Raw genomic sequence first — 57671 nt, 5'->3', positions numbered from 1 at the left:
ACCCCGGTGACGGGTCCCAGCCCTCTCCCCAGAACCCGGTCGTCAGCGGTTACGACCCGAACATCGACATCGTCCAGTCGGCCGTCTACGGCGCCCTTCCCGTCACCGACACCAAGCTGCTGGCCACAGCGGCCCGACTGCGCTCGCAGTGGGAGGAGGGCGGCATCGCCTTCTACCCGGTCAACAAGGCCGACAAGGAACAGTTCGGGATCGGGCCGTTGTTCGGCCGCTACCCGGGCGACGTGTACGACGGTGACACCGCGCACCCGGTGCTCGGCGGCCACCCCTGGGCCCTGTCCACGTGCAACGTCGCCGAGTTGCACTACAAGCTGGCCGCCGAGATCAAGTCGAGCGGCAAAGTGCCCGTGGACGACCTGTCCGCACCCTTCTTCGCCCAGTCCGGCATCGACGCGTCGACGGCCCCGGCGGCAGCCGCCGCCGCTTTGACGGCGACCGGTGACGCCATGGTGCGGGCCGTCATCTACCACAGTGACAACCTGGAGCTCTCCGAGCAGTTCGACGGCGCCACCGGCTTCGAGCGCAGTGTGCACAACCTGACGTGGAGCTACGCCTCCTACCTGTCCGCCATGCGGGCCCGCGCCGAGGCCGTGTGACCCATGGCCGACCGACTCGAACCCCCACCACCACACCGGTCCCGGCCGCGCCTGGCAGCGGAGGAGTGACTGCCCCATGTACGCGAAGTTCCCCGAGGGGGCGGCGAAACGCACCGACCCCGCGGCGGCGGCCGAGGTGCTCTACGACGCCGTCATCGTCGGCGGCGGCATAGCCGGCGCCCTCATCGCCTCACGGCTGAGTGACGCCGGCAAGAGGGTACTGATACTCGAAGCGGGCCCGGTCGAGGACCTCACCCTGAGGGGCTACGAGAGCTACCTCGACCGCTTCTACTCGGCTACGAGCAAGGACAACCAGTCCCCCTACCCGGTCTCCGCCAACGCCCCGATGCCCCGCGGCACCGACGCACGGCGCATCGTCCCGGGCGCGCCCGACGCCTCCGCCTACCTCGTCCAGAGCGGGCCGTTCGCCACCGACACCACCTATACGCGGGTCCTCGGCGGCACCACCATGCACTGGGAGGCCAAGACACTGCGGATGCTCCCCGAGGACTTCCGGATGCGCACGCTCTACGGCGAGGGGGCCGACTGGCCGCTCACCTACGAGGACCTCGCCCCGTACTACAACGAGGCCGAACGCGAGATCGGCGTCTCCGCCGACGTGGAGGACCAGGCCTACCTCGGGATGACCTTCGACGAGGGGTACGTGTTCCCCATGAAGGGGCTACCTCTGTCGTACCTGGACCAAATGGTGGCCAAGGACCTCGACGGGATGCCCGTCGAGCTCGACGGGGAGCGGCACGAGCTGCGGGTCCGGCCGTTCCCGCAGGGGCGCAACGGGATACCGAACCCGGCCTACGACGGCGGGAAGGGCTACCTGCCGCGCGGGGCGGTGAGCACGTACCAGGTCGAGGTCGGCGGGCGGTGCCAGGGCAACAACAACTGCGTGCCCATCTGTCCGGTGCAGGCCAAGTACACCGCCGGCAAGACCCTCGCGGTGGCCCTCCAGAGCGGCCGGGTGGACCTGGTGGCCCAGGCGGTGGCCCACAAGGTGCACGTCGACGAGCGCACCCGCCGGGTGACCGAGATCGAGTACCGCCGCTACGACCGGCCCGACAGCCCCGGCTTCACCACCATGAGGGCCCGGGGCCGGCTGTTCGTCCTCGCCGCCAACGCGGTGGAGAACCCCCGGCTGATGCTGGCCTCCGGCCTGCGCAGCTCGAGCGGCCTGATGGGGCGGAACTTCATGGACCACGCCTACCTGTTGGCGTGGGCCCTGTTACCGGAGGTGGCCGGCACCTTCCGGGGCACGAACTGCACGGGCGGCATCACCGACCTGCGCGGGGGCCGCTTCCGCCGCCGCCAGGCGGCATTCAGCGTCGACATCCACAACGACGGCTGGGGCTGGGCCCGGGGGGCACCGATGACCGACCTGATCGACCTGGTGGACGCCGGCGGCCGCCACGGCGAGTCCCTCCGCCAGGGTCTGGTGGACCGGGTGTCCCGCCAGCTGCAGTTGGCGTTCATGGTCGAGGTCCCCGCCAACCCGAGCAACCGGATCACCGTGGACCCGGCCTACACCGACCACCTGGGGAACATGCGGCCCATCCTCACCTACGACATCCCCGACTACACGATGCGGGGGGTGGCGTACGCCCGGCAGCTGTCGAAACGGATCTTCGCCCGCCTCGGAGCCGAGGACCACACCGAGTACGACCCGAACTTCTGGGGCTACGCCGTCCACGCCGGCGAGGGGTACGAGATCCGAGGGGGCAACCACCTCGCCGGCACCCACACGATGGGCAGCGACCCCTCGACCTCGGTGGTCGACCCGGACCAGCGGTGCTGGGACCACCAGAACCTCTACCTGGTCGGCGGGGGAAGCATGCCCACCGTGGGCACGTCGAACGTGACGCTCACCATCGCCGCCCTGTGCCTGCGCAGCGTCCGGTCCATGCTGGCCCAGCTCGACGCCGAGACCGCGCCGATCGCCGTGGAGGTGGCCCGGTGACCGCGTCGACCATCAACGACCGTGACGACCTGATCAGCTACCTGCACGTGGCGCTGGCGCTCGAGCACGCGACCATCCCGCCCTACCTGACCGCGTACTACTCCATCCACTCCACCACCAACTCCGACGCGGCCCACATCATCCGGGTGGTCGCGGTGGAGGAGATGCTGCACCTGACCCTCGTCGCCAACGTCCTGAACGCCATCGGCGGCAGGCCCGACCTGACCCGCCCCGGCTTCGTGCCGTCCTACCCGGCCTACCTGCCGGACGGGGAGAACGACTTCACCGTCGACCTACGGCCCCTGTCCCCCGAGGCGGTGGAGACGTTCTGCAAGATCGAGCGGCCGGGCCGGGCCCCCAGCGCCGACGCACGGCTGCTGCCCACACCGGACAGCGGGCGTCCGGTACTGGCCTTCAGCCCGACGGCCGAGGGGATGCGCTTCTACAGCATCGGCGAGTTCTACGCGGAGATCATCGAAGGGCTCGGGAAGGTGGCGGCCGACGATCCCAAGCTCTTCTGCGGAGATCCGGCCCTGCAGGTGGGGCCCGAGTACTTCTACTCCGGCGGCGGGTCGGTGATCGTCGTCTCCGACCTGGACTCCGCCTGCCGGGCGCTGCGCTTCATCGCCGCTCAGGGCGAGGGCCTCGACTCGGGCATCTACGACGCGGACGGGGAGCTGGCCCACTACTACCGGTTCCGGCAACTTCAGCTCGGCCGCTACTACCAGGTGGGCGACGACCCCGACACGCCGTCGGGTCCACCGCTCAGCGTCGGCTGGGACGACGTGTACGACGTGAAGGTGAGCGTCCGGCTGGCCGACTTCCCGCCGGGATCGGAACTCGCCCGTGTCGCCCGGGACTTCAACGCCGAATACGGGGCCTTCCTCGCCGTGCTCACCAGAGCGTTCAACGGGCGGCCAGGCCTCCTGCAGGACGCCGTCTGCGACATGTTCCGCCTGCGCGACGGGTTCAACCGGCTGGTACGCAACCCGCTGCCGGGCAGTGACGGCCTGCACGCCGCTCCTACCTTCGAGATCCCGACCGCGGTCGGGGCCTCCGGTGAGACAGCGCGGGCGGTGACACGATGACCGCCCCGTCGCCCGAGGAGTTCGAGGAGTTCCTCTGCCTGTCGGTCGACCTCACCGCCTTCGAGGAGACCGACCTGCTCGGCACCGGTCTGGCCCGGCGGTACCTGGCCAAAGTGCGGGCCGCCTGCGGCGACGACATCGTCACCGCCCTCCTGGAGGCCCACCGGGCCGCCCGGGCCGACGCAGCCGGTGATGCCGGCAGGCCTGACCGGATCCCGCTCGACCGGGCCCTGCTCGACCGGGCCCTGCGCCACCGGATCTTCAGCGACGACCGCCTCGGCCCGGTGGCCCGCAATGTGATCAAGCTCTGGTACGCCGGGACGTGGTACGCGCTGCCACCCGAGTGGACCGACTGCTACGGGGCCCGTGCTGCGGGCGAAACCTCCACGATCACTGCCGCCTCGTACCAGGAGGGGCTGCTGTGGCGGGCCATCGGGGCCAATCCTCCAGGCGCCAAGGGGCCCGGCTACGGCTCCTGGGCCCAGCCACCGCGCATCGAGGACCGCTACCTGAAAGGGGCGACGACATGACAGGACCGGCTGACCGCCTCGGCCCGGACAAGGTGAAGCTCGGCGTCTGCTGCACCCTGTGGTGGAACGACGACTTCCCCGCCATCGACGCCGGCATCTCCTTCGGCCAGGCCGTGAGCGAGATGGCGCTCGCCGGCTTCCAGGGCTGCAGCATCGGGCACAAGTACCCCTCGGACGCCGTCGCGCTCAAGGCCGCCCTCGATCTCCGCGGCCTTCGGGTGTCCGAGCCCTGGACGAGCACGTACTTCACCATCGACAAGATGCGGCACAAGACGATCGCCGCCTTCGAGGAGACGCTCGCCCATGTCAAGGCGCTGGGCGGGACCGAGCTGGTCGTGGCCGAGTTCGGAGCGTCGTCGCACCTGCTCCCCGTCGACGTGTTCGCCAACCGCCCGATCTTCACCGACGCCCAGTGGGACGCCCTCACGTCGGGCCTGCACGAGCTCGGCAAGATTGCCAACTCAGCCGGGATGAAGCTCAGTTACCACCACCACATGGGTACCGGCGTCATGACGAGGGCCGACGTGGACCGGCTGATGGCCTCGACCGATCCGGCCCTGGTCCACCTGCTGCTCGACACCGGCCACGCCGCCTTCGCCGGCGACGATCCACTGGAGATGGCCCGGGCCCACGCCGACCGCATCGGCCACGTGCATCTGAAGAGCATCCGGCCCGAGGTCGTGAGCCGGGTGCGGGAAGAAGGCCTGTCGTTCCAGGAGGGCGTCCAGCTCGGCGTCTTCACCGTGCCCGGAGACGGCGCGATCGACTTCCGGCCCATCCTCGAGGTGCTGGCCGACGCCGACTACCGGGGGTGGCTGGTCGTGGAAGCCGAGCAGGACCCGCACAAGGCCGTCCCGCTCGAGTACGCCAAGAAGGCCCGCGCCTACCTCGCCGACGTCTTGGGCTGGTAGCGAACGGAGGACACCGGGAATGAACGCGACATTCAAACGGGACGTGTTCTTCAGCTTCTTCATGTTCACGGCCGATTTGAGGCCGCAGGACTCACGTTACACCGCAGTCCTGATCAATCATCTGAAGGCCCTCACCGACATGGGCTACGACGGCTTCGACCTGCATATCGCCTCCCGGCCCGCGACCGTCGACCACAAGCTCGAGACCGACAGCTATGTCGCCCTCAAGAAGGCGTTCGACCAGGCAGGGCTGAAGGACGTGAAGTTCACGACCAATGTCGGGGCCACGCGGACCTTCGACCCGACTTCACCCTATGAGGAGCAACGCAGACAAGCCCTGTCCTATCTCACGTCACGCGTCGACATCACGCGGGTCCTGGGCGGCGACTCGATCATGTCAGGGCCGTTCCTCTACCCCTACGGCGTGTTTCCGGTCACGGACGCTGATGAGCCGATATGGAGCGACGCCCTCCAGGACTGGATGGAGTCGCGCTATCGCGCGGCGCGTTCCGTCTTCGAGGATCTGGCGGAGTACGCCGCGGCGCGCGAAGTGAAGCTCGCCATCGAACCCGTCAAGAGCTGGGAGATGCCCCCACCCAACATGGTCTCGGAGGCACTGGACTTCCTCGATGGCCTCGGGCACGTACGGGCCGGCGTGACGATCGACACCGCGCAGGTCGTGATGGAGAGCCAGGGTCCGTCGGTCTTCAAGGACAACGTCGCGAAAGCCGCCCGGCAGGACCGGCTCCACTACGTTCACATCTCCGCGCCCGACCGGGGTGCGGTGAAAGACAGCTGGATCCCGTGGGACGTCGTCCTGAACGAGATCGAGCCGGTGTATCGCGGGCCGTATCTGATCGAGGTGTTCAACGCGATACCGCCGTTCGTCAGCTCCATGCGCATGGCACGTCGGCGCTTCTGGCGGCCCGGCGAGGACGACCCGGTGCCCGACGTCGACAGCGCCTACGACGTCGCGAGGGCCGCATTGGAGGAACTGCGCGAGCAGATCATCACTCCTTCCGCCCGAGTGCCCCGGAAAGGTTCCGAATGCTAGCCCAGGTGTCAGATCCCATCATCATGGTCGTGAAGCAGACGGACGATGTCCGTATTCACACCTTCGTCTCGTCCTTCGCCTACAGCAATATCGCGAACGCCACGCATGTCATCGAGACCAGGAACCAGCTGGTTCTCGTCGACGGCCAGTTTCTCGCGCCTTATGCAAGGGCGTTCAGGGACTACGCGGACAGCCTTGGCAAGCCGATCGAGAGGCTGTACCTTTCCCACCGGCACCCCGACCACTGGTTCGGTTTGGGTACAGCGTTCAACGACATCGCGATCTACGCACTGCCTGAGACCATGAGCTTCATCCAGGAGCACGGAGAAGCCTCGAGAAGTGACCACTGGAAACTCGGCGATCTCGCTCCGGACCAGATAGTCGTGCCCAAGCAAGCCGTCCGGCCCGGCACCGAGACGATCGACGGGGTCAGGTACGTATTCGACCGGGTGACAGAAACCGAAATCGACTTCCACCTGACCATCAGGCTTCCTGAGCTGGGAGTGTGTTTCGCACAGGACCTGATCTACAGCGGCACCCATCTGTATCTGACGACGCATATGGGCCACTGGATCCGGGTGCTCCAGGAAATGCTGTTGTCGGACTACGATCTGTTCATGCCGGGCCACGGCCTGCCGGCCGACAAGAATGAAGTCGCTCGCAACATCGAGTACCTCTCGGCCGCCCGGCAGGCGATCGGCAACGGGCTGGCGGGCGACGCCTTCAAGAGTTTCATGCTCCAGCGGTATCCCGAACGCAAGTGCCCGGGGATATTCGACATATACATGCCCCGGCTGTTCGGCGGCGCGAGCGACTACTGACCAAGGAGGTGTTCAACCATGAACGAGGGCTGCACTGTAGGACAGTACCTGGTGGACCGGCTCCGTCAACTGGGGTTGGAGCATCTCTTCTCCATCGCGGGCGACTACTCGATAGAGTGGTTGAACCGGTACGTCGCGCCGAGCAGCATTGAGATCATCGAGGAGGTCAACGAGGTAAATGCCGGTTACGCGGCGGACGGGTACGCAAGACTGAAGGGTATTGGGGCCCTCTGTGTCACCTACTCCGCGGGCGCGTTGTGTGCCGTGAACGCGGTCGCCGGCGCTTACGTCGAGAAGGTGCCGATCGTACTGATCAATGGCACGCCGAGCGTAAAGAAGACCATCACCTTCGAGCAGACCGGCTTCAGTGCGCATCACTTCATCAGCGGACGCGAAACAGACCTTCAGTCGTTCGAGCACATAACGGTCGCTGCCATACGGGTCGACAACCCGGACCTTGCGCCGACGCTCATAGATTATGCGCTGACCCAGTGCATAAGCGAACGACGCCCGATCTACATCGAGCTTCTCCAGGACATGGTCGACTTGCCGTGCGAGCCGCCGAGGGGTGTTCTGAAGCCTGCCAGGATCTTGTCGGACGAGACCAGCCTGGAACAGTCGGTGGCGCAGATCTGCGCAAAGCTCGAAAGCGCCGAGAACCCGCTCATCTGGGTCGGTGTGGAGATCGACCGGTTCGGCCTTCAGGACAAGGCCATGAGTCTGATACAGCAGCTGAACGTTCCCTTCGTCACGGAACTCCTCAGCAAGGCCGTCCTTTCCGAGGAAGATGCGCTGTTTGTCGGTGTTCTCGACGGCCAGGCGTCATCGGCGGCCGTTACGGAGCTGGCCGCGACGTCTGATTTCGTACTGGCCCTCGGTGTGTGGCTGACGGACATCAACTCGTTGGGCTGGGAGCCGGACTACGACAAGACCGCGTTCGCGTCGTTCGATGCGGTCAAGTTCGGAACCTTTTTCGGCGGACAGGTCGCGTTGGAGCACCTGATGGACGGCATCCTGGCGCAAAAAGTCGCGCCCAAGGCACGGAAACTGCCGGAGAAACCCGCTCGTAGCGCGCCGGCCGTGGGCTCGTCCGATGTGATCACGTACCAGGGGTTCTACAACTTCATCCAGCCGTACATCGACAGGAAAACTCTCGTCGGTGCCGACGCGAGCATGAACTACTTCGGGAGTCTGCTGCTCGATGTGCCGAGACCGGGTGGGTTCATTGCCCAGTCGTCCTACTCGTCGATAGGTTACAGCGCGGCGGCTGCGACGGGTATGTGCTTGGCGAAGGCGCCCGATCAAAGGGTCGTGGTCTTCTCGGGCGACGGCGGATTCCAAATGACCGCCCAATGCCTCTCGACGCAGACTCGCTTCAAGCTCAACCCGATCATCTTCGTCATCGACAACGGCGTCTACGCCGTGGAGCAGTGGCTCGGTGATGCGTCGGTTTTCCATGCCGACAAGCCGTTCTACAAGCCGTGCGTCCTGCACCGGTGGAATTACAGCATGCTGTCAGAGGTATTCGGATGCCGAGGGTGGGAAGTCGGCACGTACGGAGAGCTGACGGATGCCGTGATGGGCGCCCTGAAGAACTCGGACAGCCCATCCATCATCCAGGTCCACGTACCCGACAAATCGATTCCCGAGAATGCGAAATGGAAGACCCAGTAGCGGACAAGGAGCAGGAATAGTGCCGACGAAGATCACTGCAGTCTACGAGAACCCGAAATCCCCCGATGAGTTCGAGGCCACTCACCACGAGCAGATCGCGCTGGCGAAGAAGATCCCCGGAGTCCAGAAGATCGAGAGCGCGAAGGTCTGGCCGAAGGAGGACGGCAGCGCGACGCCGGCCTATCGCGTACTCGACCTGTACTTCACCGACTACGCGGCGGCCAGCAGGGCCGTGACGACCGAAGAGGCATCGGCGTTCGTCGGCAAGGTCTTCGAGCTGGCGACCGGCGGTGTACGGCTCCTCTTCACCGATGTCGAGGAGGTCTGACCTCGACTCTTCCGAGGCATGGTGGCCTCGCCGCGAGCGGCTGACTGCCCGACATGTCCCGCGGCGGGGCGACCGAGGGGGCGTGGTGCGGTGATCTGACGCCTGTCGGCGCGTAGTCGGCGTGGTCGGATCACAACCCCACGATCTTGTTCCACCGCTTCGCGAACTCCACCCGCTCCGTCGACGTGATGTCCCGGGCGATGGCCAGGCGCTTGCGCATCTCGGTGTCCGGGAAGATCAGCGGGTTGTCGGCGAGGGCCGCGGTGTCCTTGTCCTTCGAGGCCGCCAGGACCTCCTTGGCGTCGGGCACCGGGCAGACGTAGTTGACCCAGGCGGCGAGCTTCGCGGCGACCTGTGGGTCGTAGTAGTAGTCGATCAGGCGCTCGGCGTTGGCCTTGTGGTGGGCGCGGTTGGGGATCATCAGGGAGTCCGACCACAGCTCGGCGCCCTCCTCGGGGACGACGAAGCGGATGTCGGGGTTGTCCGCCTGGAGCTGGATGACGTCGCCGGAGTAGGCCTGGCAGGCGAGGACGTCGCCGCTGACCAGGTCCTTGGTGTAGTCGTTGCCGGTGAAGCGGCGGATCTGGCCGCGGTGGACCTGCTGCTCCACCTCGTCGCAGACCTTGTGGAAGTCGTCCGCCGTCCACCTGGTGATGTCCACGCCGTTGCCCTGCATGAGCAGCGCGAAGGACTCGTCCAGGCCGGACAGGAGGGTCACGCGGCCCTTGAGGTCGCTCGCCCAGAGGTCCTTGACGTGCCGGATCTCGCGGCCCAGCTTCTTGCGGTTGTAGGCGATGCCGGTGATGCCCGACTGCCAGGGCACGGTGAAGAGGCGGCCCTTGTCGAAGGCCGGTGAACGGAGCAGGGGGTCCAGGTACTTCGCCACGTTCGGCTGGTGGGCGCGGTCCATCTGCTCCACCCAGCCCAGCCGTACGAACCGGGCGCACATCCAGTCGCTGATGACGATCAGGTCGCGCCCGGTCGACTGGTGGTTCATCAGCGCGGGGCTGATCTTGCCGAAGAACTCGTCGTTGTCGTTGATCTCCTCGACGTAGTCGACGGAGATGCCGGTGCGCTTCTCGAAGCCGTCCAGCGTGGGCCGCTTGTTCGGGTTCTTGTCGTCGGTGTCGATGTACAGCGGCCAGTTCGCCCAGGTCAGCTTCTTTTCCGACGCGGACTGGTCGGCGACGGCCCGGTCGCCGGGTGCGACGTAGGCGGCGGGCACCCCGCAGCCGGCCAGCGCACCGAGCGCGGCCGTGCCGCCGAGTGCGGTCAGCAGGGAACGGCGGGACAACACGGGGTGGCGCGAAGAAGTCTGGGGCACCCCGGAAGCATGCCGTCCCGGCGCTCGGAGCCACAATCGACGCTGCGTCCAGCCCTCCGGACGGGACCCGACACCTTGTCGACCGGACCCAGGACGGGCCGGAAACACAAAGGCGCGGCCCCCGGGCGGGGAGGTGAACCCGCCCGGGGGCCGCGCATCATGAGGGCGCCTGCCCCGGTCGGCCGAGGTTCAGCCGAGGGACGTCATCACGTGCTTGATCCGCGTGTAGTCCTCGAACCCGTACGCCGACAGGTCCTTGCCGTAACCGGACTTCTTGAAGCCGCCGTGCGGCATCTCCGCGACCAGCGGGATGTGCGTGTTGATCCACACGCAGCCGAAGTCGAGCCTCTTGGACATGCGCATCGCGCGGGCGTGGTCCTTGGTCCACACCGAGGACGCGAGGGCGTACTCGACGCCGTTGGCCCACTCGACGGCCTGGTCCTCGTCCGAGAAGGACTGGACGGTGATGACCGGTCCGAAGACCTCGTTCTGGATGATCTCGTCGTCCTGCTTCAGGCCGGAGACGACGGTCGGGGCGTAGAAGTAGCCCTTGTCGCCGACCTGCTGGCCGCCCGCCTCGACCTTGGCGTGCGCGGGGAGGCGCTCGATGAAGCCCGCGACCTGCTTGAGCTGGTTCGGGTTGTTCAGCGGGCCGAAGAGGACGTCCTCGTCGTCCGGCTGACCGGTCTTGGTCTCGGCGGCCGCCTTGGCGAGCGCGGCCACGAACTCGTCGTGGACGGACTCCTGGACGAGGACGCGGGTCGCGGCCGTACAGTCCTGGCCGGCGTTGAAGAAGCCCGCCACCGAGATGTCCTCGACGGCCTTGGCGATGTCGGTGTCCTCGAAGACGACGACCGGGGCCTTGCCGCCGAGCTCCAGGTGGACGCGCTTGAGGTCCTTGGAGGCGGACTCGGCCACCGACATGCCCGCGCGGACCGAGCCGGTGATCGACGCCATCGCCGGGGTGTCGTGCTCGACCATCAGACGGCCGGTGTCGCGGTCGCCGCAGACGACGTTGAAGACGCCCTTGGGCAGGATCGAGCCGATGATGTCGGCCATGAGGACCGTGGAGGCGGGGGTGGTGTCCGAGGGCTTCAGGACGACCGTGTTGCCCGCGGCGATCGCCGGGGCGAACTTCCACACGGCCATCATCATCGGGTAGTTCCAGGGCGCCACCTGGGCGCAGACGCCGACCGGCTCACGGCGGATGATCGAGGTCATCCCCTCCATGTACTCGCCGGCCGAGCGGCCCTCCAGCAGTCGCGCCGCACCCGCGAAGAAGCGGATCTGGTCGACCATCGGCGGGATCTCCTCGGAGCGGGTGAGCCCGATCGGCTTGCCCGTGTTCTCCACCTCGGCCGCGATCAGTTCCTCGGCGCGCTCCTCGAACGCGTCCGCGATCTTCAAGAGCGCCTTCTGGCGCTCGGCCGGGGTCGTGTCGCGCCAGGCCGGGAAGGCGCGGGCGGCGGCCTCCATGGCGGCGTCCACGTCCGCCTGCCCGGACAGCGGCGCGGTCGCGTACGCCTCGCCCGTCGCGGGATTGACCACCTCGGTGGTCCGTCCGTCGGCGGCGTCCCGGAACTCACCGTCGATGTGGTTGCGCAGACGACGCAGCTCGGTGCTCACTGCCGGCCTCCTGATCTGGTTCTCACTGTCCGCTGACTGAGACACCCACCCTAGTCGCCGGGGCCACGTTTTCAACACCCCCGACGCCATCGGTTCTGCGAAATCCGCAAGACTGGGAGTCTCAAACAACGAATTTCATCGCTGGAGGGTTGCGAAACTGTCGAGACGTCGTGCACAGTGAGGTCGTGGCCAGTCGAAGCGCAGACCAGAGGGACTCGTCCCGCGAGTCCAGGAACGGCACCCCGACGTTGGATGCCGTCTCCCTCGCCATCATTCAGCAGCTCCAGGAGGACGGCCGCCGGCCGTACGCCGCGATCGGCAAGGCCGTCGGCCTGTCCGAGGCGGCCGTGCGCCAACGCGTCCAGAAGCTGCTGGACCAGGGCGTGATGCAGATCGTCGCCGTCACGGACCCGCTCACCGTGGGCTTCCGCAGGCAGGCGATGGTAGGGATCCACGTCGAGGGCGATGTCGAGTCGATCGCGGACGCGCTGACCGCCATGTCGGAAGTCGAGTACGTGGTGATGACCGCGGGCTCGTTCGACATCCTCGCCGAGACCGTCTGCGAGGACGACGACCACCTGCTGGACGTCATCAACAAACGCATCCGGGCACTTCCCGGCGTGCGCTCCACCGAGAGCTTCGTCTACATGAAGCTGAAGAAGCAGACCTACATGTGGGGAACCCGATAACCGTGACCCAGAAGGACCTCAGCCGCACCGCGTACGACCACCTGTGGATGCACTTCACCCGCATGTCCTCGTACGAGAACTCCCCCGTCCCGACCATCGTCCGGGGTGAGGGCACCTACATCTACGACGACAAGGGCAAGCGCTACCTCGACGGTCTCGCGGGCCTGTTCGTGGTCCAGGCCGGTCACGGCCGCACGGAACTCGCCGAGACCGCCTTCAAGCAGGCCCAGGAGCTGGCCTTCTTCCCGGTGTGGTCGTACGCCCACCCGAAGGCCGTCGAGCTGGCCGAGCGTCTCGCCGACTACGCCCCGGGCGACCTGAACAAGGTCTTCTTCACCACCGGTGGCGGCGAGGCCGTGGAGACCGCCTGGAAGCTCGCCAAGCAGTACTTCAAGCTGCAGGGCAAGCCGACCAAGTACAAGGTCATCTCCCGTGCGGTCGCCTACCACGGCACCCCGCAGGGCGCCCTGTCCATCACCGGCCTGCCGGGCCTGAAGGCCCCCTTCGAGCCGCTGGTGCCGGGCGCGCACAAGGTGCCGAACACCAACATCTACCGCGCCCCGCTCTTCGGCGACGACCCCGAGGCCTTCGGCCGCTGGGCCGCCGACCAGATCGAGCAGGAGATCCTCTTCGAGGGCCCCGACACCGTCGCCGCGGTCTTCCTGGAGCCCGTGCAGAACGCCGGCGGCTGCTTCCCGCCCCCGCCCGGTTACTTCCAGCGCGTGCGCGAGATCTGCGACAAGTACGACGTGCTGCTCGTGTCGGACGAGGTCATCTGCGCCTTCGGCCGCCTCGGCACGATGTTCGCCTGCGACAAGTTCGGCTACGTCCCGGACATGATCACCTGCGCCAAGGGCATGACCTCGGGCTACTCCCCGATCGGCGCCTGCATCGTCTCCGACCGGATCGCCGAGCCGTTCTACAAGGGCGACAACACCTTCCTGCACGGCTACACCTTCGGTGGTCACCCGGTGTCGGCCGCGGTGGGTCTCGCCAACCTCGACCTGTTCGAGCGCGAGAACATCAACCAGCACGTGCTCGACAACGAGGGCGCCTTCCTGCAGACCCTGCAGAAGCTGCACGACCTGCCGATCGTCGGCGACGTCCGCGGCAACGGCTTCTTCTACGGCATCGAGCTGGTGAAGGACAAGAACACCAAGGAGTCCTTCAACGACGAGGAGACCGAGCGCGTCCTGTACGGCTTCCTCTCCAAGGCGCTGTTCGACAACGGTCTGTACTGCCGTGCCGACGACCGCGGCGACCCGGTCATCCAGCTCGCCCCGCCGCTGATCTCCAACCAGGAGACCTTCGACGAGATCGAGCAGATCCTGCGCGCCACCCTCACGGAGGCGTGGACCAAGCTCTGATCAGTCCGACTGGATGATCAATCCGGCCCCGGCGCCCTCCGTTCGAGTGAGAACGGCGGCCCGGGGCCGTGTGCTGTCCGGCCTGCCCACGACGGCTGCCTAGCGTTCCAGTGACCGATCAGCCCAGCCTTCGTTCCCCCGTACGAGGGAACAGGCACGGGACATACGGATCAGAACCGAGGTGTACGCCCATGGAGGCCCCGCCGGACAACGACGTGCTCTGGGCACGCTCGCTGCACTTCAGGCACCCCGACGGCTCCCCCGGGCTCGCCGGTATCTCGCTCGAGGTGCGGCAGGGCGAGGTCTTCGCCGTCACCGGCCCGCGCGGCAGCGGCAAGACGACCCTGCTGCACTGTCTGTCGGGCCTGGTGCCGGTGCGCAACGGCGAGGTCTGGTTCAACAGCGTGCCCGTGCACACCCTGGGCCCGGCGGCCCGGGAACGGCTGCGCCGGGACCGCTTCGGCTGGATCGACCCCGCCCCGGTCCTGATCCCCGAGCTGAACGCCTGGGAGAACGCCGCGCTCCCCCTGATGCTGCGCGGCTTCGGCCGCCGCCGGGCCAAGGTGGCCGCGCTGGAGTGGCTGGAGCGCCTCGACGTCGGCGACCGATCCCGCTGCCGTCCGCGCGCACTGCACCAGGCCGAACGCCAGCGCGTGGCGATCGCCCGGGCGCTGGCCCCGGCCCCCTCGGTCCTCTTCGCCGACGAGCCGACGGCCCCGCTGCACCGCGCGGACCGCACCCATGTGCTGCGGACGCTGACCACGGCCGCCCGTTCGCACGGCATCACCGTCGTCCTCGCCACCGCCGACCCCGACATCGCGGCCCTCGCCGACCGGACGGTCGCCCTGCTGGACGGGCGCCGCGTGCGGACCCTGCACCTGCCGGCGGCCACGGAGACGGAAGGCCGGGCCGCGTGCTCGCTCTCCGTCTGACCCGCGCTGCCCGGCCCGCCGTCCAGCTGCGCCGCCTGCTGGTCGCCGCGGCCTCGACGGGCACCGGCTTCCTCCTGCTGTCCTGCCTCGGCTACGCCCTGCGCCACCCGGAATCGGCGGACGCCGCCGCGCTGCGTCTGGTCTGGTGCGCCGTTCCGCTCGCCGCCACGGCCTACCTCGCGCTCGCGGTCGCCCGCACCGACCCCGGCACCCGGGCCCGCACCGGCCTGTCCGCGGTGGGTCTCGGCCCGGCCCGGCTGATGGCCATGTCCGCCCTGACCACGGCCCTGTCCTGCACCCTGGGCTCGCTGCTGGCCCTGCTGGTCTTCCTCCGTCTGCGCGGCGACCCGACGGGCCTGCCCTTCGGGGGTACGGCGGCGGACTTCCTGGCGGCCGACCAGCCCCTCCCGGTCCCGGCCGCCCTGACGCTGCTGCTCCTGGTCCCGGTCCCCGCGACGGCGACGGTGGCCCTGTTCCTGCGTCCGAGGGACCCGCGCCCCGCCGCGGGCCGCCGCAGATTCGGCCGCTTCGGCGCGTACCGCCGCTCGACGGCCCAGGAGACGTTCGGGACGTACGGCAGGTTCGGCGCGCGCCGCGACCGGCCGCCGGCCGGCAGCCGTACCTCCGAAGCCGCCGCCGACCCGGACGACAGCGGCGACGCGACAGCCCCGGACACCGGGACCGGGACCGCCCCCGAGCCGCCGGTCCAGGACCCCGAACCGGCCAGGACCATTCCCGCCTCCCAGGGGACCCCCGCAGGCCTCCCCTGGGGCACCTCCGTCCTGGTCACCGGGCTCGCCGTGCACTCCTACGCCGGCCACGAGGCCCTCGCCGTACTCCTCGGCTGGCTCCTGATCGCCACCGGACTGGTCCTGGCCGCGCCCGGCCTCACCCATCTGTGCGGCCGGCTGCTCCAGTCCGTCCGCCCCGGTGCCCTGCGCCTCCTCGCCGGCCGGGCGCTCATGGCGGAAGCCACCCGCATCGGCCGCCCCCTGGGCGTCGTCTGCGCGGTCGCGTCGGCCGGCTACGCCATGACCACGCTGTACACCGGTCCGGCACCGGCCTTCGGCCCGCTGACCACCCTCGGCGCGGCGCAGGTCACCGGCTGCGCGGTCGCCACCCTCCTCACCGCGGCCGTCGAGACCCGCCAGTGCCGGGCCGACACCACCGCCGCGCTGCTGCGCCTCGGCGCTCCGGCCACGATGCTGCGCGCGGCCGCGGCCCTGCGCGCGGCGGCCCTGCTCGCCGTGTTCGGCCCGCTCACGCTCGCCGTCGCCACTCTCGCCGCCCTGCCCGCAAACCGCTGAGGGGCCCGCCGCACGACTTCCCCGGCGGCCGATGAGTTCTGGCGGGGCCCCCGGTCTACCTCACCGGACACGCTGACCCCAGCACCCACCAGCACGGGAGAGAGACCCTCATGTACCAGCAGATGATCTTCGTGAACCTGCCCGTGAACGACCTCGACGCCTCGAAGAAGTTCTTCACGGAGCTGGGCTACACGATCAACCCCCAGTTCAGCGACGAGAACGCGGCCTCCGTGGTGATCAGCGACACCATCGTCGCGATGCTGCTCACCAAGCCGTTCTACTCGACGTTCACCAAGAAGGCGATCGCGGACGCGACGACGACCAGCGAGGTGCTGATCTGCCTGAGCGCGCAGAGCCGCGCGCAGGTCGACGAGCTGGTCGACAGGGCGATCGCGGCCGGCGGCACCGCCACCGGCCAGACCCAGGACCACGGCTTCATGTACGGCCGCGCCTTCGACGACCTCGACGGCCACACCTGGGAGGTCATGTGGATGGACCCGGCCGCGGTCCAGGGCTGACCGCCGGGGTCCCCCATCGCGCCTGGCACGGGCGGGCGGCTCCGGCACCCGCCCAGCCGCACCGCGCCGCCCGTGACCGCCACACCGAGTCGCCCGCCCGGACCACGTAAACGCCCCGGTGGTTAATAAGCAGGCAAAGCCAACAGCCGTTGCGGGCATATGCATTGACACTGCTGACGAAGCGCTTATAGACCTGTGAGCCTCCTGGGGGTACCGGGGCTTCACCCTCATCCGTGGCCCCAACTCCCCCTCAGCCCCCCGCAGTTATGCACTCTGTAAAGGACAAACGTGTCCATAACTCGCCGCAGCGCACGCCGTTCCGTGCGCATCCTCGGTGTTGCCTCCGCATCCGCCGCCGTGGTGCTGGGCCTGTCCAGCTCCGCCCTCGCGTGCAACATCCGTGACTTCAAGGCCGAAGCCAAGTGCGACGGCGCCAAGGGCGTCATCGTCGTCACCGACACCGACGTCTCCGGTACCTCGGCCACCGTCTCCGTGTTCCTCGAGAACAGCGGCGGAGTCGAGAAGCAGGTCGGCCAGCTGGAGGTCAAGGGCTCCGCCGCGGGCACTCCGGTCACCTTCTCGGAGGACTGGAAGCCGAGCGCGACGTACCGCGTCCACGTCAAGGCGGGCAACAACCTCGTCGACGAGGACATCGCGGGCGGCCTGACGACCCCGGCCACCGCCTGCAAGACCGAGAGCTCCACCCCGACCCCGTCGGCCTCCCCGACGCCGAAGCCGTCGCCGTCCCAGTCCACCCCGGCCCCGTCGGCGTCCCCGACCCCGTCGGACTCCGCCTCCAGCTCCGCCCCGGCGAGCGCCGCTCCGGGCAACGCGCCGTCGCCGGCGGCCGGCAGCTCGAACCTCGCCGAGACCGGTGCGGACTCCAACACGGGCCTGATCGCCGGCCTCGCGGGCGCGCTGGTCGTCGTCGGCGGCGGCGCGGTCTTCTTCGGCATGCGCCGTCGTGGGGCGCGCGGCGACAACTGACGCCCCGCCCCGCCGCTCCACCACCGCGGCCCGTCCCCCTATCCCCAGGGGACGGGCCGCGGTCGTGTGCCGGAACCCCGTCAGCCGAAGGTCGCCCGCTCCAGCCAGAACTCCAGCAGCTCCCGCTCGCCGAGGACCTCCAGCCCGGGGCTGTCCAGGGGCAGCCGGCGGTAGAAGGCGAGCAGCACGGAGGTGAGCGGGCCGCGCAGGGCGACCGTGGCCTTCTCGTGGCCGCGCCGCCAGGTGATCGCCTCCTGGCCCAGGTCGATCAGCCACTCGGCGTTCAGCGCCGGCTCGGTGTCGGTGGCGTGCAGATGGATGGTGCTGTCCGGCCGGACTAGGTCCCGCGCCGGGTCCTTCGGCATGGTCCGCTGCGCCCACTCCACGATCTGGAGCCACTCGTCCAGCGCGTCCGCCGCGATGTCGGGCGCGACCTCGTAGGGCAGTCCGGCGGCGAGCGTGGCGTCGGCGCGGTGGACGGTGATCTCGTGGGCCATACGACGGGCCCAGAAGCCGGCGTTCAGCACCCCGGCCCACGCCCACACCGTCGCGTCCGGACCGGCCTCGCGCAGTGCGCCGACGACCAGTTCGCCGGTCTCGGCGAGCCACTTGTCCAGGGCGGCCGCGTCGCCCCGCTCCTCGGGTCCGCCGGCCAGCGGGACCCGCTCCGGCGGGACGTTCTCCTGCGCCCGGGTACGGACGAGGGTGTCCACCCAGCGCAGGGCGCCACCCGTGTGTCGTACGAGATCCTCCAGCGACCACTCCGGGCAGGTCGGCACGGTCGCGGACAGGTCGGCGCCGGAGGTCAGCACGGACCTCAACTGCTCGACCTGGTGGGCGATTTCATCGCAGTAACGGTCATGCGCGAGCAAAGTCATGCCCCTTACCCTAGGGCCCGAAGATCAGTCGAGCACGACGATTTCAGCCACGTCGAACTCCACGCCCACCGCGTCCCCGACCTCCGGCGCGTCCCGCAGCGCGCAGGCCGCCTCCAGGCGCGGTCCGTCCCCGGGCTGGAGACGGACGGCCACATGGGTGCCCTTGAAGGTGCGGGCGGTCACCGTGCAGCACAGGCCCGCGTCGGCCGCCACGAGCCGTACGCCGGCGGGCCGGACCAGCAGCGTGCGCGCGCCCTGCGGGGAGCCGTCGGGCACCGGCAGCTTGCCCCACGGGCTGTCGGCGGCCGCGGCGACGACGGTCGCCGGGACCACGTTGTCGAAGCCGAGGAAGCGGGCCACGAAGGCGTCGGCGGGCCGCTGCCAGACCTCAAGAGGCGTGCCGGACTGCGCGATCCGCCCGTCCCGCATCACCACCACCCGGTCGGCCAGCGCGAACGCCTCGCCCTGGTCGTGGGTCACGGCGAGCACGGTCGTGCCCAACCGGCCGAAAAGCTCCCTCAGTTCGACCACCAGACGCTCCCGCAGCGAGCGGTCGAGCTGGCCGAGCGGCTCGTCCAGCATGAGCAGCCGGGGCTTCGGCGCGAGCGCGCGGGCGAGGGCCACGCGCTGCTGCTCGCCACCGGACAGGGAGGCCACGGCCCGCCGGGCGGCCCCCGGCAGCCCGACCAGCTCCAGCAACTCCCGCACCTCGGCGTCCCGTTCGCTCTTCGCCACGCCGTGCATACGCAGTCCGAAGGCCACGTTCGCGCCGACGTCCCGCTGCGGGAAGAGCTGGTGGTCCTGGAACATCAGGCCGACGCCCCGCTTGTGCGCGGGCACGCCCGACTGGTCGCGGCCGTCCAGCAGAACCCGTCCGCCGGCCAGGGGCTGGAGCCCGGCGACCGCCCGCAGCAGGGTCGACTTTCCGCTGCCGCTTGGCCCGAGCACGCACACCACCTCGTGCTCGGCGACGTCGAGGCCGACCGTATCGAGCACGGCCCGGCCGCCGAAGCGCACGGTCGCGGTATCGAGGCTGAGCAGCATCAGAACTCCCCCGTCCGGTCGGTGCGCAGCCGCTCCAGGATCAGCAGCGCGGCGGCGCACACCACCATCAGAATGGTCGAAAGAGCCATCGCCTGGCCGTAGTTGAGGTCTCCGGGGCGGCTGAGCAGCCGGGCCACGGCGACCGGGAGCGTGGGGTTGTCGGGCCGAGCGATGAACACGGTCGCGCCGAACTCGCCGAGCGAGACGGCGAACGCGAACCCGGCCGCGACCAGCAGCGCCCGCCGCACCATCGGCAGATCGACCTCGCGCCACACCCGCCAGGGCGAGGCACCGAGCACGGCGGCGGCCTCCCTGAGCCGGCCGTCCACCGCGCGCAGCACGGGCAGCATGGTCCGTACGACGAAGGGGGCCCCGACCAGCGCCTGGGCGAGCGGGACGAGGATCCAGGACTGTCTGAGGTCCAGCGGCGGCTTGTCGAGGGCGATCAGGAAGCCGAAGCCGACGGTCACGGCGGACACGCCGAGCGGCAGCATCAGCAGCGCGTCGAAGCCCCGTACCAGCCGTCCCGCGTCCCGGCGGGCCAGCGCGGCGGCGGCGAGACCTCCGATCACCACGGCGATGGCGGTGGCGGCGACGGCGTACTGCAGCGAGGTCCATACGGCGTGCACGGGCGCCACCAGGAACGTACCGCCGTCGGCGTTCGCGAGCGCCCGGTAGTAGCCGAAGCCGGGGGCGTCGAGGGAGCGCTGGACGAGGACGGCGAGCGGCAGCACGATCAGCAGCGCGATGGTCGCGAACACCCCGGCGAGCAGCGCCCGCTGTCCGCCGCCGCGCGGGCGCCGGGCGGTCACCGACGCGTCCACCAGCCGCAGCGCGGTCTCCCGGCGGCGCACGGTCCAGGCGTGCACGGCGAGGATCGCGCCGACGGCCGCGAACTGGAGAAGGGTGAGGACGGCGGCCGTGGAGAGGTCGAAGATCTCGGAGGTCTGCCGGTAGATCTCCACTTCGAGGGTGGAGAAGGTGGGACCGCCGAGGATCTGGACGACGCCGAAGGAGGTGAAGGTGAACAGGAACACCATCAGGGCGGCGGCGGCCACGGCGGGTGCGAGGGCCGGCAGGGTGACCTTGCGCCAGGCGCGGAGCGGCGAGGTCCCCAGCATCCGGGCGGCCTCCTCCTGGCGGGGGTCGAGCTGCGCCCACAGCCCGCCGACGGTCCGTACGACGACCGCGTAGTTGAAGAAGACGTGCGCCAGCAGGATCGCCCACACCGTGGTGTCCAGCCGTACGCCCCACAGCTCGTCGAACAGCCCGCCGTGCCCGACCAGCGCGAGGAACGCGCTGCCGGCGACGACGGTCGGCAGCACGAAGGGGACGGTGACCACGGCCCGCAGCACCTGCTTGCCCGGGAAGTCGAGGCGGGCGAAGACGTAGGCGGCGGGCAGCGCGAGGAGCAGGGTGAGCGCGGTGGAGGCGAGCGCCTGCCAGGTGGTGAACCACAGCACGTGCCGGATGTCCGGCTGCGTGACCACGTCCGCGATCCGCCCGAACTGCCAGGCGCCGTCCACCTTCAGCCCGCGCGCGACGATCGCGGCCACGGGCCAGGCGAAGAACAGCGCGAAGAACACGACGGGCAGGGCCATGAGCCCGAGCCGTGCCGCGTTTCCCCGCCGGTGTTTCCCTACTTCAGTACGAGTGACGTCCACGACTTGACCCACTGGTCGCGGTTGGCGGCGATCTTGCCGGGCGCCATGGTCTCGGGATGCTGGGCGGCCGGGCCGTACTCGGTGAACTCGGCGGGCACCTTCGCCCCCTTCAGCACCGGGTAGACGTACATGTTCAGCGGCATGTCCTCCTGGAACTCCTTGGAGACCAGGAAGTCGATGAACGCCTTGGCGCCCTTGGTGTTCCTGGCGTTGCTGAGCAGCCCGGCGAACTCGATCTGCCGGAAGCAGGTCCCGCTCGCCACGCCGGTCGGAGCGGTGCTGGGCCGCTTCTTGGCGTAGATCACCTCGGCGGGCGGCGAGGAGGCGTAAGACACCACGAGCGGCCGGTCACCGCCGGCCTTCTTGCCCTCGGAGGAGCCGGAGAACTCCTGGTAGTAGGCCTGCTCCCAGCCGTCGACGACCTTGACTCCGTTGGCCTGGAGCTTCTTCCAGTACTCCGGCCAGCCCTTGTCGCCGAACTGCGCGGCGCTGCCCAGCAGGAAACCGAGGCCGGGCGAGGAGGTGGCGGCGTTCTCGGTGACCAGGAGGTTCTTGTACTCGGGCTTGGCCAGGTCGGCGAAGGACTGCGGCGGGGTCAGCTTGTGCTTGCTGAAGTACGCCTTGTCGTAGTTGACGCAGATGTCGCCGTAGTCGACGGGCGTGACCCGGTGCTCGCCCTGGTCGAGCTGGTAGGCGGCGCCGACCTGGTCGAGGCCCTTGGCCTGGTACGGCTGGAAGAGGCCGTTGTCGAGGGCGCGGGAGAGCAGGGTGTTGTCGACGCCGAAGAAGACGTCGCCCTGCGGGTTGTCCTTGGTGAGGATGGCCTTGTTGACTGCCTGCCCGGCATCGCCGTCCTTGAGCACCTTGACGTGGTAGCCGGACTGCTTCTCGAAGTCCTGGAGCACGCTCTTGGACACGGCCCACGAGTCATGGCTGACGAGGGTCACGGTCTTGGAGTCGGCAGACGACTTGCCGCTGCTGGAACCGCATGCGGACAGGCTGATCAGGCCGAGGCCGACCACGGCGGCCACGAGGGTCTTGTTGTGCACTGGATGTCCTCCTGGGGGTTGGCCAGGAAGAACGCGGCCCTGCCCGGCCTGTGCGAAGACGGCCGGGCAGGGCGCAACAGCTCGAGTGATGACCGAACTTCCTACCCAGAATGACCTGGGCGAGGTTCAGAGGGTCTGCGGCCCTGTCCGCCGCACTCTCAGCGCTGTGGCGCTCCCCTGTCGGAATATGAAGATGTGATGGAACGCTGCCAGATTACCGCTCGGTGGCCGCGAGCTGACCACAGGCTCCGTCGATCTCCTGGCCCCGGGTGTCCCGGATGGTCACCGGCACCCCGTGGGCGGCGATTGCCTCCACGAACGCCTTCTCGTCCTCGGGCCGCGAGGCGGTCCACTTCGAGCCCGGCGTCGGGTTGAGCGGGATCAGGTTGACGTGCACGGGCCTGCCCTTGAGCAGCCGGCCGAGCCGGTCACCACGCCAGGCCTGGTCGTTGATGTCGCGGATGAGCGCGTACTCGATGGAGAGCCGGCGTCCGCTCTTCTCGACGTACTCGAACCCGGCGTCGAGCACCTCGCGCACCTTCCACCGCGTGTTCACGGGGACGAGGGTGTCGCGCAGTTCGTCATCGGGGGCGTGCAGCGAGATCGCGAGCCGGCACTTGAAGCCCTCGTCGGCGAACCGGTGGATCGCCGGGACGAGCCCGACCGTCGAAACGGTGATCCCGCGCTGCGAGAGCCCGAGCCCGTCGGGCGCGGGGGCGGTGAGCGCCTGGATGGCTCCCACGACCCGCTTGTAGTTGGCGAGCGGCTCGCCCATGCCCATGAAGACGATGTTGGACAGCCGCGCGGGCCCGCCGGGCACCTCGCCGTCCCGCAGCGCGCGCATGCCGTCGACGATCTGGTGGACGATCTCGGCCGTGGACAGATTCCGGTCCAGGCCCGCCTGTCCGGTGGCGCAGAAGGGGCAGTTCATCCCGCAGCCCGCCTGCGAGCTGATGCACATGGTGACCCGGTCCGGATACCGCATCAGCACGGACTCGACCAGCGTCCCGTCGAACAGCCGCCACAGCGTCTTGCGCGTGGTGCCCTGGTCGGTCGACAGATGCCGGACGACGGTCATCAGCTCCGGGAACAGCGCTTCTTGCAGCTTGTCGCGCGAGCCGGCGGGAATGTCGGTCCACTGCTCCGGTTCGTGCGCGTACCGCGCGAAGTAGTGCTGCGAGAGCTGCTTGGCACGGAACGGCTTCTCACCGATCTCGGCCACGGCGTCCTTGCGCTCGGCGGGCGTGAGGTCGGCGAGGTGCCGCGGCGGCTTCTTGGCTCCGCGCGGGGCGACGAAAGTGAGTTCTCCGGGCTTGGGCATGGTCCTACCAGTGTCGCAGATCGAACAGGGTGGCCCGAGTGCGTGCTCTTGTGAAGCCCCGACCTGTGAAGTTCTGCCGACGAACGGTCGGGTTTCCTGGTAGGCCCTTGTCGCACCCTTTGCCGTGCCGTAACAACAGGCGCCATGAACCTTTTCGGCCGCAACTCCCACCACCGGCGCGCGCAGCCGCCTGCCGCGCCCGTGGCGACCGCCGTCCCGGCGGGCGGTGCCACCGCCACCGCCGTTCTGCCCGATCCCACGCTGGCGTCCCTCACCGGCGAGTGGATGATCGATCCCGCGCACAGCAGGATCGGGTTCTCGGTCAGGCACGCGATGGTGACGACGGTGCGCGGCGCCTTCCTGGAGTACGAGAGCCGTCTGTACTTCGACGGCCGCGATCCGGCCCGCTCCCGGGCCGACATCGTGCTGTACACCGCCAGCGTCGACACGGGCGTGGAGCAGCGCGACGCGCATCTGGCCGGCCGCCAGTTCCTGGACGCCGCGAGCTTTCCGCGGATGACCTTCACGAGCACCACCGTGCAGCTCGCGGACAAGGACGTGTACCGCATGACCGGCGACCTCACGATCAAGGACACCCGCCGCCCGGTCGTCCTGGAGCTCGCCTACATCGGTCATGTGACGGACCCGTTCGGCTACGAGCGCGTCGGCTTCGACGGCACCACCACGATCAACCGCTCCGACTGGGGTCTGACCTACGACGCCCGGCTGGCCCAGGGCGGGGCCATGGTGAGCGAGACGGTCCGCCTCCAGTTCGACATCGCGGCCATCCGCGCTACCCCCACGGCCTGAGACCGCCGTATACGACAGTGCCCCCGTCCTGTGTGGAGGACGGGGGCACTGCCGTACGACGCCCGGCTCACGCGGAGCCGACGAAGATCACCAGCAGCAGCCAGACCACCGGCGCGGTCGGCAGCAAGGAGTCCAGGCGGTCCATGATGCCGCCGTGGCCCGGCAGCAAGGTGCCCATGTCCTTGATGCCCAGGTCGCGCTTGATCATGGACTCGCCGAGGTCGCCCAGGGTGGCGCTGGCCGCGACCGCGAGGCCCAGCAGCAGGCCCTGCCACCAGGTCCCGTCGTCGATCAGGAACCGCATGCACAGCGCGCCCGCGACCATCGCGAAGGCGACCGCGCCCAGCAGGCCCTCGCGGGTCTTGCCGGGGCTGATGCGCGGGGCCAGCTTGTGCTTGCCGAAACGCCAGCCGACGGCGTAGGCGCCGGTGTCGCTGACGACGGTCAGGAGCAGAAAGGTCAGCACGCGCCAGGGGCCGTCGGCGGCGGTCAGCATCATCGCGACGAACGTGGCCAGGAACGGCACGTAGAACGCCGCGAAGACGCCCGCCGTGACGTCCTTGAGATAGCCCTCCGGTGACTCCGTCATACGCCAGACCAGGACCGCGAGGGCGGTCAGGGCCATGGCGACCCACGCCCCCTCGGCTCCGCGCACATACCCGGCGACGACCATCGCCGCGCCGCCCACCGCGAGCGGCGCCAGCGGTGCCTTGATGCCCTTGCGCTCCCGCAGCCTGCTGGTCAGCTCCCACAGACCCACGACCACGGCGACCGCGACCACGCCGACGAACACGGCCTTGTAGACGAACAAGGACGCGACGATCACCACACCGAGTCCGACACCGACCCCTATGGCCGCGCTCAGGTCACGGCCCGCGCTCTTCTTCTGCGGCGCTGGCGCCGGCTGGGGGGCGTCGGGCATGGGCTCCGGATTCTGGTTCTCGGCCGGGAGGGACCCGGCCGGTGAGGGCTCGGGCCTGACCTCGTTGTGGAACGGGGGGCCGCTCGGCCGAGCGGCCCCCCGTTCGTCGTCCTGGTCTCCGCCATACGCGGGTACGTCGGGCACGATGGGCATGGGGCGAGTGTGCTGCGCCTCAGGCGCATCGTACGTGGGACCCGCCGGGGCGGCTCCCTGGACGGGCCCGCCCCCGGTGGGCCCCCAGTAGCCGACCTGACCCGACGGCGGCGCCCCCCAGGATGACTCGCTCATCAGACTTCGAGCAGCTCCGCTTCCTTGTGCTTCAGAAGCTCGTCCACCTGGGCGACGTACTTCGCCGTGGTGTCGTCGAGCTCCTTCTCGGCACGGCGGCCCTCGTCCTCGCCGACCTCGCCGTCCTTGATCAGCTTGTCGATGGCGTCCTTGGCCTTGCGGCGCACGGAGCGGATGGAGACCTTGGCGTCCTCACCCTTCTGCTTGGCGACCTTGATGTACTCGCGGCGCCGCTCCTCGGTCAGCTCGGGGAACGTCACACGGATGATGTTGCCGTCGTTGCTGGGGTTGACGCCCAGGTCGGAGTCGCGGATCGCCTGCTCGATGTTGCGCAGCGCGCTCTTGTCGAAGGGCGTCACGACCGCCATGCGCGGTTCCGGCACGGAGAACGAGGCCAGCTGGTTGATCGGCGTCAGGGCACCGTAGTAGTCGGCCACGATCTTGTTGAACATTGCCGGGTGCGCACGGCCGGTGCGGATCGCGGCGAAGTCCTCCTTGGCGACCACGACGGCCTTCTCCATCTTCTCCTCGGCCTCGAGGAGGGTCTCTTCGATCACCACTTGCTCCTGCGTGTCTTGAGTAAGGCCCGGCTACGTCCTCGTCGGGGCGGCGGCCGGCTGCGTCGCGTCTTCTTCCTGCACGGTTCCGGACCGGCAGGACATTGTCCATCCCCCGGCCAGGGCGCGTCCCGCCCGTCCCCCGGACAGGCGGCCCACCCCGATGACGGGGGTGCCGGTCAGCTCCGGCTGCCCTGCTCGCCGACCAGTGTGCCGATCTTCTCACCCTTGACGGCCCGAGCGATATTGCCCTCCGCGAGCAGCTCGAAGACCAGGATCGGAAGCTTGTTGTCACGGCACAGCGTGACGGCGGTGGCGTCGGCGACCTTCAGGTCGCGGGTGATGACCTCGCCGTAGCCGAGGGCGTCGAACTTGACGGCGTCCGGGTTGGTCTTCGGGTCGGAGTCGTAGACCCCGTCCACGCCGTTCTTGCCCATGAGCAACGCCTCGGCGTCGATCTCCAGGGCGCGCTGGGCGGCGGTGGTGTCGGTGGAGAAGTACGGCATGCCCATACCGGCGCCGAAGATGACCACGCGGCCCTTCTCCAGGTGGCGCACGGCGCGCAGCGGGATGTACGGCTCGGCGACCTGGCCCATGGTGATGGCGGTCTGCACCCGGCTGTCGATGCCCTCCTTCTCCAGGAAGTCCTGGAGGGCGAGGCAGTTCATCACGGTGCCGAGCATGCCCATGTAGTCGGAGCGGGCCCGGTCCATGCCGCGCTGCTGGAGTTCGGCACCGCGGAAGAAGTTGCCGCCGCCGATGACGACCGCGATCTCGGCCCCGTCGCGCACGACGGCAGCGATCTCGCGGGCGATCTTGTGCACCACGTCCGGGTCCACGCCCAGGCCCCCGCCGCCGGAGAAGGCCTCTCCGGACAGCTTCAGCAGAAACCGGCCGCGTACTTTGCCGTCGTCGCTCTTCTGGGCCTTGGTGGTCATGGGAGATCCCGCCTCTTTCACGTGTTGCACATACGAAGAAGGCCATTGCCGGTGGGGTCGCTTTTCGCTCCCATTCGCGGCAATGGCCTCCTCGTCAGATCTGCTGCCGTCCGCCGCACGCCCGGGTGTGGCGGTGTGCACGGACGACTGCTGTCGACCCTATCGGGATTTCTCCGTGGGTCGCGCGTCGATCGCGGTACGGACTCAGATGCCGACCTTGATGCGCGTGAAGCGCTTCAGGGTGACACCGGCCTCGTCCAGAACCTTCTGGACCGACTTCTTGTTGTCCAGCGCGTACGGCTGGCCGAGCAGCGTGGCGTCCTTGAAGAAGCCGTTGAGGCGACCCTCGACGATCTTCGGCAGGGCGGCCTCGGGCTTGCCCTCGGCGCGGGTGGTCTCCTCGGCGACGCGGCGCTCGGACTCGACGACCTCGGCCGGCACGTCCTCCTTGGAGAGGTACTTCGGCGCGAAGGCGGCGATGTGCTGGGCGACGCCCTTGGCGATCTCGGCGTTCGGCTTGTCCAGCTCGACGAGCACACCGATCTGCGGCGGCAGGTCGGGCATGGTGCGGTGCATGTAAGCCGTGACGTAACCGCCGGAGAACTGCGCGAAGCGGTCCAGGACGATCTTCTCGCCGAGGTTGGCGTTGGCCTCGTCCACGAACGCCTGAACGGTCTTGCCGGCCTCGATCTCGGAGGCGAGCAGGGCCTCGAGGTCGGCCGGGTTCGTCTTGACGACGTGCTCGGCGATCTGGTTGGCGACGGCCTGGAACTTCTCGCCCTTGGCGACGAAGTCGGTCTCGCACTTCAGCTCGACGAGAACGCCGGAGGAGTTGTCGTCGGCGATGATGGAGACCACGGCGCCGTTCTCGGCGGAGCGGCCCTCGCGCTTGGCGACGCCCTTCTGGCCCTTGATACGGAGCGCCTCGACGGCCTTTTCGACGTTGCCCTCGGCCTCGTCCAGCGCCTTCTTGCAGTCCATCATGCCGGCGCCCGTGAGCTCACGGAGCTTCTTGACGTCGGCGGCGGTGTAGTTCGCCATGAGTCTGTGAGTCTTTCTCGAAGTCTGGAAGATCTTCAGATCCGCACGGTTGCGTTCCACAGACAGCTGTAGCCGCGGAGCGCGTACATCGTGCCGACCTACGGGTGAACAGCGGGGGCGGACTTCACCGCGCCGCAGGCGCGATGGAGTTCAGTACCGCCCCCGCTGTCAACGCCTGAGTCAGGCCTGCTCGCCCTCGGCGGCCTTCTCCTCGACCGGAGCGGCCTCGGCGGCGGGGGCCTCAGCCTCGGCGGCGGGGGCCTCAGCCTCAGCGGCGGCCCCGGCAGCGGGGGCCTCGGCAGCCGGAGCCTCAGCGGCCGGGGCGGCCTCGTCGGCCTTCTTCTCACCCTCGAGCAGGTCGCGCTCCCACTCGGCGAGCGGCTCGCCCGCGGCCTTCTCGCCCTTGTCGCCGGTGGCGACACGGGAACGGGAGATGAGGCCCTCGGCGACGGCGTCGGCGATCACACGGGTCAGCAGGGTGACGGAGCGGATCGCGTCGTCGTTGCCCGGGATCTTGTAGTCGACCTCGTCGGGGTCACAGTTCGTGTCGAGGATCGCGACGACCGGGATGTTGAGCTTCCGGGCCTCGCCGACCGCGATGTGCTCCTTCTTGGTGTCCACGATCCAGACGGCGCTGGGAACCTTGGACATCTCGCGGATACCGCCGAGGGTCTTCTCCAGCTTGGCCTTCTCGCGCGAGAGCACGAGAAGCTCCTTCTTGGTCAGACCGGACGCGGCGACGTCCTCGAAGTCGATCTGCTCAAGCTCCTTGAGGCGCTGCAGACGCTTGTAGACGGTCGAGAAGTTAGTGAGCATGCCGCCCAGCCAGCGCTGGTTCACGAAGGGCATGCCGACGCGGGTGGCCTGCTCGGCGATGGCCTCCTGCGCCTGCTTCTTCGTGCCGACGAACATGACCGTGCCGCCGTGGGCGACGGTCTCCTTGACGAACTCGTAGGCGCGGTCGATGTACGACAGCGACTGGAGCAGGTCGATGATGTAGATGCCGTTGCGCTCGGTGAAGATGAAGCGCTTCATCTTCGGGTTCCAGCGACGGGTCTGGTGACCGAAGTGGACGCCGCTCTCCAGCAGCTCCCGCATCGTGACGACGGCCATGGCCGTTCTCCTTGGTGTTCTCGGTTGTGCCGCGGATGCCGGACGGCTCCCGCGCCTGACGCCCGCGGTGCGCCGTGCCACGAAGGACCGAGAGGCGCTGACACCGGCTTGTGATCACCAGATGTCGGGGCGTGCGAAGTCGACCCGGTGACCCGGATCGCCAGAAGAAGTGTACGGGAACGTCAGGGCACCGGGTGACGCCGCTGTCCACAACCGGGGAGTGGTCCACAGAGCCGGGCCGTGCTCGGCGGGATGCGGGACCGTGGGACGCATGCCCCTCATGCGACGAATGATGCGTCGGCTCTTGTGCTGGGCGGGTCCGCCGACCGTGCTGGCGGTGCTCGCGCTCACTCCTGCGACCTGGGCCCGCGCGGATCCCCCGGCCCCCGCTCCGGCCCCCGTCCGGGTGCCGCCGATCGCGCGCGCCTGGCCGGTGGGCGTACGGCCGCCGGTACTGCGCGGCTGGGAACCCCCGGCGACGGCGTACGGCCCGGGGCACCGGGGCGTGGACCTGTCGGCACCGGCCGGCTCGGCCGTACGGGCGGTGGCGGCGGGCCGGGTGTCCTTCGCGGGGCGGGTGGCGGGACAGGGGGTGGTGGCGGTGCGCCTGGCGGGGACGGACCTGCGGACGACGTACGAGCCGGTGCGTGCCTCGGTGAAGAAGGGTGACGCGGTGCGGGCGGGGGATGTGGTGGGGACGGTGGAGCCGTCGGGCACGCACTGCCCGACGGCATGCGTGCACTGGGGTCTGCTCCGAGGGGAGACCTATCTGGACCCGCTGCTGCTGTTGCCCCCGTGGTTGCTGCACAGGGGTCCGTCGAGACTGCTGCCGGTGTGGGGGGTGCCGCTCCCGGCGGGCTAGGGGCGCTTCAGCCCGTCACGCCTCGCAGCACCATGGCCACCGCGGTGTCCGTCACCACACCGGGATCCTCGGCAGCCCCCAGCTCGATCCTCCGCACCGCCGCGTCCACCACTCCTTGCAGCAGCATCGCAGCCAGCCGGGGCTGCTCGTGCCCCAGCTCCCCGAGCGCCTCGACGATCATCGCGACCAGCCCGCCGTGCGCCGCCCGGATCTTCTCCCGCGCCCCTGCGTCCAGTTCACTCGCGGAGATGGCCACGACCGCCCGGTGCCGCCGGTCCCCGACCAGCGCCAGCTGCCGGCGCACATACGCCTCGACCTTGCCCTCGGCCGACGTCTCCCGCTCCATGGCGGCGGCCACCTCCGCCGCCCACAGCGGGAAGTCGACCTCGCACAGCTCCTCGACCACGGCGGCCCGCGACCGGAAGTACTCGTACACGGACGACCGCGCGAGCCCCGTCCGCTCGGCGAGGGCCGGGAAGGTCAGCGCCTCCGTCCCGCCCTCGGACAGCAGGGCTCGAGCCGCGTCCAGCAGGGCGGCTCGCTGCATCGACCGGTGCTCGGCCACGGAGGCCGCTCGAATCCTTGGCACGTCGACCACTCTACGGACGCACCGAGCCGAACGGGAGTCACTCACCCACGCGACGGCACCGGTGCGAGGCGGCCCTCACTGACCGAAGCTCGCCAGCTTGGCCCGCAGCTGGAGCACCGACTTGGTGTGGATCTGGCTGACCCGGCTCTCGGTGACGCCGAGCACATTGCCGATCTCGGCGAGCGTGAGTCCCTCGTAGTAGTACAGCGTGACCACGGTCTTCTCCCGCTCGGGCAGCGTGTTGATGGCCCGCGCGAGGAACCTTCGCAGCTCCCTGTCCTCGGCCACCTCCACGGGATTGTCCGCGGCGGTGTCCTCCAGCGTGTCCATGAGGCTGAGCCGGTCCCCGCCCTCGCCGCCGACGTGCAGCAGCTCCTCCAGGGCGACCACGTTGGCCAGCGACAACTGGCTGAACACGGCATGGAGTTCATCGACCTCCATGTCCAGTTCGGCGGCGACCTCACTCTCGTTCGGGGTGCGCCGCAGCCGCGCCTCCAGCGTGGCGTAGGCCCGCTCCACGTTTCGCGCCTTCTGCCGCACCGACCGCGGAATCCAGTCCAGCGCCCGCAGCTCGTCGATCATCGCGCCCCGGATCCGGGTGATCGCGTACGTCTCGAACTTGATCTCCCGGTCGATGTCGAACTTCTCGATCGCGTCGATCAGCCCGAAGACACCGGAGGAGACGAAGTCGGCCTGCTCCACGTTGGGCGGCAGCCCGACGCTCACCCGGCCCGCGACGTATTTCACGAGCGGCGAGTAGTGCAGGATCAGCTGCTCCCGCAGCCGGTCGTCTCCCGTCGCCTTGTACGACCGCCACAGCTCGTCGAGCGTCGAGGGAGCGGGCGGCCGCACGCTGCCACCGTCGCGGGCGGCTGGGGGGATCGCCGCCCGGTCGGACCCGGAGGTGTGCTGGGGCATTCGTCGCCTTGTGCCGTTCTGCCGTGAAGTGCTGTGAAGTGCCGTGAAGTGCGAAGGGATGGGGTTGGTGGGCGAATGGGCTGCCTGGGTGAGCTGTCGGTCTGGTGTCGAGTTGACGCGATCTGCGTCGGTGCCGCTGTGAGCGTAGCGTGACTGAGGTGTCGCGGTGTGCGAACAGTGAGGCTCCACCCCTGCGCGGGGTCCCCCGGTCGGCCTCACGGGCAGGTTCCGCGACGCGCTCCGCGGACCGGCCGGTGACGCCAACTCCGGGAAACGCCAAGGGCGTCGGGCATTCCCCCGGACGGCCGAACACGCCGGGTCAGCGGGGGCCGCGACCGGTGCGGACCGACATCACCGCCTGGCGTGTCAACTTCCAGCCGTCGCCGTGTCGTTCGACGTAACCAAGTGCCTGCAGTTCGTACAGTCTCGCGATCGCCTCGTCCCGGGTGGTCGGCGCGCCCAGCGCGATGTCCGCGGCCGTGGCCGGGCGATCGCCGGGCAGGGCGGCGAGCACGGCCCGTACGGCGGGTTCCAGCAGATCTCTCGGGAGTACGGGACCGCGCCGGACCGGTGTCAGCTCGCCCATGTCTCCGACGAGCTCGACCACCTCCGCGGCATCGGTGACCAGGGCGGCCTCGCCGCGGAGCAGTTCGTGCACGCCGGCGGAGAGCGCGCTGGTGACGGGGCCGGGCATGCCCATGGTGAACCGTCCGAGGCGCTGCGCGGCCCGCGCGGTGGACAGGGAGCCGCTGCGGTGGGCGGCCTCCACGACGACGGTGCCCCTGGTCAGCGCGGCGATCACCCGGTTGCGCAGGATGAACCGGCTCGGCGTCGGATGGTCGCCCGGCGGCAACTCGCCCACCACCAGTCCCTGTCCCGCGATCCTGTCGATCAGCGCGGCGTGACCGCGGGGGTAGGGCCGGTCGACGCCGCAGGCCAGGACGGCGACGGTGGCTCCACGGGCGGCGAGGGCGCCTCGGTGGGCGGCGCCGTCGACGCCGTACGCCCCGCCGGAGACCACCACCCAGCCGCGCTCGGCGAGGCCGGCGGCGAGGGTGGCCGCGACGTGGGCGCCGTATCCGGTGCAGGCGCGGGCGCCCACCACGGCGACGGACCGCAGCGCCCACACCCGCAGACTGGGCCGCCCGCGCACCCAGAGCCCGAGGGGCCGGGCATCCCCGAGATCATCGAGCTGCCCGGGCCACTCGGCGTCCCCGGGCCGCACGAACCGCACTCCGGCCCCCTCGGCCATCTCCAGATCCCGTTCCGGCTCGGCCTGCCGGGCCCGCGCGACAAGCCCGGTCCACCGCACCTCACTCACCCCCGGCAACGCCACGCCACCCCCTCGCAACCGCCGCACCACTTCTCTCACCCCGAACTCCCGCACCCACCGCCCACCGATGTCGTCCCCGGGCTCGATGACCCGGGTGAGGAAGACACGCCCGAGCAGTTCGCCCGCGGGGCCGTCGTCCGCGCTCATGTCAGCGCCCCGATGGCCATCGGCACCCCGCGCGGGACTCCGGTGCGCAGTTGCAGGGCCAGGGCGACGTCGGTCGCGTCCGGCCGGTCGTGCCCGACGAGGTCGGCGACCGTCCAGGCGACGCGCAGGACCCGGTCGATCCCGCGGGCAGTGAGCACGCCCCGTTCGAGGTTGCGCTCGGCCTCGTTCATCGCTGCGGGCGCGGCGTGGTAGCGGCTGCGCAGCTCCCGGCCGGGCACTTCGCTGTTGGTGCGCCACGGGGTCCCGGCGAGGCGGGCCGCCGTCCGCTGCCGGGCCTGCCGTACCCGCTCGGCGACGGTCGCCGTGGACTCGCCCCCGGCCCCGGGTTCGGTGAGCTGGGCCCGGGTGACCGGGTCGACCTCGACGCGCAGGTCCACCCGGTCCAGCAGCGGGCCGGAGAGCCGGGACTGGTAGCGGCGGATCACCGACGGCGGGCACTCGCACAGCGAGTCGCGCTGCGAGAATCGCCCGCACGGGCAGGGGTTGGCCGCCAGCAGCATCAGAAAGCGGGCCGGGAACCGGACCACGCCCGCGCTGCGCGCGATCACGACGTGCCCCGACTCCAGGGGCTGTCGTAGCGCGTCGAGGACCTGGCCGCGGAACTCGGGCGCCTCGTCCAGGAACAGCACACCCCGATGGGCGAGGGACACCGCGCCGGGACGTGCGATGCCGGGGCCGCCGCCGACGAGTGACTGCATGGTGGCCGAGTGGTGCGGGGCGCAGTAGGGGGAGACGTCGATGAGCGGCTTGCCCGGTGGCAGCAGACCGGCCACCGAGTGCACCGCCGTGACCTCTAGTGACTCCTCCCTGGTCAGCCTGGGCAGGACGGCGGGCAGCCGTTCGGCGAGCATGGTCTTGCCCGCGCCCGGCGGTCCTTCGAGGAAGAGGTGGTGTCCGCCGGCGGCGGCCACCTCCACGGCCGTGCGGGCCGAGGTCTGGCCCACGACGTCCGCCAGGTCGTGATCATGGTCGGGCTGAGCGGCGCCGAGGCTGTGCATGCCGGTGGAGGCGCCCGTGCCGGGCATCCGCAGGCCGGCCAGGAGCGGATCGGGGCGTCCCTGCCCGTGCGGTTCCTCCTCGGGGACGGGCTCGTCGGTGAGGACCGCGACGAGCTGGCGCAGGCTGCGGACGCCGAGCACGCAGACGCCGGGGACCAGCGAGGCCTCCGCGGCGGCGCACTCGGGTACGACCACCTGCTCGTAGCCTGCGTCGGCCGCCGCCAGCACGGCGGGCAGGATGCCCCGCACCGGCCGCACCCGGCCGTCCAGGCCCAGCTCTCCGATCATGACGATGTCGGCGAGGACGCGGGGATCGATCCGTTCGGCGGCGCCGAGCACCGCGCAGGCGACGGCCAGGTCGAAGCCGGATCCTGCTTTGGGCACCGACGCGGGGCTGAGGCCGACGGTCAGCTTCTTCTGCGGCCATTCGCCGCCCGAGTTCACCACCGCCGCCCGGACCCGGTCCCGGCTCTCCGTCAGGCTCTTGTCCGGCAGCCCCACCAGGGTGAAGGCGGCGACGCCGGGTTCCAGGTCGGCCTGGACCTCGACGACCACTCCCTCGACGCCGACCAGGGCCACCGAGCAGGTGCGGGCGAATCCCATTCAGGCCACCCCCCGAGCGTGCTCGACGGACGGGGCGCCCCGGTGGGGCAGCAGGACGCCGATGAGGTCGATGCGGACGCCGCCCGGCGGGGCTCCTCCGTGGGCCTGGATCCAGCGCTCGGCCAGCTCACGCAGGCGCGCCGCCTTCTCGGGGCGCACCGCGGCCATCGGATGTTCGTACCCGCCGCCCCTGCGGGTCTTCACCTCGCAGACGACGAGCGCGTCCCCGTCGCGCGCCACGATGTCGATCTCACCGGACCGTCCGCAGCGCCAGTTCCGCTCCAGGACGGTCATTCCGGCCTCGGCGAGCCGCCGGACGGCCAGGTCCTCGCCGTACTTGCCGAGTGCTTCTCGTGCGTTCATGCCGGCACCACCTCCGGCGCCAACGGTCACGCATCCACCGCCAAGATGTTGATCTTGGTGAGCTAGTCGGCGGTTGTGGAAAACTCCGTCACCCGATCGGGGACGATGCGACAGCGCGGCCGCCACCGCGGCCCATCAGCCGCCCGGAAGCTCCAGGTCGCTCTTGTTCAGCTCCTCGATGTTCACGTCCTTGAAGGTCAACACGCGTACCTGCTTGACGAAGCGAGCCGGCCGGTACATGTCCCAGACCCAGGCGTCGGCCATCGACACCTCGAAGAACACCTCGCCCTGGACCGAGTGCACCTGCATCTCGTAGTCGTTGGTGAGGTAGAAGCGGCGCTCGGTCTCGATCACGTATTTGAACAGACCGACGACGTCTCGGTACTCCCGGTAGAGCTTCAGCTCCATCTCGGTCTCGTACTTCTCGAGGTCCTCGGCGCTCATGGCATGTTCCCCTTCAGCCGTGCGATCCCACCATTGTGCGCCAGTCCCGGGCGCCCTCAGACGATTTCCGTCTCGAGGGTCACGGGCCTGGCCGGGGGACCTTCGTCGAGCAGCCGCTGGAGCAGCTCGGCGAGTCTGGTCGGATACACCGTCTCATGTGCCCGGGTCAGTTCCTGACACGTCCACCAGCGCGCTCCGGCGACACTGCGCCGCTCCAGGTCCGTCAGCGCGGCCGGCGCGGTGGCCGTCTGCGTCGTACGGGCCAGGTAGTACCACTCGTCCTGGTCCCAGCGGCGGCCCGCGAAGGGGAAGGAGCACCTGCGCCGCCACAGTACGGGGCCGAGTTCGACATCGGTGATGCCGGTCTCCTCGGCCAGCTCCCGCAGTGCGGCCTCCTCACGGGTCTCGGCGCCCTCCAGGCCGCCGCCGGGGGTGAACCACCAGTCGTCGGACGGGTCCTCCGGCTCGTGGCCGTGGAGGAGGAGGATGCGGTCCCGCGGGTCGAGGAGGACCACCCGGGCCACCTTGCGCAGGCCGCCCTCGTAGGAGTCCTCGCCCGTCCGCGTGGTCTCAGCGGGCACCGGCCGTCTCCGGGCGGGCGCTCCGCGCACGGGAGCGGCGGCCCATGCGCGTGGCGATCGGGCCGTAGGCACCGCCGACCAGGACCAGGACGGCGCCCGCGACGATCAGCACCTCGATGGTGCCCAGCGGACCGGGCTGGGACAGGGTGCCGAGGGCCTCGAAGCCGGTGGGGCGCTGGAGCATGCCCTTCCAGGGCCAGATGACGGCGTCCACGCGCGCGGAGACGGCATCGCGGGAGACCGTGCCCTTGGCCGCGTCGGTGAGGTGGGCCGTGGAGTCCAGGGAGCCCTGGCGTTCGTCGCCGAGCAGGAACAGACGGCCCGCGGGGACGGTCACCGTCGGGAAGTTCTGGACCTCGGCCAGGCTGCCCTTGGGCAGGTACGGCTCGTCTATCTGCTTGCCGTTGACGGTCAGCTTGCCGTCGGTGCAGCAGGAGACGGTGTCACCGCCGACGGCGACGACCCGCTTGACCACCTTGGAGTTGTCGACCCACGACTTGTCCTCGAAGACGACGACGTCACCGCGCCGGATGTCGCCGCCGTGGACACGCTGCGCCAGCACCCGGTCGCCGGCGTCGATGGTGGGGGTCATGGAGCTGGTCGGCACGGTGTACGGCCGGTAGGTCACCGCCGCCCAGGCGAAACCGCCGAGGAACAGCACCAGACCGAGGGCGACGGCCACTCCGGACAGTCGCTGTCCGAGCCGGCCGCCGCCGGCCTGTGCCGTGCCTGTCCCGCCGCTGCGCGGGGCCGTACGCGTCGTGCTCTCGCCACCCATGGACCCGCACCCTACCCGGCGGTACCCGGACCGGCCCACCCTCCCGTCCGACTCCGTCGGCCGCGAAGTGGCCCTGGGGCTCCGCCCCGGACGACTGGCAGGTCGTGCCGCTCCCGGCAGCGGTCGCGAGTCCCGCGCCTGCGGACCCGGACCCGGGCCCGGAGGGCCATGGCCAGGAAGCCAGGACTCCCTCCAGCAGGCCCCGGGGGAACCGGCCGCACCCGGCGGGCGGCCCAGCCTGACGTCTCACCGGACCCGCCGGACCCGGCCGCGAGCTTCGTCAGTGCCGTCCGGTCACCGGCTGCCCGCGGACGTCTTCCGCTCGACCTTGGACTCCAGGCGGTCCGTGCGCCGGTGCCGCCACACCACCACCGGCAGCACCGCCGCGATGGCCACGCCCTGCGGAGCCACCGTCAGGGACGCCGAGACGTTGGACTGGTCGCCCAGGCCGGGCTGGTCGAAGGTGTCCGGGATCGGCAGGGTGCCCCAACGGTTGATCGGCCAGGCCTTGACGATCGCGCGACCCACGACGTCGCTGACCGGGACCATGCCGTGGTGCTTGTCGGTCTGGTTGTAGCGCGAGTCGCGGGAGTTCTGGCGGTGGTCGCCCATCACCCAGATGTAGCCCTTGGGGACCTGCACCCTGAACTGGCCGCCCTGGTCGTCCACGCTGCACGGCGTGTTGCCGGGGTAGACGTACGGCTCGTTCAACGGGTGGCCGTTGACCAGCAGCGGGCCCGAGTTCTTGCACTCGATCGTGTCGCCGCCGACGCCGATCACCCGCTTGATGAGGTCCTTCTCCTCCGCGGACGGCATCAGGCCGATCCAGCTGAGGACCTTCTGCACCGGGTTCGGATTCGGCGCGGGCTCGCCCGCCAGCCAGTTGTCCGGGTCGTGGAAGACGACCACCTCGCCGCGCTCCGGCTCGGAGCCGAACCACGGGGTGAGTTTGTCGACCAGGACGCGGTCACCCTGCTGGAGGGTGTTCTGCATCGAGTCGGACGGAATCGAGAACGCCTGCACCAGGAAAGTCTTGATCAGCAGCGCCAGGACCAGCGCGATGCCGATGAGGATCGGCAGCTCCTTCCAGAAGGAGCGCGGTTTCCTCGGCGGGTGGGTGGCCTCGCCCCTGCCCGCGTCCCCGGTCCCGGGGCCCTGCTCGTCGTCCGGCGTGCCGTCGTCGCCCGTCGCCGGGTCATTCCCGGAGGTCATGGCGCCGTCCGGGCCGGGGACGTTCGCTTCCACGGGGTGCCCGCGGTGCTCCTCGCCGTCGTGTCCCGACCGTGCGCCAACCGCCACATCCCCCACGCCAACTCCTCACTCTGTGCCGCCGCCTGCCCCGAATAAGACGCAGGCCCACCACTCCCATAACGAGCGGGAGTTCCGCAGGGGTCGGGAGCTGGGTGATTCTGTTCGGATTCTCGGGGGCAACCCTATGCGACAGCCCGGCAGCGGCGGCCGTCCCCGACACGGAGTGGCCGACGCTTGCGAAGGTTTTAGGTTCCTGCAGGCGTGTCCAATGGCCGATCGGCCAGCCGATGACCATGGCCCGGCCGACGACGGACTTCTCGGAGACCGTGCCGCCGTACGGGGTGTCCTGGTGGGCGCGGGAGTCCGCGGAGTTGTCCCGGTGGTCGCCCATCACCCACAGCCGCCCCTTGGGGACGGTGATGTCGAAGGGGGCGGAGGACGGCGCGTTCCCCGGGTAGAGGTAGGAGCCCTCCGTGAGCGGTGTGCCGTTGACGGTGACCCGGCCCTGCGCGTCACAGCATTTGACGTGGTCACCGCCGACCCCGATGACCCGCTTGATCAGGTCCTTCTCGTTGTCGGAGGGCAGCAGGCCGATGAAGGTGAGGCCTTCCTTGACCTGCTTGACGATGACGGGGTCGTTCTTCTTGGTGGTCTGCTCGTCCGCGAGCCAGCCGCCCGGGTCGTGGAAGACGACGACGTCCCCGCGCTGCGGTGTGGAACCGAACCACGGGGTGAACTTGTCGACCAGGACGCGGTCGCCGATCCGGATCGTCTGCTCCATGGAGCCGGACGGGATCACGAAGGCCTGGACGAGGAAGGTCTTCAGGACCAGCGCTATGAGGACGGCGACGCCGACCAGAAGGGGGATCTCCCGGACGGCCGACCGCCTGCGCTTGCGCTTGACCTTGCGCTGGAGTTTGCGCCGCTCCGCGCGCGTGCGGCCGCCGCCGGGGGCGGAGGTGCGGCGCGCCCCGGTGGGCAGCAGATTGTCGGCGGGGCCGGCGGGCACCCCGCGCGGTTTGCCGCGGTTACCCATGCGCACCGGCCCCCGTCGGCTGCTGCGCCGCCGGCACGCGCGCGTAGGCGGAGGGCCGTGTCAGGTGCGTCCAGTGGTCGTACGGCCAGACGATCCAGTCGGCCCGGCCGATGACGTCGCCGACCGGGATCATGCCGCCGCCGGGCGAGCCGAGGTGGTCGCGGGAGTCGCTGGAGTCGCTGCGGTGGTCGCCGAGGACGAACAGGTGGCCCGCGGGCACGGCGACGTCGAAGGGCACGCCGGAGGCGCTGTCCCCGGGATAGAGGAAGGCCGACTCGTCGACCGCGCGGCCGTTCACCTCGATCCTGCCCTCCCTGTCGCAGCAGACCACGTGGTCTCCTCCTACCCCGACGACGCGTTTGACGTAGTCGGCGTCCCCGAAGTATCCGGTGCCGTCGAACACGATCACGTCGCCACGGCGCGGCTGGGCACCGAAACGGTACGCCAACTTATTTACGAGAACGCGGTCGCCGATCCTCAAGCCCTGTTCCATGGATCCGCTCGGAATCTGGAACGGTTGCACCACGAAAGCGTTGAGGAACAGCAAAAACGCCAGGCAGACGAAGAGGGTGAGGGTGATCCGGCCGCCCGGTACCCACTCGGCGATCCGCGACACCAACGCGAAACGCGACCGTCCCTCCGGCCCCGGGGAGTCCGGGTGGGAGGAGCGGTCGCGTTCCGTCGGCTGAGCTTCGGTGTCCATCGGGGCGAGATGCTATCCCGCCTCGCTATGGAATCCGGAGAGCGCTCAGTTGTCGCGCTTCTCCTTGATCTTCGCGGCCTTGCCGCGCAGGTCACGGAGGTAGTACAGCTTGGCGCGGCGCACGTCACCACGGGTGACCAGCTCGATCTTCTCGACGATCGGGGTGTGCACCGGGAAGGTGCGCTCGACGCCGACGGAGAACGAGACCTTGCGGACCGTGAAGGTCTCGCGGACACCGGAGCCCTGGCGACGGATCACAACGCCCTTGAACTGCTGCACACGGGAGCGGTTGCCCTCGATGACGCGGACGTGGACGTTGACGGTGTCACCCGGGCGGAAGGCCGGGATGTCGGTGCGCAGCGACGCGACGTCGACGGAGTCGAGCAGGTGAGACATTTCGTCTGCTTTCTTCGCTGATGCCACAGGTCATCAACGGAAACTAGGTGTACAAGAGGTGTGTCGTGCGGGTCGGAACGGGCGTCGTGTCCCCCTGTGGCAGGGGCGCACGCCGGACGGGCGCACAACAGCGCCCTATTCTTCCACGCCCCCGGCCCGCCGCCAAAATCGGCCGGACCGCTCACCCTCGGGATCCGGTTCCCAGCCCAGGATGGAGAGCATCTCGCGGTCCTTCTTGTCGAAGGCCTTGGGGTCGCAGTGCTCGATCAGGTCGGGCCGGTGGGCGGTCGTACGCGTCAGGGCCTCGTCGCGGCGCCAGCGGGCGATCTTGCCGTGGTGGCCGCTGAGCAGCACGTCGGGGATGTCCCGGCCGCGCCAGACGGGCGGCTTGGTGTAGACGGGGCCTTCCAGCAGGTTGGCCATGGCGCCGGGCGCGAAGGAGTCGTCGCGGTGGGACTCGGCGTTGCCGAGGACACCGGGCAGCAGCCGCGCCACGGCCTCCGTGATGACGAGTACGGCCGCCTCGCCGCCGGCGAGGACGTAGTCGCCGATGGAGACCTCGTAGACGGGCACGCGGGTCGCGTACTCGTCCGTGACCCGCCGGTCGATGCCCTCGTAGCGGGCCGGCGTGAAGATCAGCCAGGGGCGCTCGGAGAGTTCGACGGCCAACTCCTGGGTGAAGGGGCGGCCGCTGGGGGTGGGGACGATGATCGCGGGGGCCTGCGCGCCGCTCTCGTAGCCGTCGGCGAGGACCGTGTCCAGGGCGTCGCCCCAGGGGTCGGTCTTCATGACCATGCCGGGGCCGCCGCCGTAGGGGGTGTCGTCGACCGTGTTGTGCCGGTCGTACGTCCACTCGCGCAGGTCGTGCACCTGGACGTCGAGCTGCCCACGCGCGCGTGCCTTGCCGACGAGGGAGACGTTCAGGGGGTCCAGGTACTCGGGGAAGATCGTGACGACGTCGAGGCGCATCAGGACTCTTCCCGGGTCGAGTCGATCACCGCGCGGTCGTCGATCAGTCCGGGCGGCGGCGCGATGACGGCCTTCTGCTCCTCCAGGTCGATCTCGGTGACGATCTCCTCCACGAAGGGGATCATGACCTCGGTCCCGTCCGGGCGTTCCACGATGAACAGGTCCTGCGAGGGCAGGTGCGAGATCTCGGTGATCCGGCCGACCTCCACCCCGTCCTCGGTGACCACGTCGAGGTCCATGAGCTGGTGGTCGTAGTACTCGTCCTCGCCCTCGGGGAGTTCCTCGGGGTCGATGTCGGCGATCAGCACGGTGTTACGCAGGGCCTCGGCCGCGGTGCGGTCGGTGACGCCCTCGAAGCGCAGCAGGAGGCGGCCGCTGTGGACGCGGCCGGTGGCGATGGTGAGGGGCCCGGCGGTGGCCGGGTCGGTGGCCAGGACGGCCCCCGGGGCGAGCCGCAGCTCCGGCTCGTCGGTACGTACCTCGACGGTGACCTCGCCCTTGATGCCGTGGGCGCGGCCGATCCGTGCGACTACCAGCTGCACGAGTCCAATTCTCCTGTCATCTCCTGCCGCATACGACTGCGCATACGACTTCGGGCCGGGGACGGCCCAGTGGCCCTCCCCGGCCCGAGCCGGTTGCGATGAAGCGTCAGCGGACGTGGTCCACGTCGACGAGGTCGACGCGGACACCGCGACCGCCGATGGCGCCCACGACGGTGCGCAGGGCGCGCGCGGTACGGCCGTTGCGGCCGATCACCTTGCCGAGGTCGTCGGGGTGCACCCGGACCTCCAGCACGCGCCCGCGACGCAGGTTGCGCGAGGCGACCTGCACATCGTCAGGGTTGTCGACGATGCCCTTCACGAGGTGCTCAAGCGCCTCTTCGAGCATGCTGCTCAGGCCTCGGTCGACTCGGACTCGGCAGCGGCCTCGTCCTTCTTCTCAGCCTTCTTCTTCTGGGTGATCGCCTCACCCTTGCCCTCGTCGTCACCGCCGAGAGCCTCGAACGACGGACGCGCGGCCTTCGGGGCGGCGACGAGCAGCGGAGCCGGGGCGGGCTCGCCCTTGAACTTCTGCCAGTCGCCGGTCTTCTTCAGGATGGCGAGAACGGGCTCGGTCGGCTGCGCGCCGACACCCAGCCAGTACGCCACGCGCTCGGCGTCCACCTCGATGACCGACGGGTTGTAGGTCGGGTGGTACTTGCCGATCTCCTCGATGGCCCGGCCGTCACGGCGGGTACGGGAGTCGGCGATGACGATGCGGTAGTGAGGCGAACGGATCTTGCCCAGACGCTTCAGCTTGATCTTGACTGCCACGGGAGTGGATTCTCCTGGATTGACGTGGTTGGGCACGGCGAGCTGCCGCGTGGGGTTGCGGTACCCGAGTGCCCGACGGACGCGTCAGCCGGAGGAGAGAGGGGTCCTGTGCGGCTGTCGAGTACAGCTAGCCATTGTGCCACACCCCGCGGGTCGCTCTCGGTCGAGGGCACGTGAGCCGCGTCCGGGCATGCCGGTGCGGCACCCGGCGTGGAGGTGAGGTCACGTCGGGTGCGCTGCCCGGGGCTGTCCACATGGCCGCCTGCGACCCGGCACCCACGAGATGCCGGTTCTCGCGGTGCGCGTCACGCGGCTCCGGCGACCTCGGGGATTCTGAACGGCTTGCCGCAGCCGCCGCAGACGATCGGCGCCTGGGCCAGGACCGAGGGGACCACCCGGACATTGCGCCCGCAGTCGCAGACCGCCTTGACGCGGACGCCCCCACCGGAGGAGCCGTGCCGGGCGGCCGGGCCGCGGAAGGAGCGGGTGGTGTCGGTCGTGGTGGCCGCCGTGTGGGCCTTCAGCGCGCGCTGGAGCCGCTCGATGGTCGGGCGGTAGCGCCGCTTCGCCTCGGGGTTGAGCGTGACCAGTGAGAAGCCGCTGCTCGGGTGCGGCTCCTCGGGGTGGTCCAGGCCCAGCTCCTCGGCGATCGCCAGGAAGCGGCGGTTGTGGTACCGGCCGGCGCGGGAGGTGTCGCGGATCCCACGGGCTGCGGCGATGCCGTGGACTGCCTCATGGAGCAGTCGTTCGAAGGAGAGCTCGTGCCCACACGCGGAAGACGACTCTCCGATCAGGGACTCTGGCGCGGCAAGGTCCGGCAGCTCGGGGTGGTACCGCTGAATGTCGGCCCACGCCTGCGCCAGCTCTGCGGCGAGTACAGGTGGTGTCTGTGTCGTGCTCACGTAATGACAACGAGCGGGGGTGCCCCTGTGTTCCTATTCCGGGGCATCCCAAATAATTTGCACGTACCCGTCAGTTGCCACTGATGCGTCCTGACGAGGGCGGGTGCGCTGATCTGCGGAGAAGCCTCACAGCTCATACCAAGCTGGTGCGTAGTCCGCCGTACGACCCGGCGTGTAGTACCCGGTGGGGCGGGAACCGGCGGATGCGCAAGAGGCGTTTCGGCCGCTGTCGGTGCGAAGCCCCGGCTCGCCCGCGTCCGGAGACGGTCGCGACCCTACCGCGCACCGTCCGACCCCCTGGCACCGGCCCGTCTGCGGGAGCGGACACCGTACGGCCATCCAGATTGCCGGGATGTGAAATCTCGCCACAGACGCGATCGGACCCCAAGCGGGGCTCCACGACCCCTGGACGCCGTCGCGAGCCGGGAGTTACCTGACATACGTGGGAAGTGCGCGCGCACGGTACGGGGGCCATGCACCGGGCGCAGCGGCGAACTGTCGGCGGATTGGGGCGCTTACCTATGACACCTACGCTCGTGCGGCAGCACACGGCTCACGCGGATTCCGCACCCCGCGTGGACCTGTGCGCACGCGCGCGTGACTGGTCCGAGATCCAGGAGCGGATGCTGGTCCCGCTCTACGAAGCCGTCTACGAGCGGCTCGAAGTGGGCCCCGTCACCCGGCTCCTGGGCCTGCGCTGCGGATCCGGGCTCGCGCTGCTGATGGCCGTCTCCAGAGGGGCCGCGGTCACCGGCGTCGAGGCCCACTCCCCCGAACGCCTCGCCCTGGCCCGCGAACGCCTCCTGCCGCACGCCTCGCCGAGCGGGAGGGGGGGCAGGAAGGGGGGCGGGAGCGGCTTCGGCGGGCCCGGCACGAGCGGCCGTACGCGCGCGCGTGCCGGTGTGGAGCTCGTCGCCGGATCGCCCGCCGACGTGCCTGACGGGGGTGCCGCGGAGGCGGAGGCGTACAACCTGGTGACCCTCTTCGAGCCGGTCGGCTGTCTCTCGGGGGGCTCCGAGGGGCTCGGGGAGTCGCTGGCGCAGGCGTTGCCGAGGGCCCGGCGCGGGGCCGCCGTGGTGCTCGCCGGGTGGGGGCCGCCGGAGCGCTGTGCCACCTCCTCGGTGCTGCGGGTGGCGACGAAGCTGGCCGATCCGCTGTGCGGCACGGGCAGTTGGCGGCCCGCCGGGCGGGACGACCTGGAGGAGGTCGCGCAGCGGGCCGGGCTGAAGCCGGACGGCTCGGGGCGGGTCGCCTGCCCGTTCGGGTACGCCGACCTCGACAGTGCCGTACGGGGTCTGTTGTCGACGGGGCTGTTCGACGCGGCGATCGCGGCGACGGACGCCAAGCAGGTCGACAAGGAACTGACCGAGGCCCTGCATCCGTACCGGCGCCCGGACGGGACCGTGTGGATGCCGAACGTCTTCCGCTATCTGGTCGCCCGCGTGCCCTAGGAGTCGATGTCCTTGGTCAGGCGCGTGATCCCGGCGATCCGGTACGCGTCCGCCTCCTCCAGCGTCTCGTTCTGCAGCAGCGCCTGGGCGAGGGCGTCCAACTGGCCGCGGTGGTCGCGGAGTTTGCGGCACGCCTCCTCGTAGCACTCGTCCACGATCCGGCGCATCTCGGAGTCGATGACGTCCAGGGTCTGCGGGGCGGCGGCGAGTCCGTAGGCCTGCTGGGCGTCGTTCGGGAGCGCGGAGAGGCGGCCCACCTCCTCGCTCATGCCCCAGCGGGAGACCATCCCGCGCGCGATGTTGGTGACCTGTTCCAGGTCGCTCTCGGAACCGGTGGTGATCACGTCGTAGACGACGTGCTCGGCCGCCATGCCGCCGAGCGCGCCGATGATCCGGCCGCGCAGGTACTCCTCGGTGTACGCGTACTTGTCCGCGTCCGGCGTGGACAGGGTGACGCCGAGGGCCCGGCCGCGCGGCACGATGGTGATCTTGCGGACCGGGTCGGCGCCCGGCTGGAGCATGCCGAGCAGGGCGTGTCCGCTCTCGTGGTAGGCGGTGCGCCGGCGCTCCTCCTCGGGCATCACCAGCGGCCGTTCCGCGCCCAGCTGGACCTTCTCCAGCGCGTCGGACATGTCGGACTGGGTCACGCGCTCCTGCTTCCGCTTCACCGCCAGCAGGGCGGCCTCGTTGGCGAGGTTGGCGAGGTCCGCGCCGGTCATGCCCGGGGTCGTCCGGGCGACCTGGGCGAGGTCGACGTTGGCGGCGAGCGGGATGTCGCGGGTGTGGATCTCCAGGATGGCCTCGCGGCCGCCGCGGTCCGGGGGCGAGACCTGGACCACCCGGTCGAAACGGCCGGGACGGGTCAGGGCCGGGTCGAGGATGTCGGCGCGGTTGGTGGCCGCGATGACGATGACGCCCTCCGAGCCGGAGAAGCCGTCCATCTCGGTCAGGATCTGGTTCAGGGTCTGCTCGCGCTCGTCGTGCCCGCCCATCGAGGCGCCGCCGCCGCGGGCCCGCCCGATGGTGTCGATCTCGTCGATGAAGATGATCGACGGGGCGACCTTGCGGGCCTCCGCGAACAGCTCACGCACGCGCGAGGCGCCCACGCCCACGATCATCTCGATGAACTCGGACGCGGAGGCGGAGAAGAAGGGCACGCCCGCCTCGCCCGCCACCGCGCGCGCGAGCAGCGTCTTTCCGGTGCCGGGCGGGCCCGCGAGCAGCACACCGCGGGGCATCTTGGCACCCATCCGACGGTAGGCGTCGGGGTTCTTCAGGAAGTCGACGACGTCGTTCAGCTCGCCCTGGACCTCATCGATGCCGGCCACGTCGGCGAAGGTGGTGCGCTTCTCCCCCGGCACCAGCTCGACCGGTTTCGGCGGTGCTTTGCGGCCCAGCATGCCGCCCGCGCCGCCGAGGCCCGCGCTCATCCGCCGGGCGATGAAGATCCAGACCGCGATCAGAATCAGCATCGGCGCGAGCGAGATCAGCAGGTTGGACAGGAAGCTGCGGTGCTGGACGACCGGCTCGGCGGTGACCGTGACGTTGTGCTTGGTCAGGTTCGCCCAGAGGTCGTCGTGGGCGAAGGACGGCCGCTCGGTGTTGAACTTGGTGTAGTTCTTGCCGCCGTCGGGGTTCTTCTGCTCCTTCTTCAGCTGGCCCTGGATCGAGTCGCCCTTGGCGTAGATCTTGGCGACATTGCCGTCGTTCACCTGTTTGCTGAACTCGGTGTACGAAATCGTCGGCTCGTTCTCCTGGTCCAAGTAGGACAGCACCAGGTTGGCGATCAGGTACACGATCAGCGCCGTGATGACCAGCCGCCACCAGCCGCCGCGCATCCGGCGCCCGCCGGGCGGCTGCTGCGGCGGCTCGTCGGGGGCGCCCTCGGTACGCCAGGGCTGGTCGGGCGACTTGCGTGGCGGCGCGGGGTTGGTCATACCGGGACGGTACGACACCGTTCAGGCGGTGGCATGCGCAGAGGGCGCCCCTCCGTGGAAGGGCGCCCTCCGGGACGTACGACGGGCTCGGTCAGCCCATGAACTTCTTGAACTCGTCCGGCAGCTCGAAGTCCTGGCCGCCCTGCTGGGGCAGGCCGAAGGCGTTGCCGCCCGCAGCCGCGGTGTCGCGGCGCTGGGCCTCCTCCAGTTCCTGCTGCTTGCGCTTCATCGGGTTGCCGGAGCGCTGCTTGCCCTTGGCCTTCTTCGGCTGCTTCTTCGACCGGCCGGGACCGCCGCCCATGCCCGGGATCCCCGGCATGCCCGGCATCCCGCCGCCCTGCGCCATCCGGGACATCATCTTGCGGGCCTCGAAGAACCGCTCGACCAGGTTCTTCACCGCGCCGACCTCGACACCGGAACCCTTGGCGATACGGGCGCGGCGCGAGCCGTTGATGATCGTCGGTTCCTGGCGCTCGGCCGGGGTCATCGACTTGATGATCGCGGCGGTGCGGTCGACGTCCCGTTCGTCGATGTTCTGGATCTGGTCCTTGATCTGGCCCATGCCCGGAAGCATGCCGAGCAGCTTGGAGATGGAGCCCATCTTCCTGACCTGCTCCATCTGGGCCAGGAAGTCGTCCAGGGTGAAGTCCTGGCCCTTCTTGGACGCCAGCTTCGAGGCCATCTTGGCGGCCTCTTCCTGGCTGAAGGTCTTCTCCGCCTGCTCGATCAGGGTGAGCAGGTCACCCATGTCGAGGATGCGGGAGGCCATCCGGTCCGGGTGGAACGCGTCGAAGTCGTCCAGCTTCTCGCCGTTCGACGCGAACATGATCGGCTTGCCGGTGATCTGCCGGATGGACAGCGCGGCACCACCGCGGGCGTCGCCGTCGAGCTTCGAGAGGACCACGCCGTCGAAGCCGACGCCGTCGCGGAAGGCCTCGGCGGTGTTGACCGCGTCCTGACCGATCATCGCGTCGACGACGAAGAGGATCTCGTCGGGCTTGACCGCGTCCCTGATGTCCGCGGCCTGCTGCATCATCTCCTGGTCGATGCCGAGGCGGCCGGCGGTGTCCACGATCACGATGTCGTGGACCTTGGACTTCGCGAACTCGATGGAGTCCTCGGCGACCTTCACCGGGTTGCCGACGCCGTTGCCCGGCTCGGGGGCGTAGACGGCGACACCGGCGCGCTCGGCGACGACGCTGAGCTGGTTGACGGCGTTCGGACGCTGCAGGTCACAGGCGACGAGCAGCGGCGAGTGGCCCTGCTCCTTCAGCCAGCTGGCGAGCTTGCCCGCGAGGGTGGTCTTACCGGCGCCCTGGAGACCGGCCAGCATGATCACGGTGGGCGGCTGCTTGGCGAAGCGCAGGCGACGGGTCTCGCCACCGAGGATGGTGACCAGCTCGTCGTTGACGATCTTCAGGACCTGCTGGGCGGGGTTCAGCGCCTTGGAGACCTCGGAACCGAGTGCGCGCTCCTTGATGTTCTTGATGAACGTGCGCACGACGGGCAGGGCCACGTCCGCTTCGAGGAGCGCGATACGGATCTCGCGCGCCGTGGCGTCGATGTCCGCCTCGGAGAGCCGTCCCTTGCCGCGCAGGTTCTTGAAAGTCGCTGACAGGCGATCGGAGAGAGTGTCGAACACGGCGCTCGCGGTCCTCGGGGTCGGTGACGGTCTGGGAATCGCCCTCCAGGGTATCCCGGCGCCGAAGACACCGGGGCAGGGTCGTCCCCCGACTCATCCGCGCAACGTCTCCTCCAGCACCCGGGCCAGCGACGACGCGTCCTCCCCCGGCAGCTGAGCACCCGCGCCGGTGGTGACGTAGAAGGCGTCGACCGCGTTGGAGCCCAGCGTGCTCACGTGCATGCTGCGCACCCGTACCCCCGCCTTCTCCAGGGCCATGCCGATGCGGTGCAGCAGGCCCGGGGCGTCCTGGGCGCGGACCTCGATGACCGTGGCGTGGTGGGAGGCGGCGGGGGCCACCGTGACGCGGGGCGGCGGGGCGAGCCGGCCGCGGCGGCGTGGGTAGGCCGCGTCCCGTTCGGCGAGGCGCCCGGCGATGTCCAGGGAGCCGTCCAGGGCGCGGACGAGGTCGGCGCGCAGCCGGGCGGCCTGCGGCAGGGAGCCGTACTCGGCGGCGACCCGCCAGTTCAGCAGCAGGACCGCGCCGTCGTCCACGTCGTCCGGCAGGCGCAGCGCGCGCAGCTCGGCCGTGCGCACGGTCAGACGGTGCACGGCGAGGACACCGGCGACCGCGGGGAGCACGGCGGGCTGGTCCGGTACGGCGATGAGCAGCTCGACGCCGAGGGGTCCACCGGAGGTCTCGTCCTCGGTGGCCGGTTCCGTCTGGGCGCGCAGGGCGAGGACCGGGCCCCCGGTGCGGAACGCCTCGATGGCGAGGCGCTCCTGTTCGGCCGAGGGCGCGGCCGGCTCGGGCTCGTCCGGGGTGTCCCCGGCGAGCACGGCGGCGACCCGCCGGACCAGGTCGGCGACGAGGGAGCCGCGCCAGGACGACCAGGCGGCCGGTCCGGTGGCGAGGGCGTCGGCCTCCGTCAGCGCGTGCAGCAGCTCCAGGGTGCTCTGGGTGCCGACCGCCTCGGCGACCGAGCGGACCGTGGCCGGATCGTCCAGGTCGCGGCGCGTGGCCGTCTCGATCAGGAGCAGGTGATGGCGGACCAGGGTCGACAGCACCGCCACGTCCGCGCGGTCGAAGCCGATCCGCGCCGCCACGTCCTTGGCGATGATCTCGCCGGCCACCGAGTGGTCGCCGGGCCAGCCCTTGCCGATGTCGTGCAGCAGGGCGGCGACCAGGAGCAGGTCGGGTCGGCTGACGTGGCGGGTCAGCGCGGAGGCGCGGACGGCCGTCTCGATCAGGTGCCGGTCGACCGTCCAGATATGGACGGCATTGCGCTGTGGACGGCAGCGGACCCGCTCCCAGTCCGGCAGCAGGCGGCTGATCAGGCCCTCCGCCTCCAGCGCCTCCCAGACCTCGACGGTCGGGCGGCCGGAGCCGAGCAGCGTGACCAGTTGCTCCCGGGCCTCGGCGGGCCAGGGCGTGGGCAGGGGGCGCGCGATGGCGGCCATGCGCCGTACGGCGTGCAGGGAGAGCGGAAGGCCGGCCTGCGCCGCGGCGGCCGCCGCACGCAAGGGGAGCACGGGGTCGCGCTCGGGGCGCGCGGCACGGGCGAGCACCACCTCACCGTCCTGCTCCACCACTCCCTCGGCCAGCGGAGACCGCTCGGTGACCGGTGTGCCGCCGCCCAGCGCCCTCCCCTCGCCCGCCACCGCCCTCCTGAGGAAGTCGCTTCGCTCCCTCGCCAGTTTGCGCAGGCGCGGCCGTACGGCGCGCGACCGCAGTACGCGCCCCACCTCACGCCAGGTGACGTCACTGGCGTACGCGATCACACGCGCCGCTTCGTACACCTGCCGCAGCAGGGTGTCGGCGTCCAGCAGGCCCAGCTCGGCGGCCACCTGGTCCTGCTCCTGGAGCGCGAGCCGGTCGGTCGCCCGGCCGGTCGCCAGGTGCAGGGCGTCGCGTACGTCGAGCAGGCGCCGGCGCGCGTCGGCGAGGCCCTCGCGCGGGGCGTCGGCGAGCCAGGAAGCGGCGACGGCGCGCAGCGCGGTGGCGTCGCGCAGGCCGCCGCGCGCCTCCTTGAGGTCGGGTTCCAGCAGGTACTGCAGCTCGCCCTGCCGGTCGGCGCGTTCGGCGCACAGTTCCTGGAGTTCGGGCAGGCGTTTGGGCGCCTGGTTGCGCCAGTCGGCGAGGACGGCCGTACGCAGGCCGGCGGTGAGGCCGAGGTCGCCGGCGAGGTGGCGGGCGTCCAGGAGGCCGAGTTGGACCTTCAGATCCTCGCCCGCCGTCTTGCGGGCCTCCGCCGGGGTGCGCACGGAGTGGTCGAGGGCGAGGCCGAGGTCCCAGACGGGGTACCAGAGGCGGTCGGCGAGGGCGGCGACGGCGCCGGGGTCGGAGCCGTCGTGCAGCAGCACGAGGTCGAGGTCGCTGCGCGGGGACAGCTCGCCGCGGCCGTAACCGCCGACGGCGACCAGGGAGGCTCCCGTGAGCCCCGCGGCCGCCGCGGTGAACAGTCCGGCGAGCCAGTCGTCGGTCAGTTCCGCGAGGGCGGCACGGCGCGGCGGCCCGGACCGCGCCCCCTCGGTGAGGAGGCGCAGCCGGGCCGCCGCGTAGCCGCTGGGTCCCGAGTCCTCTGCTTCCGTGCCCACGTCCGTACCCGTCACCCAGTGACTCCTGTCTTGTTCGCTCTCGTGTCAGAGCGCGTCGGGGCCGCGCTCGCCGGTACGGACCCGTACGGCCGTGTCGACCGGCAGGGACCAGACCTTGCCGTCACCGATCTTGCCGGTGCGGGCCGCCTTGACGATGACCTCGATCAGCTGCTCGGCGTCGTCGTCCTCGGCCAGCACCTCGATGCGGATCTTGGGGACCAGGTCGACGGTGTACTCGGCGCCGCGGTAGACCTCGGTGTGGCCCCGCTGCCGGCCGTAGCCGCTGGCCTCGGTGACCGTCAGCCCGTGGACGCCGAAGGCCTGGAGGGCCTCCTTGATCTCGTCGAGCCGGTGGGGCTTGACGACGGCGGTGATGAGCTTCATGCGTCCACCTTCTTGGTCTGTGCGGCGGCCAGGGACGGGGCGTGGGCGGCGGATCCGATGACACCACCGCCGGTACCGCTGAAGTCGTAGGCGCTCTCGGCGTGTTCGGCCTGGTCGATGCCGGAGACCTCCTCGTCCTCGCTGACCCGCATGCCGATGGTCCGGTCGAGCAGGAAGGCGAGGACCGCGGAGACGACCAGGGAGTAGGCGAGGACCGCGCCGACTCCGGCGCACTGCTTCCACAGCTGGGTGAAGGAGTGGTCGCCGTAGAACACGCCGGTGGCGGTGGACTGGCCCTTGCCGGTGGCGAAGAAGCCGATGAGCAGGGAGCCGATGATGCCGCCGACCATGTGGACGCCGACGACGTCGAGGGAGTCGTCGAAGCCGAACCTGAACTTCAGCCCGACGGCCGCGGCGCAGGCGACACCGGCGATGGCGCCGACGGCGATCGCGCCGAGCGGGGAGACCGCACCGCCGGACGGGGTGATCGCGACCAGACCGGCGACCGCGCCGGAGGCGGCGCCGAGGGTGGTGAAGGCGCCGTGCCGGATCTTCTCGTAGGCGAGCCAGGCCAGCATGGCGGCAGCGGTCGCAACCTGCGTGTTGACGAACATCAGCGCGCCGACGCCGTCGTCGTTGCCGAGCCAGGAGCCCGCGTTGAAGCCGAACCAGCCGAACCACAGCAGACCGGCGCCGAGCATGACCAGCGGGAGGCTGTGCGGGCGCATCGGGTCCTTCTTGAAGCCGACGCGCTTGCCGATGACGAGGATGACGCCGAGGGCCGCCGCACCCGCGTTGATGTGGACCGCCGTACCGCCCGCGAAGTCGATCACGCCCAGCTTGAAGGCCCAGCCGTCCGCGCCCCAGACCCAGTGGGCGACCGGGACGTAGACGATCGTGACCCACAGGGCGACGAAGAGCGCCCAGGCCGAGAACTTCACACGGTCGGCGAGGGCGCCGCTTATCAGGGCCGGGGTGATGATGGCGAACATCATCTGGAAGACCATGAAGACGAAGATCGGGATGGTGTAGCCGGGCCAGAGCTGTGTCAGGCCGATGTGGCTGAGCCCGAACCAGTCGGAGTTCCAGCCGATGAGGCCGTTGTGCTCGCCGAAGGCGAGGGAGAAGCCGTAGAGCACCCACAGGATGGTGACGATGCCCATGCTGATGAAGCTCATCATCAGCATGTTCAGGGTGCTCTTGACGCGGACCATGCCTCCGTAGAAGAAGGCGAGACCCGGGGTCATGATCAGCACCAGGGCGGAGCAGATGAGCATGAAGCCTGTGTTCGCGGCAGACAGCTTGGGTGCCTCCGCGGCAAGCGTGACGGCTGGGGCCATCGGCGTCTCCTCGTCGGTTGGTACGGCCCCGTGCGGGCGGTGCCTGAGCGGTCCGGTCGGGTGAAGGGTGGGCCGGTTATGCGCCATGAGATTGGCGCAGTGCGGTTTCGGCGGGAGCCCCTCGTTGTTTCGCCGGGGTGACGAAGGCGCCTTGCGTGTTACGCGTCCATGAACTGCCGGATCTCCGGCACGGCGATCGTTATCGTGACGCAACCGGCCGGGGAGGAGTCCTCGACGGAGACGGGCCGGCCGCGGCGGGCCTCTCGATGACCTGGCGTGGGGGAGCCGAGTCGGGCAGTTCGGGAGGCCCGGCCGCGGCCGGGGCTTGCGGTGCCGGGGTCGTCAGACGGCCTCGGCGGTCTCCGGGAGGTCTACGGCGAGCTGGTCGGTGAGGTCGACGACCGCGGCGAGGTCGCCGTAGTCCCGCACGGCCGTGTCGACCGTCTTTCGGATACGAGTGTTGACCCGCTCGGAGCGGACCTTCTTGGCGATCTCCATGGCCTGGGAGGCATAGGCCGTGCCCTGCTCGGGCTCGCGCCGGAGCAGGTGCACGGTGGCCTTGCCGATCAGGTTGAGCGCGTACGACCGCTGGTGCTCCGGGTCCTTGGCGAACAGCTCCACCGCACGCTGCATGAGCGGCTCGGCGAGGGAGGCGTAGGTGGGGCTGCGGCCGGCGACGTAGGCGAGGTCGCGGTAGGAGTGGGAGTTCTCGCCGTACAGCTCGGCCTCGGAGAAGAAGCGGATCCAGTCGGGGTCCGGCTCGTCCCACTCGTCGGCCTCGGCGAAGGTGTCCTCGGCCATACGGACCGCGCGCTTGGTCTTGCCCGGCTGGCCCATGTTGGCGTACGCGCGGGCCTCCATCGCATACAGCATGGACTGGGTGCGCGGGCTCGCGCAGTCGCGGCTGCCGTACTGGGCGAGGTGGATCAGTTCCAGGGCGTCGTCGGGCCGGCCGAGGTGGATCATCTGGCGGCTCATGCTGGACAGGACGTACGAGCCGAGCGGCTTGTCGCCGGCCTCCTTGGCCGCGTGCAGGGCGAGGACGAAGTACTTCTGCGCGGTCGGCTGGAGGCCGACGTCGTACGACATCCAGCCCGCCAGCTCCGCCAGTTCGGCGGCGACCTTGAAGAGGATGCGGGTGGTGGCCTCGGGCTGGGGCTCCTGGAGCAGGTCGGTCACCTCGTGCAGCTGCCCGACGACCGCCTTGCGGCGCAGACCGCCGCCGCACTGGGCGTCCCACTCGCGGAACATCCGGGTGGTGGACTCCAGCAGGTCCAGCTCGGGCTTGGACAGCCGGCCGGGGCGGCGCGGGTCGAGGACGGGCTCGGGCACGGCCGGGAGCGGGGAGGCGGGGCTGGGCACGAGCCAGCGCTGCATGGGCTCGATGAGGGACGGGCCGGCGGACAGCACCAGGGAGGTGCCGAGGAAGCCGCGCCGGGCGAGCATCAGGTCGCTGCGCGAGAACTCGCTGAGCAGCGCGACCGTCTGCGGGCCGGTCCAGGGCAGGTCGACGCCGGACGCGGAGGGTGTCTGTCGGGCGGCGCGCAGGCCGAGGTCCTCGATGGAGACCACGCAGCCGAAGCGCTCGGAGAACAGCTCCGAGAGGATGCGCGGGATCGGCTCGCGCGGATTCTCCCCGTCCAGCCAGCGCCGTACGCGCGAGGTGTCGGTGGAAATGTGGTTGGCACCCAACTGACGGGCCCGGCGGTTCACTTGGCGGGCCAGCTCGCCCTTGGACCAGCCGCTGCGCACGAACCACGAGCCGAGCAGCTCGTTGGGGCGCTTGTCAGCGTTCGTCCCGCTACCGCCGTTGCCGCTCACTGGAACGCCCCCATTCCTGAGACCACTTGTCGCCGTTGCGATCCTCGGCCGCCCCCGCAGGGCGACCGCCACGCGCCAGCCCTATCAGAATGCCGGTAAATACGGCCTCCCGTCCGCCGGTTGCCACCCTTCGAACGGGTTCCCGACTCGCCTCCGGCATACCCATGGATGCATATGCCCCCAGGACTCGCACACTCACAGTAATCCTACGATCACCGGTCCGGCCATGGCGATCCGGGAAACGCCACCATTCGCCACCCCTTCGAATGAACTCACGGTCCCCGGTACGCGATTCACTTGACATAGGACGACTGGAAGTGGGCGGAGTGATGCGCTCGAGGGCGCATGAACCCCGGCGCACCACCCGACACACCTCCGGGCGCCGCCTTGACCTCGCGCTTGACGCCGGGCCGGCGTGGGAAGGCGGAGCCGTAGCACTACGTTCCGCTTTCGTTTCGTTCCGTGTCGTAACCACCGGCGCGCAGGACCCGTTGGAGGGGGCATGGGCTTCACGATCGGCGGCATCCGCGAGATCCGCGCCGGCGCGCGTCGGCGCGGCCGTTCTTCGGAGTGCACCGCCGTCGCCGAGTTCACCGGATTGTGGGGCTGGGACGTGGTGCCGGGCGCGCGGGCCGCGGCGGGCGCCTGTTCGTGCGGGCGCGCCGACTGCCCGGCGCCGGGGGCCCATCCGCTCGACTTCGCGCCCCAGGTGCCGGCCGGGGCCACGCTGGACGAGGTGGGCAAGGCCTGGTCGGAGGTCCCGGGCGCCGCGGTGATGCTCCCGGTGGGCCAGGCGTTCGACGTCGTCGAGGTATCCGAGGCGGCCGGCCGGCGCGCTCTGGTCCGGCTGGAGCGCATGGGCCTGCCGCTCGGCCCGGTGACCGCGACGCCGGACGGCCGGGCCCACTTCTTCGTCGCGCCCGGCGCCGCCGCCGACCTGCCCCGGCTGCTGTACCGCATGGGCTGGGACGACTCCTCCGCCCTGGACCTGCTCGGCCTCGGTCCCGGTACGTACATCACGGCTCCGCCCTCCGACCGGGGCGGCCTCGGCCCGGTGCGCTGGCTGCGCCCGCCGGCGCTGGACTCGGCGACGGCACCTCCGGCCGCGCGGCTGCTGCTGGGGACGCTGGCGTATGTGGCACACCGGTCGCGGGCCAGGGCGTAGTCCCGCCGGACAGCACCCGCAAAGAGCGGGGAGCCAGCCGGGAGAGAGCCCGGAAAGAGCGAAGTGCCCGACCCCAACTGCACCTTGGGGCGGGCACTTCTTCGCAGAGGACCTAGGAACGCTCCCAGGTCACGGTCAGTCGCCGATAAGGGCATCCACGAACGCCTCCGGCTCGAACGGCGCCAGATCGTCCGCGCCCTCGCCGAGTCCGATCAGCTTCACCGGCACGCCCAGCTCGCGCTGGACCGCGACGACGATGCCGCCCTTGGCGGTGCCGTCCAGCTTGGTCAGCACGATGCCGGTGATGTCCACGACCTCGGCGAAGACCCGGGCCTGCACGAGACCGTTCTGGCCGGTGGTGGCGTCCAGGACGAGCAGCACCTCGTCGAGCGGCGCGTGCTTCTCCACGACCCGCTTGACCTTGCCCAGCTCGTCCATGAGGCCGGTCTTGGTGTGCAGCCGCCCGGCGGTGTCGATGAGGACGACGTCGACCCCCATCTCCTTGCCTTCCTTGACCGCGTCGAAGGCCACGGACGCCGGGTCGCCGGCCTCGGGGCCGCGCACGGTGTAGGCGCCGACGCGCTCGCCCCAGGTCTGGAGCTGATCGGCGGCGGCCGCGCGGAAGGTGTCGGCGGCGCCGAGGACGACCGTGCGGCCGTCGGCGACGAGCACGCGCGCGAGCTTGCCGGTGGTGGTGGTCTTGCCGGTGCCGTTGACGCCGACGACCATCACGATGCCGGGCTTGCGGTCCTCGGGCTCGGTCTTGACCGTGCGGTCCACGTCGGTGCCGACCAGCTTGAGCAACTCCTCGCGCAGCAGGCCGCGCAGCTCCTCGGGGGTGCGGGTGCCGAGCACCTTCACGCGTTCGCGCAGGCCCTCGACCAGCTCCTGGGTGGGCTGCACGCCGACGTCGGCGGTGAGGAGGGTGTCCTCGATCTCCTCCCAGGTCTCCTCGTCGAGGTGCTCGCGGGACAGCAGCGTGAGCAGGCCCTTGCCGAGGGCGTTCTGCGAGCGGGACAGGCGGGAGCGCAGGCGGACCAGCCGGCCTGCGGTGGGCTCCGGGATCTCGATCTCGGGAGCCTCGACGGTTGCGGGCGGCTCCTCCACGGCGACCGGTGCCTGGCCGCCCGGGAGATCCACCTCCTCGATCGTCCGGCGCGGTTCGTCGCGCGGCGTCTCGGCCTCGTCGCCGACGTGCGGCTCGGCCGGGGGCGCGGTGATGTCGGGCGTCTTCGGGGGCGGCGGGGGAAGCGGCTTCTTGCGCCGGCTGCCCACGATCAGCCCGCCGAGCGCGCCGAGCACGACCACGGCGATGACTACAGCAAGGATGACGGTTTCCATAACTCGTCCAGTATCAGTCATGGGTTACGACGAGACGTTGTTTGTGGCTTCCTCTGAGAGACAAACGCCACTAAGAGCGAGGAGTCGGAGCAAAGTACGATGGTGGCGACTCTGTTGACGCGCGTAGAGTCCGACCGTTCCCCTATCCCCCCACGTCTGGCCCTTTTTCCATGAGCAAATCCGTCGAGACCGAAGGCGCTCTCGAGACCCGAGGCATCGAGCAGGTCCCGGACAACGAGCGCACCGCGAAGACCCGTGAGCTGTTCCCGACCTGGGTCGGCGCCAACATCAGCGTGCTGCTGCTGACGATGGGCGCGAGCCTCGTCGTGGCGTACCACCTGAACATCTGGCAGGCGCTCGTGTGCGCGGTGGCCGCGCCGATCGTGTCGTACGGCCTGGTCGGGCTGATCGGCATCGCGGGCAAGCGGGGCGGCGCGCCCGG

Annotated in this window: 56 protein-coding genes and 1 riboswitch (2 of these 57 running past the window's edge); of the genes, 20 read left to right on the top strand and 36 right to left on the bottom strand. The window is 70.1% G+C overall.

From position 1 onward, the window contains the following. The 9 genes from ADK64_RS13305 to ADK64_RS13265 all read left to right on the top strand — a co-directional run. Positions 1-614, top strand: partial view of a glycoside hydrolase family 15 protein gene (locus ADK64_RS13305; protein WP_199829596.1) — the final stretch only. 685 nt of this gene lie to the left of the window's left edge; 614 of the gene's 1299 nt are visible here — the last part of the coding sequence; the start codon falls outside the window, past its left edge; it ends in the stop codon at positions 612-614. Between the two features lie 76 nt (positions 615-690). Next, positions 691-2583, top strand: coding sequence for a GMC family oxidoreductase (locus ADK64_RS13300; RefSeq protein ID WP_053658447.1), 1893 nt, complete (start codon positions 691-693; stop codon positions 2581-2583). After that, positions 2580-3671, top strand: coding sequence for a ferritin-like domain-containing protein (locus ADK64_RS13295; protein WP_053658445.1), 1092 nt, complete (start codon positions 2580-2582; stop codon positions 3669-3671). The genes ADK64_RS13300 and ADK64_RS13295 overlap by 4 nt, the downstream gene beginning before the upstream one ends. After that, positions 3668-4201, top strand: a complete 534-nt coding sequence (locus tag ADK64_RS13290; RefSeq protein WP_053658443.1) for a hypothetical protein — start codon at positions 3668-3670, stop codon at positions 4199-4201. Before ADK64_RS13295 ends, ADK64_RS13290 begins: the two co-directional genes overlap by 4 nt. Further along, complete coding sequence (iolE, locus tag ADK64_RS13285) at positions 4198-5112, top strand: myo-inosose-2 dehydratase (RefSeq protein WP_053658441.1); 915 nt, start codon at positions 4198-4200, stop codon at positions 5110-5112. The genes ADK64_RS13290 and iolE overlap by 4 nt, the downstream gene beginning before the upstream one ends. 19 nt (positions 5113-5131) lie before the next feature. Continuing rightward, positions 5132-6166, top strand: a complete 1035-nt coding sequence (locus ADK64_RS13280; protein ID WP_053658439.1) for a sugar phosphate isomerase/epimerase family protein — start codon at positions 5132-5134, stop codon at positions 6164-6166. A gap of 29 nt (positions 6167-6195) precedes the next feature. Next, entirely contained in the window at positions 6196-6987 is a 792-nt protein-coding gene (locus tag ADK64_RS13275; protein WP_199829595.1) for an MBL fold metallo-hydrolase, read from the top strand. Between the two features lie 18 nt (positions 6988-7005). Next, positions 7006-8661 carry an alpha-keto acid decarboxylase family protein gene (locus ADK64_RS13270; RefSeq protein ID WP_053658435.1) on the top strand — a complete coding sequence of 552 codons (1656 nt, stop codon included), beginning with the start codon at positions 7006-7008 and terminating at the stop codon, positions 8659-8661. A 19-nt stretch (positions 8662-8680) separates the two neighbouring features. Next, entirely contained in the window at positions 8681-8989 is a 309-nt protein-coding gene (locus ADK64_RS13265) for an EthD family reductase (RefSeq protein WP_063789899.1), read from the top strand. A 130-nt stretch (positions 8990-9119) separates the two neighbouring features. Here ADK64_RS13265 and ADK64_RS13260 read toward each other — a convergent pair whose 3' ends face one another. Together ADK64_RS13260 and ADK64_RS13255 are read right to left on the bottom strand one after the other, a co-directional pair. After that, entirely contained in the window at positions 9120-10313 is a 1194-nt protein-coding gene (locus ADK64_RS13260; protein WP_053658431.1) for an ABC transporter substrate-binding protein, read from the bottom strand. Between the two features lie 189 nt (positions 10314-10502). Then, positions 10503-11939 (bottom strand): gamma-aminobutyraldehyde dehydrogenase, encoded by a 1437-nt coding sequence (locus tag ADK64_RS13255; RefSeq protein WP_053658429.1) that lies wholly within the window; start codon positions 11937-11939, stop codon positions 10503-10505. 170 nt (positions 11940-12109) lie between these two features. On the opposite strand from ADK64_RS13255, the gene ADK64_RS13250 reads away from it, so the two are divergent. The 6 genes from ADK64_RS13250 to ADK64_RS13225 all read left to right on the top strand — a co-directional run bounded on the left by ADK64_RS13250 (position 12110) and on the right by ADK64_RS13225 (position 17739). Further along, positions 12110-12628 (top strand): Lrp/AsnC family transcriptional regulator, encoded by a 519-nt coding sequence (locus tag ADK64_RS13250; RefSeq protein WP_053658427.1) that lies wholly within the window; start codon positions 12110-12112, stop codon positions 12626-12628. Further along, the gene (locus ADK64_RS13245; RefSeq protein ID WP_078992633.1) at positions 12613-13995 is read left to right on the top strand and encodes an aspartate aminotransferase family protein; all 1383 of its coding nucleotides are present in this window, start codon (positions 12613-12615) and stop codon (positions 13993-13995) included. Before ADK64_RS13250 ends, ADK64_RS13245 begins: the two co-directional genes overlap by 16 nt. Before the next feature lie 191 nt (positions 13996-14186). Beyond that, positions 14187-14927: an ABC transporter ATP-binding protein gene (locus ADK64_RS13240; protein WP_053658423.1), complete on the top strand. Its 741-nt coding sequence runs from the start codon at positions 14187-14189 to the stop codon at positions 14925-14927. Further along, complete coding sequence (locus tag ADK64_RS13235; RefSeq protein WP_053658421.1) at positions 14909-16234, top strand: hypothetical protein; 1326 nt, start codon at positions 14909-14911, stop codon at positions 16232-16234. The genes ADK64_RS13240 and ADK64_RS13235 overlap by 19 nt, the downstream gene beginning before the upstream one ends. Positions 16235-16344: 110 nt before the next feature. Further along, complete coding sequence (locus ADK64_RS13230) at positions 16345-16752, top strand: VOC family protein (RefSeq protein WP_053658419.1); 408 nt, start codon at positions 16345-16347, stop codon at positions 16750-16752. Between the two features lie 288 nt (positions 16753-17040). Continuing rightward, on the top strand, positions 17041-17739 hold the full coding sequence (locus ADK64_RS13225; RefSeq protein ID WP_234384550.1) for an LAETG motif-containing sortase-dependent surface protein: 699 nt from the start codon (positions 17041-17043) through the stop codon (positions 17737-17739). Between the two features lie 80 nt (positions 17740-17819). Here the strand turns inward: ADK64_RS13225 and ADK64_RS13220 are convergent, their stop codons facing one another. The 5 genes from ADK64_RS13220 to rlmN all read right to left on the bottom strand — a co-directional run bounded on the left by ADK64_RS13220 (position 17820) and on the right by rlmN (position 23695). Then, positions 17820-18617 carry a maleylpyruvate isomerase family mycothiol-dependent enzyme gene (locus tag ADK64_RS13220; RefSeq protein WP_053658415.1) on the bottom strand — a complete coding sequence of 266 codons (798 nt, stop codon included), beginning with the start codon at positions 18615-18617 and terminating at the stop codon, positions 17820-17822. A gap of 24 nt (positions 18618-18641) precedes the next feature. Next, a complete protein-coding gene (locus ADK64_RS13215) occupies positions 18642-19661 on the bottom strand; it encodes an ABC transporter ATP-binding protein (RefSeq protein ID WP_053658413.1) in 1020 nt (339 codons plus the stop codon). Beyond that, positions 19661-21262 (bottom strand): ABC transporter permease, encoded by a 1602-nt coding sequence (locus tag ADK64_RS13210; RefSeq protein WP_053658412.1) that lies wholly within the window; start codon positions 21260-21262, stop codon positions 19661-19663. The genes ADK64_RS13215 and ADK64_RS13210 overlap by 1 nt, the downstream gene beginning before the upstream one ends. A gap of 38 nt (positions 21263-21300) precedes the next feature. Further along, complete coding sequence (locus tag ADK64_RS13205; protein WP_053658410.1) at positions 21301-22374, bottom strand: thiamine ABC transporter substrate-binding protein; 1074 nt, start codon at positions 22372-22374, stop codon at positions 21301-21303. An 80-nt stretch (positions 22375-22454) separates the two neighbouring features. Further along, positions 22455-22563: riboswitch (TPP riboswitch) on the bottom strand. Positions 22564-22588: 25 nt separating this feature from the next. After that, positions 22589-23695 carry a 23S rRNA (adenine(2503)-C(2))-methyltransferase RlmN gene (rlmN, locus tag ADK64_RS13200; RefSeq protein ID WP_053658408.1) on the bottom strand — a complete coding sequence of 369 codons (1107 nt, stop codon included), beginning with the start codon at positions 23693-23695 and terminating at the stop codon, positions 22589-22591. A 144-nt stretch (positions 23696-23839) separates the two neighbouring features. Here rlmN and ADK64_RS13195 point away from each other — a divergent pair, with 144 nt between their 5' ends. Then, the gene (locus ADK64_RS13195; RefSeq protein WP_053658406.1) at positions 23840-24505 is read left to right on the top strand and encodes a YceI family protein; all 666 of its coding nucleotides are present in this window, start codon (positions 23840-23842) and stop codon (positions 24503-24505) included. Between the two features lie 67 nt (positions 24506-24572). Here the strand turns inward: ADK64_RS13195 and ADK64_RS13190 are convergent, their stop codons facing one another. The 5 genes from ADK64_RS13190 to rpsB form a co-directional block, all read right to left on the bottom strand. Next, complete coding sequence (locus ADK64_RS13190; protein ID WP_053658404.1) at positions 24573-25715, bottom strand: phosphatidate cytidylyltransferase; 1143 nt, start codon at positions 25713-25715, stop codon at positions 24573-24575. Then, positions 25715-26272: a ribosome recycling factor gene (frr, locus tag ADK64_RS13185; RefSeq protein WP_053658493.1), complete on the bottom strand. Its 558-nt coding sequence runs from the start codon at positions 26270-26272 to the stop codon at positions 25715-25717. Before frr ends, ADK64_RS13190 begins: the two co-directional genes overlap by 1 nt. Before the next feature lie 179 nt (positions 26273-26451). After that, positions 26452-27210: a UMP kinase gene (gene pyrH, locus ADK64_RS13180; RefSeq protein ID WP_053658402.1), complete on the bottom strand. Its 759-nt coding sequence runs from the start codon at positions 27208-27210 to the stop codon at positions 26452-26454. A 204-nt stretch (positions 27211-27414) separates the two neighbouring features. Then, complete coding sequence (gene tsf / locus ADK64_RS13175; RefSeq protein ID WP_053658400.1) at positions 27415-28251, bottom strand: translation elongation factor Ts; 837 nt, start codon at positions 28249-28251, stop codon at positions 27415-27417. 180 nt (positions 28252-28431) lie between these two features. Then, entirely contained in the window at positions 28432-29364 is a 933-nt protein-coding gene (rpsB, locus tag ADK64_RS13170; RefSeq protein WP_053658398.1) for a 30S ribosomal protein S2, read from the bottom strand. A 289-nt stretch (positions 29365-29653) separates the two neighbouring features. On the opposite strand from rpsB, the gene ADK64_RS13165 reads away from it, so the two are divergent. After that, positions 29654-30226, top strand: a complete 573-nt coding sequence (locus ADK64_RS13165) for a murein hydrolase activator EnvC family protein (protein WP_053658396.1) — start codon at positions 29654-29656, stop codon at positions 30224-30226. Between the two features lie 7 nt (positions 30227-30233). Here the strand turns inward: ADK64_RS13165 and ADK64_RS13160 are convergent, their stop codons facing one another. The 17 genes from ADK64_RS13160 to ADK64_RS13080 form a co-directional block, all read right to left on the bottom strand. Continuing rightward, the gene (locus ADK64_RS13160; protein WP_053658394.1) at positions 30234-30791 is read right to left on the bottom strand and encodes a TetR/AcrR family transcriptional regulator; all 558 of its coding nucleotides are present in this window, start codon (positions 30789-30791) and stop codon (positions 30234-30236) included. Positions 30792-30890: 99 nt separating this feature from the next. Beyond that, positions 30891-31733 (bottom strand): RNA polymerase sigma factor WhiG, encoded by an 843-nt coding sequence (gene whiG / locus ADK64_RS13155; protein ID WP_053658392.1) that lies wholly within the window; start codon positions 31731-31733, stop codon positions 30891-30893. A 319-nt stretch (positions 31734-32052) separates the two neighbouring features. Continuing rightward, positions 32053-33213, bottom strand: a complete 1161-nt coding sequence (gene dprA / locus ADK64_RS13150; protein WP_053658390.1) for a DNA-processing protein DprA — start codon at positions 33211-33213, stop codon at positions 32053-32055. Then, complete coding sequence (locus tag ADK64_RS13145; RefSeq protein WP_053658388.1) at positions 33210-34835, bottom strand: YifB family Mg chelatase-like AAA ATPase; 1626 nt, start codon at positions 34833-34835, stop codon at positions 33210-33212. Before ADK64_RS13145 ends, dprA begins: the two co-directional genes overlap by 4 nt. Continuing rightward, positions 34836-35228 (bottom strand): YraN family protein, encoded by a 393-nt coding sequence (locus tag ADK64_RS13140; protein ID WP_107092978.1) that lies wholly within the window; start codon positions 35226-35228, stop codon positions 34836-34838. Between the two features lie 105 nt (positions 35229-35333). Further along, positions 35334-35642 carry a DUF2469 domain-containing protein gene (locus ADK64_RS13135; RefSeq protein ID WP_003965949.1) on the bottom strand — a complete coding sequence of 103 codons (309 nt, stop codon included), beginning with the start codon at positions 35640-35642 and terminating at the stop codon, positions 35334-35336. 56 nt (positions 35643-35698) lie between these two features. Continuing rightward, the gene (locus tag ADK64_RS13130) at positions 35699-36223 is read right to left on the bottom strand and encodes an NUDIX hydrolase (protein WP_053658384.1); all 525 of its coding nucleotides are present in this window, start codon (positions 36221-36223) and stop codon (positions 35699-35701) included. Next, positions 36213-37001: a signal peptidase I gene (lepB, locus tag ADK64_RS13125; protein WP_053658382.1), complete on the bottom strand. Its 789-nt coding sequence runs from the start codon at positions 36999-37001 to the stop codon at positions 36213-36215. Before lepB (ADK64_RS13125) ends, ADK64_RS13130 begins: the two co-directional genes overlap by 11 nt. Positions 37002-37295: 294 nt before the next feature. Continuing rightward, entirely contained in the window at positions 37296-38309 is a 1014-nt protein-coding gene (gene lepB / locus ADK64_RS13120) for a signal peptidase I (protein ID WP_199829594.1), read from the bottom strand. Further along, positions 38197-39288, bottom strand: a complete 1092-nt coding sequence (gene lepB / locus ADK64_RS13115; protein ID WP_053658380.1) for a signal peptidase I — start codon at positions 39286-39288, stop codon at positions 38197-38199. Before lepB (ADK64_RS13115) ends, lepB (ADK64_RS13120) begins: the two co-directional genes overlap by 113 nt. Next, positions 39281-39991 (bottom strand): signal peptidase I, encoded by a 711-nt coding sequence (gene lepB, locus ADK64_RS13110; RefSeq protein WP_053658378.1) that lies wholly within the window; start codon positions 39989-39991, stop codon positions 39281-39283. The genes lepB (ADK64_RS13115) and lepB (ADK64_RS13110) overlap by 8 nt, the downstream gene beginning before the upstream one ends. Before the next feature lie 45 nt (positions 39992-40036). After that, positions 40037-40387, bottom strand: a complete 351-nt coding sequence (gene rplS / locus ADK64_RS13105; RefSeq protein ID WP_053658376.1) for a 50S ribosomal protein L19 — start codon at positions 40385-40387, stop codon at positions 40037-40039. Positions 40388-40522: 135 nt separating this feature from the next. Beyond that, positions 40523-41356 (bottom strand): tRNA (guanosine(37)-N1)-methyltransferase TrmD, encoded by an 834-nt coding sequence (gene trmD, locus ADK64_RS13100; protein ID WP_053658374.1) that lies wholly within the window; start codon positions 41354-41356, stop codon positions 40523-40525. Beyond that, positions 41356-41898 (bottom strand): ribosome maturation factor RimM, encoded by a 543-nt coding sequence (gene rimM / locus ADK64_RS13095; RefSeq protein WP_053658373.1) that lies wholly within the window; start codon positions 41896-41898, stop codon positions 41356-41358. Before rimM ends, trmD begins: the two co-directional genes overlap by 1 nt. Positions 41899-42004: 106 nt before the next feature. Then, a complete protein-coding gene (locus ADK64_RS13090; RefSeq protein WP_003973401.1) occupies positions 42005-42244 on the bottom strand; it encodes an RNA-binding protein in 240 nt (79 codons plus the stop codon). A 5-nt stretch (positions 42245-42249) separates the two neighbouring features. Continuing rightward, positions 42250-42669, bottom strand: coding sequence for a 30S ribosomal protein S16 (rpsP, locus tag ADK64_RS13085; protein ID WP_053658371.1), 420 nt, complete (start codon positions 42667-42669; stop codon positions 42250-42252). 305 nt (positions 42670-42974) lie between these two features. Then, entirely contained in the window at positions 42975-43571 is a 597-nt protein-coding gene (locus ADK64_RS13080; RefSeq protein ID WP_053658368.1) for a hypothetical protein, read from the bottom strand. A 521-nt stretch (positions 43572-44092) separates the two neighbouring features. Between ADK64_RS13080 and ADK64_RS13075 the strand changes: the two genes are divergently transcribed. Further along, complete coding sequence (locus tag ADK64_RS13075) at positions 44093-45022, top strand: SAM-dependent methyltransferase (protein ID WP_107092977.1); 930 nt, start codon at positions 44093-44095, stop codon at positions 45020-45022. On the opposite strand, the gene ftsH is transcribed toward ADK64_RS13075, so the two are convergent. From ftsH to ADK64_RS13045, 6 genes are all read right to left on the bottom strand, one after another. After that, the gene (gene ftsH, locus ADK64_RS13070; protein ID WP_053658365.1) at positions 45019-46959 is read right to left on the bottom strand and encodes an ATP-dependent zinc metalloprotease FtsH; all 1941 of its coding nucleotides are present in this window, start codon (positions 46957-46959) and stop codon (positions 45019-45021) included. The two genes, ADK64_RS13075 and ftsH, sit on opposite strands and share 4 nt — an antisense overlap. Before the next feature lie 91 nt (positions 46960-47050). Next, complete coding sequence (ffh, locus tag ADK64_RS13065) at positions 47051-48601, bottom strand: signal recognition particle protein (protein ID WP_053658363.1); 1551 nt, start codon at positions 48599-48601, stop codon at positions 47051-47053. Positions 48602-48694: 93 nt separating this feature from the next. Continuing rightward, positions 48695-51193: a [protein-PII] uridylyltransferase gene (locus ADK64_RS13060; RefSeq protein ID WP_053658360.1), complete on the bottom strand. Its 2499-nt coding sequence runs from the start codon at positions 51191-51193 to the stop codon at positions 48695-48697. Positions 51194-51223: 30 nt separating this feature from the next. After that, positions 51224-51562, bottom strand: coding sequence for a P-II family nitrogen regulator (locus ADK64_RS13055; protein WP_043504401.1), 339 nt, complete (start codon positions 51560-51562; stop codon positions 51224-51226). After that, on the bottom strand, positions 51559-52902 hold the full coding sequence (locus tag ADK64_RS13050; RefSeq protein WP_053658358.1) for an ammonium transporter: 1344 nt from the start codon (positions 52900-52902) through the stop codon (positions 51559-51561). The genes ADK64_RS13055 and ADK64_RS13050 overlap by 4 nt, the downstream gene beginning before the upstream one ends. Before the next feature lie 342 nt (positions 52903-53244). Beyond that, complete coding sequence (locus tag ADK64_RS13045) at positions 53245-54723, bottom strand: hypothetical protein (protein ID WP_053658356.1); 1479 nt, start codon at positions 54721-54723, stop codon at positions 53245-53247. Positions 54724-55225: 502 nt separating this feature from the next. On the opposite strand from ADK64_RS13045, the gene ADK64_RS13040 reads away from it, so the two are divergent. Then, positions 55226-55888, top strand: coding sequence for a bifunctional DNA primase/polymerase (locus ADK64_RS13040; RefSeq protein WP_053658354.1), 663 nt, complete (start codon positions 55226-55228; stop codon positions 55886-55888). Between the two features lie 135 nt (positions 55889-56023). On the opposite strand, the gene ftsY is transcribed toward ADK64_RS13040, so the two are convergent. Beyond that, positions 56024-57229, bottom strand: a complete 1206-nt coding sequence (gene ftsY, locus ADK64_RS13035) for a signal recognition particle-docking protein FtsY (protein WP_053658352.1) — start codon at positions 57227-57229, stop codon at positions 56024-56026. A gap of 170 nt (positions 57230-57399) precedes the next feature. Here ftsY and ADK64_RS13030 point away from each other — a divergent pair, with 170 nt between their 5' ends. After that, positions 57400-57671, top strand: partial view of a cytosine permease gene (locus ADK64_RS13030; protein ID WP_053658350.1) — the 5' end (the start) only. Its footprint extends 1180 nt past the window's final position; 272 of the gene's 1452 nt are visible here — the first part of the coding sequence; its start codon is at positions 57400-57402; the stop codon falls past the right edge of the window.

Origin of the sequence: Streptomyces sp. MMG1121 (assembly GCF_001280015.1) — a bacterium.
Taxonomy (GTDB): Bacteria; Actinomycetota; Actinomycetes; order Streptomycetales; family Streptomycetaceae; genus Streptomyces.
This window is presented reverse-complemented; position numbering and strand designations above follow the sequence as displayed.

Coding starts and splice junctions, on each gene's coding strand:
- trmD (WP_053658374.1), bottom strand. CDS start 41,356: ATGCGCCTCGACGTCGTCACGATCTTCCCCGAGTACCTGGACCCCCTG.
- ADK64_RS13280 (WP_053658439.1), top strand. CDS start 5,132: ATGAACGCGACATTCAAACGGGACGTGTTCTTCAGCTTCTTCATGTTC.
- ADK64_RS13195 (WP_053658406.1), top strand. CDS start 23,840: ATGAACCTTTTCGGCCGCAACTCCCACCACCGGCGCGCGCAGCCGCCT.
- ADK64_RS13090 (WP_003973401.1), bottom strand. CDS start 42,244: ATGCTCGAAGAGGCGCTTGAGCACCTCGTGAAGGGCATCGTCGACAAC.
- ADK64_RS13230 (WP_053658419.1), top strand. CDS start 16,345: ATGTACCAGCAGATGATCTTCGTGAACCTGCCCGTGAACGACCTCGAC.
- ftsY (WP_053658352.1), bottom strand. CDS start 57,229: ATGGAAACCGTCATCCTTGCTGTAGTCATCGCCGTGGTCGTGCTCGGC.
- ADK64_RS13165 (WP_053658396.1), top strand. CDS start 29,654: ATGATGCGTCGGCTCTTGTGCTGGGCGGGTCCGCCGACCGTGCTGGCG.
- lepB (WP_053658382.1), bottom strand. CDS start 37,001: ATGGGTGGCGAGAGCACGACGCGTACGGCCCCGCGCAGCGGCGGGACA.
- rplS (WP_053658376.1), bottom strand. CDS start 40,387: ATGTCTCACCTGCTCGACTCCGTCGACGTCGCGTCGCTGCGCACCGAC.
- ADK64_RS13300 (WP_053658447.1), top strand. CDS start 691: ATGTACGCGAAGTTCCCCGAGGGGGCGGCGAAACGCACCGACCCCGCG.
- ADK64_RS13240 (WP_053658423.1), top strand. CDS start 14,187: ATGGAGGCCCCGCCGGACAACGACGTGCTCTGGGCACGCTCGCTGCAC.
- ADK64_RS13210 (WP_053658412.1), bottom strand. CDS start 21,262: ATGGCCCTGCCCGTCGTGTTCTTCGCGCTGTTCTTCGCCTGGCCCGTG.
- ADK64_RS13270 (WP_053658435.1), top strand. CDS start 7,006: ATGAACGAGGGCTGCACTGTAGGACAGTACCTGGTGGACCGGCTCCGT.
- ADK64_RS13075 (WP_107092977.1), top strand. CDS start 44,093: ATGACACCTACGCTCGTGCGGCAGCACACGGCTCACGCGGATTCCGCA.
- ADK64_RS13190 (WP_053658404.1), bottom strand. CDS start 25,715: ATGAGCGAGTCATCCTGGGGGGCGCCGCCGTCGGGTCAGGTCGGCTAC.
- ftsH (WP_053658365.1), bottom strand. CDS start 46,959: ATGACCAACCCCGCGCCGCCACGCAAGTCGCCCGACCAGCCCTGGCGT.
- tsf (WP_053658400.1), bottom strand. CDS start 28,251: ATGGCGAACTACACCGCCGCCGACGTCAAGAAGCTCCGTGAGCTCACG.
- rlmN (WP_053658408.1), bottom strand. CDS start 23,695: ATGCCCAAGCCCGGAGAACTCACTTTCGTCGCCCCGCGCGGAGCCAAG.
- ADK64_RS13215 (WP_053658413.1), bottom strand. CDS start 19,661: ATGCTGCTCAGCCTCGATACCGCGACCGTGCGCTTCGGCGGCCGGGCC.
- ADK64_RS13055 (WP_043504401.1), bottom strand. CDS start 51,562: ATGAAGCTCATCACCGCCGTCGTCAAGCCCCACCGGCTCGACGAGATC.
- ADK64_RS13220 (WP_053658415.1), bottom strand. CDS start 18,617: ATGACTTTGCTCGCGCATGACCGTTACTGCGATGAAATCGCCCACCAG.
- iolE (WP_053658441.1), top strand. CDS start 4,198: ATGACAGGACCGGCTGACCGCCTCGGCCCGGACAAGGTGAAGCTCGGC.
- ADK64_RS13050 (WP_053658358.1), bottom strand. CDS start 52,902: ATGGCCCCAGCCGTCACGCTTGCCGCGGAGGCACCCAAGCTGTCTGCC.
- dprA (WP_053658390.1), bottom strand. CDS start 33,213: ATGAGCGCGGACGACGGCCCCGCGGGCGAACTGCTCGGGCGTGTCTTC.
- pyrH (WP_053658402.1), bottom strand. CDS start 27,210: ATGACCACCAAGGCCCAGAAGAGCGACGACGGCAAAGTACGCGGCCGG.
- ADK64_RS13040 (WP_053658354.1), top strand. CDS start 55,226: ATGGGCTTCACGATCGGCGGCATCCGCGAGATCCGCGCCGGCGCGCGT.
- rpsB (WP_053658398.1), bottom strand. CDS start 29,364: ATGGCCGTCGTCACGATGCGGGAGCTGCTGGAGAGCGGCGTCCACTTC.
- ADK64_RS13135 (WP_003965949.1), bottom strand. CDS start 35,642: ATGAGCGCCGAGGACCTCGAGAAGTACGAGACCGAGATGGAGCTGAAG.
- lepB (WP_053658380.1), bottom strand. CDS start 39,288: ATGGGTAACCGCGGCAAACCGCGCGGGGTGCCCGCCGGCCCCGCCGAC.
- whiG (WP_053658392.1), bottom strand. CDS start 31,733: ATGCCCCAGCACACCTCCGGGTCCGACCGGGCGGCGATCCCCCCAGCC.
- lepB (WP_053658378.1), bottom strand. CDS start 39,991: ATGGACACCGAAGCTCAGCCGACGGAACGCGACCGCTCCTCCCACCCG.
- ADK64_RS13145 (WP_053658388.1), bottom strand. CDS start 34,835: ATGGGATTCGCCCGCACCTGCTCGGTGGCCCTGGTCGGCGTCGAGGGA.
- ADK64_RS13290 (WP_053658443.1), top strand. CDS start 3,668: ATGACCGCCCCGTCGCCCGAGGAGTTCGAGGAGTTCCTCTGCCTGTCG.